The sequence below is a fragment of the Haloarcula salina genome (assembly GCF_010119195.1).
GTDB classification, from domain to species: Archaea; Halobacteriota; Halobacteria; order Halobacteriales; family Haloarculaceae; genus Haloarcula; species Haloarcula salina.
In genome coordinates this window covers 346,400-402,122 of sequence record NZ_WRXL01000003.1, presented here as the reverse complement: position 1 = coordinate 402,122, position 55,723 = coordinate 346,400, and the positions used below count along the sequence as shown (strand labels likewise).

Annotated in this window: 56 protein-coding genes (2 of these 56 cut by a window edge); 29 read left to right on the top strand and 27 right to left on the bottom strand. The window is 69.3% G+C overall.

The annotated features are described in order from the left end of the window. Positions 1 to 107, bottom strand: the beginning of a protein-coding gene (locus GM656_RS10420; RefSeq protein ID WP_162413596.1) for an inorganic phosphate transporter. Its footprint begins 1,093 nt before the window's first position; 107 of the gene's 1,200 nt are visible here — the first part of the coding sequence; the start codon lies at positions 105 to 107; its stop codon lies off the left edge, out of view. Between the two features lie 96 nt (positions 108 to 203). Here GM656_RS10420 and GM656_RS10415 point away from each other — a divergent pair, with 96 nt between their 5' ends. After that, the gene (locus GM656_RS10415) at positions 204 to 413 is read left to right on the top strand and encodes a hypothetical protein (RefSeq protein WP_162413595.1); all 210 of its coding nucleotides are present in this window, start codon (positions 204 to 206) and stop codon (positions 411 to 413) included. 27 nt (positions 414 to 440) lie between these two features. On the opposite strand, the gene GM656_RS10410 is transcribed toward GM656_RS10415, so the two are convergent. After that, positions 441 to 1,829 (bottom strand): hemolysin family protein, encoded by a 1,389-nt coding sequence (locus GM656_RS10410; RefSeq protein ID WP_162413594.1) that lies wholly within the window; start codon positions 1,827 to 1,829, stop codon positions 441 to 443. A 94-nt stretch (positions 1,830 to 1,923) separates the two neighbouring features. On the opposite strand from GM656_RS10410, the gene GM656_RS10405 reads away from it, so the two are divergent. From GM656_RS10405 to GM656_RS10395, 3 genes are read left to right on the top strand one after another with little or no spacing between them, the layout of a single operon-like run. Next, positions 1,924 to 2,193 (top strand): glutaredoxin family protein, encoded by a 270-nt coding sequence (locus tag GM656_RS10405; RefSeq protein WP_162413593.1) that lies wholly within the window; start codon positions 1,924 to 1,926, stop codon positions 2,191 to 2,193. Beyond that, a complete protein-coding gene (locus GM656_RS10400; RefSeq protein ID WP_162413592.1) occupies positions 2,193 to 2,702 on the top strand; it encodes a redoxin domain-containing protein in 510 nt (169 codons plus the stop codon). The genes GM656_RS10405 and GM656_RS10400 overlap by 1 nt, the downstream gene beginning before the upstream one ends. A gap of 2 nt (positions 2,703 to 2,704) precedes the next feature. Next, the gene (locus tag GM656_RS10395; RefSeq protein ID WP_162413591.1) at positions 2,705 to 3,286 is read left to right on the top strand and encodes an L-threonylcarbamoyladenylate synthase; all 582 of its coding nucleotides are present in this window, start codon (positions 2,705 to 2,707) and stop codon (positions 3,284 to 3,286) included. Positions 3,287 to 3,302: 16 nt separating this feature from the next. On the opposite strand, the gene GM656_RS10390 is transcribed toward GM656_RS10395, so the two are convergent. Further along, the gene (locus GM656_RS10390) at positions 3,303 to 3,965 is read right to left on the bottom strand and encodes a CRISPR-associated protein Cas4 (RefSeq protein WP_162413590.1); all 663 of its coding nucleotides are present in this window, start codon (positions 3,963 to 3,965) and stop codon (positions 3,303 to 3,305) included. Positions 3,966 to 4,018: 53 nt separating this feature from the next. After that, positions 4,019 to 4,639: a conditioned medium-induced protein 4 gene (locus GM656_RS10385; RefSeq protein WP_162413589.1), complete on the bottom strand. Its 621-nt coding sequence runs from the start codon at positions 4,637 to 4,639 to the stop codon at positions 4,019 to 4,021. 144 nt (positions 4,640 to 4,783) lie between these two features. Between GM656_RS10385 and GM656_RS10380 the strand changes: the two genes are divergently transcribed. Then, complete coding sequence (locus tag GM656_RS10380; protein ID WP_162413588.1) at positions 4,784 to 6,868, top strand: (Fe-S)-binding protein; 2,085 nt, start codon at positions 4,784 to 4,786, stop codon at positions 6,866 to 6,868. A 38-nt stretch (positions 6,869 to 6,906) separates the two neighbouring features. Continuing rightward, a complete protein-coding gene (locus GM656_RS10375) occupies positions 6,907 to 7,644 on the top strand; it encodes a competence/damage-inducible protein A (protein ID WP_162413587.1) in 738 nt (245 codons plus the stop codon). Between the two features lie 6 nt (positions 7,645 to 7,650). Here the strand turns inward: GM656_RS10375 and GM656_RS10370 are convergent, their stop codons facing one another. Then, the gene (locus tag GM656_RS10370; RefSeq protein WP_162413586.1) at positions 7,651 to 8,352 is read right to left on the bottom strand and encodes a hypothetical protein; all 702 of its coding nucleotides are present in this window, start codon (positions 8,350 to 8,352) and stop codon (positions 7,651 to 7,653) included. A gap of 148 nt (positions 8,353 to 8,500) precedes the next feature. Between GM656_RS10370 and hemB the strand changes: the two genes are divergently transcribed. The 5 genes from hemB (at position 8,501) to GM656_RS10345 (ending at position 12,532) form a co-directional block, all read left to right on the top strand. Then, a complete protein-coding gene (hemB, locus tag GM656_RS10365; protein ID WP_162413585.1) occupies positions 8,501 to 9,481 on the top strand; it encodes a porphobilinogen synthase in 981 nt (326 codons plus the stop codon). Positions 9,482 to 9,553: 72 nt separating this feature from the next. Next, positions 9,554 to 10,276: a DUF4129 domain-containing protein gene (locus tag GM656_RS10360; RefSeq protein WP_162413584.1), complete on the top strand. Its 723-nt coding sequence runs from the start codon at positions 9,554 to 9,556 to the stop codon at positions 10,274 to 10,276. Further along, on the top strand, positions 10,273 to 10,797 hold the full coding sequence (locus tag GM656_RS10355; protein ID WP_162413583.1) for a DUF7269 family protein: 525 nt from the start codon (positions 10,273 to 10,275) through the stop codon (positions 10,795 to 10,797). The genes GM656_RS10360 and GM656_RS10355 overlap by 4 nt, the downstream gene beginning before the upstream one ends. Then, a complete protein-coding gene (locus GM656_RS10350; protein ID WP_162413582.1) occupies positions 10,794 to 12,053 on the top strand; it encodes a DUF58 domain-containing protein in 1,260 nt (419 codons plus the stop codon). Before GM656_RS10355 ends, GM656_RS10350 begins: the two co-directional genes overlap by 4 nt. Then, complete coding sequence (locus tag GM656_RS10345) at positions 12,050 to 12,532, top strand: DUF7519 family protein (protein WP_162413581.1); 483 nt, start codon at positions 12,050 to 12,052, stop codon at positions 12,530 to 12,532. Before GM656_RS10350 ends, GM656_RS10345 begins: the two co-directional genes overlap by 4 nt. 3 nt (positions 12,533 to 12,535) lie before the next feature. Here GM656_RS10345 and GM656_RS10340 read toward each other — a convergent pair whose 3' ends face one another. Then, on the bottom strand, positions 12,536 to 13,876 hold the full coding sequence (locus GM656_RS10340) for a PAS domain-containing sensor histidine kinase (protein WP_162413580.1): 1,341 nt from the start codon (positions 13,874 to 13,876) through the stop codon (positions 12,536 to 12,538). Then, positions 13,876 to 15,477 carry a methyl-accepting chemotaxis protein gene (locus tag GM656_RS10335; RefSeq protein WP_162413579.1) on the bottom strand — a complete coding sequence of 534 codons (1,602 nt, stop codon included), beginning with the start codon at positions 15,475 to 15,477 and terminating at the stop codon, positions 13,876 to 13,878. The genes GM656_RS10340 and GM656_RS10335 overlap by 1 nt, the downstream gene beginning before the upstream one ends. A 461-nt stretch (positions 15,478 to 15,938) precedes the next feature. On the opposite strand from GM656_RS10335, the gene GM656_RS10330 reads away from it, so the two are divergent. From GM656_RS10330 to GM656_RS10305, 6 genes are all read left to right on the top strand, one after another. After that, the gene (locus GM656_RS10330) at positions 15,939 to 17,267 is read left to right on the top strand and encodes an ammonium transporter (RefSeq protein WP_162413578.1); all 1,329 of its coding nucleotides are present in this window, start codon (positions 15,939 to 15,941) and stop codon (positions 17,265 to 17,267) included. Continuing rightward, positions 17,264 to 17,620 (top strand): P-II family nitrogen regulator, encoded by a 357-nt coding sequence (locus GM656_RS10325; RefSeq protein ID WP_162413577.1) that lies wholly within the window; start codon positions 17,264 to 17,266, stop codon positions 17,618 to 17,620. The genes GM656_RS10330 and GM656_RS10325 overlap by 4 nt, the downstream gene beginning before the upstream one ends. A 9-nt stretch (positions 17,621 to 17,629) precedes the next feature. After that, positions 17,630 to 18,088 (top strand): HTH-type transcriptional regulator Lrp, encoded by a 459-nt coding sequence (gene lrp / locus GM656_RS10320; RefSeq protein WP_162413576.1) that lies wholly within the window; start codon positions 17,630 to 17,632, stop codon positions 18,086 to 18,088. A gap of 195 nt (positions 18,089 to 18,283) precedes the next feature. Beyond that, positions 18,284 to 18,928, top strand: a complete 645-nt coding sequence (locus tag GM656_RS10315; protein WP_162413575.1) for a chemotaxis protein CheC — start codon at positions 18,284 to 18,286, stop codon at positions 18,926 to 18,928. 137 nt (positions 18,929 to 19,065) lie between these two features. Then, a complete protein-coding gene (locus GM656_RS10310; protein WP_162413574.1) occupies positions 19,066 to 20,424 on the top strand; it encodes a substrate-binding protein in 1,359 nt (452 codons plus the stop codon). 69 nt (positions 20,425 to 20,493) lie between these two features. After that, a complete protein-coding gene (locus GM656_RS10305; RefSeq protein ID WP_174242969.1) occupies positions 20,494 to 21,384 on the top strand; it encodes a bile acid:sodium symporter family protein in 891 nt (296 codons plus the stop codon). A 254-nt stretch (positions 21,385 to 21,638) separates the two neighbouring features. On the opposite strand, the gene GM656_RS10300 is transcribed toward GM656_RS10305, so the two are convergent. The 3 genes from GM656_RS10300 to GM656_RS10290 form a co-directional block, all read right to left on the bottom strand. Beyond that, on the bottom strand, positions 21,639 to 23,405 hold the full coding sequence (locus GM656_RS10300) for a nitrite/sulfite reductase (RefSeq protein WP_162413573.1): 1,767 nt from the start codon (positions 23,403 to 23,405) through the stop codon (positions 21,639 to 21,641). Positions 23,406 to 23,734: 329 nt separating this feature from the next. Continuing rightward, positions 23,735 to 24,319 (bottom strand): molybdenum cofactor guanylyltransferase, encoded by a 585-nt coding sequence (locus GM656_RS10295; protein WP_162413572.1) that lies wholly within the window; start codon positions 24,317 to 24,319, stop codon positions 23,735 to 23,737. Then, positions 24,319 to 25,641, bottom strand: a complete 1,323-nt coding sequence (locus GM656_RS10290) for an MFS transporter (RefSeq protein WP_162413571.1) — start codon at positions 25,639 to 25,641, stop codon at positions 24,319 to 24,321. The genes GM656_RS10295 and GM656_RS10290 overlap by 1 nt, the downstream gene beginning before the upstream one ends. A 696-nt stretch (positions 25,642 to 26,337) precedes the next feature. Between GM656_RS10290 and nasA (GM656_RS10285) the strand changes: the two genes are divergently transcribed. Continuing rightward, the gene (nasA, locus tag GM656_RS10285) at positions 26,338 to 28,455 is read left to right on the top strand and encodes an assimilatory nitrate reductase NasA (protein ID WP_162413570.1); all 2,118 of its coding nucleotides are present in this window, start codon (positions 26,338 to 26,340) and stop codon (positions 28,453 to 28,455) included. 92 nt (positions 28,456 to 28,547) lie between these two features. Here nasA (GM656_RS10285) and nasA (GM656_RS10280) read toward each other — a convergent pair whose 3' ends face one another. Beyond that, a complete protein-coding gene (nasA, locus tag GM656_RS10280; protein WP_162413569.1) occupies positions 28,548 to 30,620 on the bottom strand; it encodes an assimilatory nitrate reductase NasA in 2,073 nt (690 codons plus the stop codon). A gap of 247 nt (positions 30,621 to 30,867) precedes the next feature. On the opposite strand from nasA (GM656_RS10280), the gene hemL reads away from it, so the two are divergent. The 3 genes from hemL to GM656_RS10265 all read left to right on the top strand — a co-directional run bounded on the left by hemL (position 30,868) and on the right by GM656_RS10265 (position 33,992). Beyond that, positions 30,868 to 32,205, top strand: a complete 1,338-nt coding sequence (hemL, locus tag GM656_RS10275; RefSeq protein WP_162413568.1) for a glutamate-1-semialdehyde 2,1-aminomutase — start codon at positions 30,868 to 30,870, stop codon at positions 32,203 to 32,205. Between the two features lies 1 nt (position 32,206). Beyond that, positions 32,207 to 33,007 (top strand): HVO_0234 family beta-propeller protein, encoded by an 801-nt coding sequence (locus GM656_RS10270; protein WP_162413567.1) that lies wholly within the window; start codon positions 32,207 to 32,209, stop codon positions 33,005 to 33,007. 130 nt (positions 33,008 to 33,137) lie between these two features. Next, positions 33,138 to 33,992, top strand: a complete 855-nt coding sequence (locus tag GM656_RS10265; RefSeq protein WP_162413566.1) for a ribose-phosphate diphosphokinase — start codon at positions 33,138 to 33,140, stop codon at positions 33,990 to 33,992. Here the strand turns inward: GM656_RS10265 and GM656_RS10260 are convergent, their stop codons facing one another. The 4 genes from GM656_RS10260 to GM656_RS10245 all read right to left on the bottom strand — a co-directional run bounded on the left by GM656_RS10260 (position 33,993) and on the right by GM656_RS10245 (position 39,544). Further along, complete coding sequence (locus GM656_RS10260) at positions 33,993 to 35,246, bottom strand: MFS transporter (protein WP_162413565.1); 1,254 nt, start codon at positions 35,244 to 35,246, stop codon at positions 33,993 to 33,995. Positions 35,247 to 35,354: 108 nt separating this feature from the next. After that, entirely contained in the window at positions 35,355 to 35,789 is a 435-nt protein-coding gene (locus GM656_RS10255; RefSeq protein ID WP_162413564.1) for an ester cyclase, read from the bottom strand. A gap of 251 nt (positions 35,790 to 36,040) precedes the next feature. Further along, entirely contained in the window at positions 36,041 to 39,283 is a 3,243-nt protein-coding gene (gene ileS / locus GM656_RS10250; RefSeq protein WP_162413563.1) for an isoleucine--tRNA ligase, read from the bottom strand. A 90-nt stretch (positions 39,284 to 39,373) separates the two neighbouring features. Further along, the gene (locus GM656_RS10245) at positions 39,374 to 39,544 is read right to left on the bottom strand and encodes a DUF4177 domain-containing protein (protein ID WP_162413562.1); all 171 of its coding nucleotides are present in this window, start codon (positions 39,542 to 39,544) and stop codon (positions 39,374 to 39,376) included. Between the two features lie 102 nt (positions 39,545 to 39,646). On the opposite strand from GM656_RS10245, the gene GM656_RS10240 reads away from it, so the two are divergent. The 3 genes from GM656_RS10240 to GM656_RS10230 are packed head-to-tail and all read left to right on the top strand — an operon-like array spanning position 39,647 to position 41,502. Next, on the top strand, positions 39,647 to 40,270 hold the full coding sequence (locus GM656_RS10240) for a uracil-DNA glycosylase (RefSeq protein WP_162413561.1): 624 nt from the start codon (positions 39,647 to 39,649) through the stop codon (positions 40,268 to 40,270). Positions 40,271 to 40,304: 34 nt separating this feature from the next. Continuing rightward, positions 40,305 to 40,733: an HIT family protein gene (locus tag GM656_RS10235; RefSeq protein ID WP_162413560.1), complete on the top strand. Its 429-nt coding sequence runs from the start codon at positions 40,305 to 40,307 to the stop codon at positions 40,731 to 40,733. Between the two features lie 43 nt (positions 40,734 to 40,776). Further along, on the top strand, positions 40,777 to 41,502 hold the full coding sequence (locus GM656_RS10230) for a ParA family protein (RefSeq protein ID WP_162413559.1): 726 nt from the start codon (positions 40,777 to 40,779) through the stop codon (positions 41,500 to 41,502). Here GM656_RS10230 and GM656_RS10225 read toward each other — a convergent pair. Continuing rightward, positions 41,499 to 41,858, bottom strand: coding sequence for a universal stress protein (locus GM656_RS10225; RefSeq protein ID WP_162413558.1), 360 nt, complete (start codon positions 41,856 to 41,858; stop codon positions 41,499 to 41,501). The genes GM656_RS10230 and GM656_RS10225 overlap by 4 nt on opposite strands. Positions 41,859 to 41,900: 42 nt before the next feature. Further along, positions 41,901 to 42,992 carry a hypothetical protein gene (locus tag GM656_RS10220; RefSeq protein WP_241692747.1) on the bottom strand — a complete coding sequence of 364 codons (1,092 nt, stop codon included), beginning with the start codon at positions 42,990 to 42,992 and terminating at the stop codon, positions 41,901 to 41,903. A 134-nt stretch (positions 42,993 to 43,126) separates the two neighbouring features. Between GM656_RS10220 and GM656_RS10215 the strand changes: the two genes are divergently transcribed. Together GM656_RS10215 and GM656_RS10210 are read left to right on the top strand one after the other, a co-directional pair. Next, positions 43,127 to 43,315, top strand: a complete 189-nt coding sequence (locus GM656_RS10215; RefSeq protein WP_162413557.1) for a hypothetical protein — start codon at positions 43,127 to 43,129, stop codon at positions 43,313 to 43,315. A 58-nt stretch (positions 43,316 to 43,373) separates the two neighbouring features. Continuing rightward, positions 43,374 to 44,117, top strand: coding sequence for a ribonuclease H-like domain-containing protein (locus tag GM656_RS10210; protein WP_162413556.1), 744 nt, complete (start codon positions 43,374 to 43,376; stop codon positions 44,115 to 44,117). Between the two features lie 112 nt (positions 44,118 to 44,229). Here the strand turns inward: GM656_RS10210 and GM656_RS10205 are convergent, their stop codons facing one another. The 3 genes from GM656_RS10205 to GM656_RS10200 all read right to left on the bottom strand — a co-directional run bounded on the left by GM656_RS10205 (position 44,230) and on the right by GM656_RS10200 (position 45,569). Continuing rightward, complete coding sequence (locus GM656_RS10205; RefSeq protein WP_162413555.1) at positions 44,230 to 44,469, bottom strand: hypothetical protein; 240 nt, start codon at positions 44,467 to 44,469, stop codon at positions 44,230 to 44,232. A 213-nt stretch (positions 44,470 to 44,682) separates the two neighbouring features. Then, entirely contained in the window at positions 44,683 to 44,850 is a 168-nt protein-coding gene (locus tag GM656_RS19110; protein ID WP_174242968.1) for a DUF7837 family putative zinc-binding protein, read from the bottom strand. Between the two features lie 119 nt (positions 44,851 to 44,969). Next, complete coding sequence (locus tag GM656_RS10200; protein WP_162413554.1) at positions 44,970 to 45,569, bottom strand: rhomboid family intramembrane serine protease; 600 nt, start codon at positions 45,567 to 45,569, stop codon at positions 44,970 to 44,972. A 123-nt stretch (positions 45,570 to 45,692) separates the two neighbouring features. On the opposite strand from GM656_RS10200, the gene GM656_RS10195 reads away from it, so the two are divergent. Continuing rightward, positions 45,693 to 45,983 (top strand): hypothetical protein, encoded by a 291-nt coding sequence (locus GM656_RS10195; protein ID WP_162413553.1) that lies wholly within the window; start codon positions 45,693 to 45,695, stop codon positions 45,981 to 45,983. A 6-nt stretch (positions 45,984 to 45,989) separates the two neighbouring features. Next, positions 45,990 to 46,439, top strand: a complete 450-nt coding sequence (locus GM656_RS10190; protein WP_162413552.1) for a GIY-YIG nuclease family protein — start codon at positions 45,990 to 45,992, stop codon at positions 46,437 to 46,439. Positions 46,440 to 46,485: 46 nt separating this feature from the next. Here GM656_RS10190 and leuS read toward each other — a convergent pair whose 3' ends face one another. The 7 genes from leuS to GM656_RS10160 all read right to left on the bottom strand — a co-directional run bounded on the left by leuS (position 46,486) and on the right by GM656_RS10160 (position 55,279). Next, positions 46,486 to 49,191 (bottom strand): leucine--tRNA ligase, encoded by a 2,706-nt coding sequence (gene leuS, locus GM656_RS10185; protein ID WP_162413551.1) that lies wholly within the window; start codon positions 49,189 to 49,191, stop codon positions 46,486 to 46,488. 139 nt (positions 49,192 to 49,330) lie between these two features. Next, the gene (locus GM656_RS19105) at positions 49,331 to 49,501 is read right to left on the bottom strand and encodes a hypothetical protein (RefSeq protein ID WP_174242967.1); all 171 of its coding nucleotides are present in this window, start codon (positions 49,499 to 49,501) and stop codon (positions 49,331 to 49,333) included. Between the two features lie 34 nt (positions 49,502 to 49,535). After that, a complete protein-coding gene (locus tag GM656_RS10180; protein WP_162413550.1) occupies positions 49,536 to 49,934 on the bottom strand; it encodes a type II toxin-antitoxin system death-on-curing family toxin in 399 nt (132 codons plus the stop codon). Between the two features lie 168 nt (positions 49,935 to 50,102). Continuing rightward, complete coding sequence (locus GM656_RS10175; protein ID WP_174242966.1) at positions 50,103 to 51,167, bottom strand: ABC transporter permease; 1,065 nt, start codon at positions 51,165 to 51,167, stop codon at positions 50,103 to 50,105. After that, complete coding sequence (locus GM656_RS10170; protein ID WP_162413549.1) at positions 51,160 to 52,482, bottom strand: ABC transporter permease; 1,323 nt, start codon at positions 52,480 to 52,482, stop codon at positions 51,160 to 51,162. The genes GM656_RS10175 and GM656_RS10170 overlap by 8 nt, the downstream gene beginning before the upstream one ends. Further along, positions 52,479 to 54,035: an ABC transporter ATP-binding protein gene (locus GM656_RS10165; RefSeq protein ID WP_162413548.1), complete on the bottom strand. Its 1,557-nt coding sequence runs from the start codon at positions 54,033 to 54,035 to the stop codon at positions 52,479 to 52,481. The genes GM656_RS10170 and GM656_RS10165 overlap by 4 nt, the downstream gene beginning before the upstream one ends. A gap of 122 nt (positions 54,036 to 54,157) precedes the next feature. Further along, a complete protein-coding gene (locus GM656_RS10160; RefSeq protein WP_162413547.1) occupies positions 54,158 to 55,279 on the bottom strand; it encodes a BMP family lipoprotein in 1,122 nt (373 codons plus the stop codon). A 216-nt stretch (positions 55,280 to 55,495) separates the two neighbouring features. Here GM656_RS10160 and GM656_RS10155 point away from each other — a divergent pair, with 216 nt between their 5' ends. Then, a protein-coding gene (locus GM656_RS10155) for an inorganic phosphate transporter (protein WP_162413546.1) crosses the window boundary here: on the top strand, positions 55,496 to 55,723 show its beginning. It continues 966 nt past the right edge of the window; 228 of the gene's 1,194 nt are visible here — the first part of the coding sequence; its start codon is at positions 55,496 to 55,498; the stop codon falls past the right edge of the window.

The following is a 55,723-nucleotide window of genomic DNA, read 5'->3' as shown; positions in this document are numbered from 1 at the left end:
GGCGCGAAGGGCGTCGACCCCGACGAACCCGCGCCGATGGCCCACGCCATGAACAGGCTCGCGAGCGAAGCGATAAGCAGCGTCACGAGGACACTCGTCGCGACCATCTACGCCCGGCTTGTCCCCTCCCCGCAATGAGCCTACCGTTCTGTCCGTCCGAGGCGACCGACACGTTTGTCAGGCTGGGCGTGGTACACCGTGGCATGAACGACGACGCCGAATCCTGCGGCCGCTGTAGCATGTCGACTGTCGTCGACGCGACGGCGGACGGCGACGAACGGGACGTCTTCGGCGAGGCCCGCATCGAAATCGACGAGGACGAGGCCCGCGCCGTCTCGCCGGCGGCGTGGCTCGGCGGGGTCAAGCGGCGACTCGACGACCTCGCGACGCGAGTGACGTACGGCCGAAAATAGCGAGCGTGACGGTCCGGACGCCCCGGCTCACTCCGTCGTGACCTCGGCGTCCTCGGGGTCCTCCGCGTCCCGGTCGAGGCGGACCACGCGCGCCTTCATGATGCGCGTGTTCTCGACCTGCTCGACGCGGATCTCGACGCCGTCGTAGGTGATGGTCTCGCCCTCCTCGACGAGGCGGCCGGCGCGGTTGAAGATGAAGCCGGCGATGGTCTCGAACTCCTCGCCCTCGGGGAGTTCGAGGTCCAGCGCCTCGTTGACCTCCTCGATGTTGACCTCGCCTTTGACCGTCACGGTGTCGTCGTCGACGTACTCGATGGGCTCTTCCTCCTCGCCTTCGAGGATCTCGCCGACGATCTCCTCGGTCAGGTCCTCCATCGTCACCAGCCCCTCGGTGGTCCCGAACTCGTCGATGACGATGACCATGTGCATGCGCTCTTTGCGCATCTCCGTCAGCAGGTCGTCGACGTTCTTGGACTCGGGGACGTGCAGCGTCGGTTCGATGAGGTCCTCCAAGTCCATGTCACGGGCCAGCGCCTCGCCGTAGTTGAGGTCGCGGACGAGGTCGCGGATGTGGATGACGCCGATGACGTTGTCCAGGCTCCCCTCGTAGACGGGGATGCGGGCGTGGCCGCTCTGGATACATGTCTCCAGGGCCTCCTCGATGGAGGATTCCTTCGCGACGGCGGTCATGTCGAGTCGCGGCGTCATCACCTCCTTGGCGATGGTGTCGTTGAACCGCAGGGTGCGCTGGAGCATCTCGCGCTCCTCCTCGTCCAGGACGCCCTCGCGCTCGCCCGTCTCGATGATGTCCTGAATCTCCTCGCGGGTGACGTAGGACGTCTCGATGGCCGACCGGCCGCCGGTGATCTTGTTGACGACCCGAGTGAGGTAGTCGAACAAGAGGATGAGCGGCAGCAGGACCCGCTCGGCGACGCGGAGCGGGCGCGCGATGGTGAGCGCCCAGGACTCGGTGTTCTCGACCGCGTAGCTCTTCGGGGCGCTCTCGCCGAACAGCAGGACGATGGCGGTGATTCCGAAGGTCGCGATGGCGACGGCGACGCCCTGGCTCTCGACGTACATCGCCAGCAGCCCCGTCGCGATGGAGGACATCGCGATGTTGACGAGGTTGTTCCCGACGAGGATGGTGACGAGCAGGCGGTGGGGGTCGCTCTTGAGGTCCTTGAGCGTCTTCGCGCCCTTGATTCCGTCTTCGACGAGCGCCTCGGTCCGGTGGGCGGGCAGCGAGAACATCGCGATTTCCGAGGACGAGAAGAACGCCGAGAGAACGATGAGGGCCACGATCGTGGCGATACCGCCGAAGAGGACCGCGCTTTGGGGAACTGGGACGCCGACGACGTCGATCGCTTGCAGCGTCGCTGGAGATAACTCGAACGGCACAGGTGGGTCCAGGGACATCAACGGTCGAAGTTGTGATGCACGGGGATTAAGACTTGTCATGGACCCACCGCCGCCGAAGGCCTTACACGGCGTTCGCGCGTACCACCGCCGTATGAGCGACCCCACACTCACGCTGTATCGGCTGCAGGCGTGTCCGTTCTGCGAGCGCGTCGTCCGGAAACTGGACGCTCTCGGGCTCGAATACCGCTCGCGGTTCGTCGAGCCGATGCACTCCGAGCGGGACGTGGTCAAGCGCCTCACGGGCAAGCGGACCGTCCCGGCCATCGTCGACGAGGACACCGGCGTGACGATGTCCGAGAGCGCCAACATCGTCGACTACCTCGACCGGACGTACGGCGGCGACACGGGGGGTGCGGCCTGATGGACCTCGACTTCGACGTGGTCGATCTGGACGAGATCGAGTACCCCGAGGAAGGCGAGACGGCCCCCGATTTCACCCGCCCGCTCGTGAACGACGAGTACTGGGAGGACGAGTCGCTGTCGTCGCTGTGTGCCGACAGCGACCGCGTGGTGCTCGTCTTCCACGCGATGGACGGGGCGTTCCCGGCCACGTACGTCTGGAACGAGATCCGCGACCGCGGGTGGCACGAGGACGCCACCGTCGTCGGCTGTTCCATCTCGACGCCGTACGCCCACAAGCGACTGCTCGACGAGCGCGACATCGCCGGCGACTACCGGCTGTTCTCGGACCCGGGCAACGGCGTCGCCCGCGAGTACGGCATCGACATGGACCTCGACGGGATGGCCGGCCTCGAAGAGCCGCGACCGGCGGTGTTCGTCCTCGACGGCGACCGGACCGTCGAGTACGCCTGGGTGGCCGCGGAGTGGCCCGACTTCCCCGACTACGACGCCGTCGAGGCCCAGCTCTGACCATGGCGACGATCGCAGACGCCGCGGCCGCCGTCCGCGGCGGCGGGCTCGTCGTCTACCCGACGGAGACGGTGTACGGCCTCGGGGCGGACGCACTGGACGCCCACGCCGTCGAGGGCGTCTTCGCCGCGAAGGGGCGCGACCGCGACGAGCCGATCTCGATGGCGGTCCCGGACGTCGAGACGGCGCGCGAGTACACGCGGCCGACCGAGCGCGAACTGGCGTTCATGCGCGCGTTCCTCCCCGGCCCCGTCACGGTCGTCGTCGAGCGCCGCGAGGCGGTCCCGGACGCGCTGGTCGCCGGCCGCGACCGCGTCGGCATCCGCGTCCCCGACCACCAGGTAGCGCTCGATCTGCTGGCCGAGAGCGGGCCGCTGACGGCGACCAGCGCCAACGTCTCCGGGAAGCCGAGCGCGCGGACCGTCGACGATCTCGACGCCATCGCCGAGCGCGCCGACGCGGTGCTGGACGGCGGCGAGACCGGTGGGACGAGTTCGACCGTCGTGGACGTGCGCGCGGGGACGATCCACCGCCGGGGCGCGATGGCCGACGAGATCGAGGCGTGGCTGGCCGACCGCGAGTGACGGCCGGTCGACGGACTTAGCGGAGCATAGACCGGAGCGACCGCGTCTTGACGCCGCAGTTCTCGCGGAACTCGCAGGGCGCGCACTTGGCGTCGTTGCGGACCCGACCCGGCGGGCCGTCGATGCTGTCGGCGGTCCGGACCGCCCGCCGGTAGACACCGGCGCGCCGCGCGTTCACGTCGATTCTGCGGACCACGCCGTAGGCCGGGTACTCGGCGTAGGCGTGTTCGACCGCCCGTTCGCGCTCCCAGGCCAGCGCCTTCGCGGCGGCGACGAGCCGGACGGTCTGTGGCTCCCAGACGCCGTTCTCGGGCGGCCGCCCGGCGAAGGAAAGCGCCGGGACGGTCCCGTCCGCGCCGGCGACGAGCTTGTGAGCGATGCCGCGGGCGTCCTTGCCCTCCAGATAGGCGTTCGTGTCGGCTGGCGCGACGAGCGCGTCCCAGTCGGCGAGTCGGTCCCGCAGGGACCGGAGCCGGTCGCGGTATTCCTCGGGACCGACCTCGACGGGCGCGGCGAGCAGGGCGGCGTCGTCGGTCAACAGGCGCTCGTACTCCAGCGAGAGCGACCGGATCTGTTCGATCTCGTCGGGGACCTCGCTCGCGCCGTCGCGCCGCCGATAGTAGAGCTTCCGCGGGCAGTAAGCGGCCGTTTCCAGGTCCCGGAACGTGTGGGTCGACATGGCCCTCGCTGGGCCCGTGTTCGGTCAAAAAGGTTCGTCCGGTCCGAGTTCGGTCACATCGACACGTCGGCGTCGGAGTCGAGCGAGTCGATGTCCTCCGTAGCCTCGTCGAGGCCGTCCTCGCGGACGGACGCGGCGTGCTGGGTGGACAGGCCGGCGTCGGTGAGCACGTCCTCGAACTCGCTCTGGAAGCGGTGGGACACCCGCCGGGCGGCGTCCTGCGCGCCGACGACGCGGCGGTAGTGGGCGGCCCAGGACTCGTCGATGTCGAACGTCTCGGCGAGTTCGGCGGTGGTCGGGTCCGCGTCGGCCACGCGGCGGCGGAACGCGGCCAGGTCGAACGGGGCCTCGGTGTCCGCCTCGCGGACGAGGTGCAGGTCGAGGCGCGCCTCGACGACGGCGGACTCGTCGACGCCGAGTTCGTCGGCGACGGCCGCGTCGTCGCTTCCATCGTAGAACCGGCGGACGACGGTGACCAGCGTCTCGTCGTCGAGCTCGGTCTCGAAGGCGTATCGCTCGCGCATCCGCGAGACGACCGCGCCGAGGCGCTCGGCGACGCTGGCCTCGTCGGTGTCGGTGAGAGACCCCCTCGACGCCTCCTGTGACTCCGTGACTGACCCCTCTTCGGCCACGTCCATGAAGATGTCACGGAGCTCTTCGGTCTTCTCGTCCATCGAACCACAACCTACGTCCCTGTGAACAAATATCTGTCGGACGGGCAACTGAAAGTCGGTGAAACTTTCAACGGCGTCTGAATTCCCGCAAGACGGGACAGGGGTGTGGCAACCTTTAAGCGCTCGCGAACCGCGTGTTACCGTATGTCAATGGCACTCCAGGCGACCACGCGGCCCACGTTCTGGCGCATCGGGTCCGTGGGGAAGGCCCTCTTCTACTACCTCGCGGCGCTCGCCCTTCTGGTCTTTTTCTACGGCGTGTACGCGCGGATCAGTCGCTACGCGCAGGGGAGCGACGACCCGGTCGAGCGCCTCGACGACCTGCCCGGCCGGACGCTCGCGGCGGCGCGACTCGCGCTCTCGAACCGCAAGCAACTGGACCGCGACGCCGTCGCCGGCGTGATGCACGCCTTCGTCGTCTGGGGCTTCCTGACGCTGCTCATCGGCACGACGATTCTCGGTATCGACATGGACCTCTACCGGCCGCTGACCGGCGAGTCCTTCTTCGTCGGGCGCTTTTACCTCTCCTATTCGTTCGTGATGGACGCGATGGGGCTGCTGTTCGTCGTCGGCGTCGGCGTGGCGCTGTGGCGGCGCTACGGCCGCCGGATGGAGCGCCTCCACGACCGGCACACCTCCCGCGAGGACGACCTCTTTCTCGGCGCGCTGTTCGTGCTGGGCGTCGGCGGTTACCTCACCGAGGGGGTCCGCATCCTCGGCACGTCAACGATCCGCGACGTGTCCTTCGAGACGGTGAGCTTCGTCGGCTGGTTCGTCAAAGACGTGCTGGTGCTGGCCGGCGTGACCGCCGAGCAGGCCGCCGCGGCCTACCCGTTCGTCTGGTGGAGCCACGCGCTCGTCGCGCTGTGGTTCGTCGCCTGGATCCCCTACGCCAAGCCGTTCCACATGCTCTCGTCGTTCGCCAATCTCGTCGCCCGCGACGAGAAGGCCGGCGTCCGACTGCCGGGCGTGCCGGGCGACGCCGCCCCGGAGGACATCGGGCCCAGCGACATCGACGACTTCTCCTGGAAGCAGTTGCTCGACCACGACGCCTGTACGAAGTGCGGCCGGTGTTCGTCGGTCTGCCCCGCGAAGGAGGCGGGCCGGCCGCTCGACCCGCGCAACGTCATCCTCGACCTGAAACGCTACCGCGAGGAGCGCGACGCCGGCGGCGAGGACGTGCCTATCGTCGCAGACGGGGGCAGTTCGGTCATCGACGCACACACCATGGAGTCCTGTATGTCCTGTATGGCCTGCATGGACGCCTGCCCGGTCGACATCGAGCACGTCACACAGTTCACGGAGATGAACCGCCGGCTCACGGAGGCCGGGGAGATGGACGAGCACGTCCAGGACGCCATGATGAACGTGTTCCAGCACGGCAACACCTTCGGCGACCCCGAGCGCAAGCGCCCCGACTGGACCGAGGACCTCGACTTCGAGGTCCCCGACGCCCGCGAGGAGTCCGTCGAGTACCTCTGGTACGTCGGCGACTACCCGAGCTACGACGAGCGAAACCGCAAGATCGCCCGCGCGCTCGCCACGGTGTTCGAGGCCGCCGGCGTCGACTACGGCATCCTCTACGAGGCCGAACAGACCGACGGCAACGACGTGCGCCGCGTCGGCGAGGAGGGCCTCTACGAGATGCTCGTCGAGGACAACGCGGCCGCCATCGCGGACTGCGAGTACGAGTCCATCGTGACGACGGACCCCCACGCCTACAACACGTTCGCCAACGAGTACCCCGAGTTCGAGGCCTGCGAGTGGGACGGCTCGGACGTGTTCCACTACACGCAGGTGGTCGCGGATCTCGCGGAGTCGGGCGCGCTCGGCCTCGCCGGGACCGAACTCGACTACACCGTCACCTACCACGACCCCTGTCACCTCGGGCGGTACAACGACGTGTTCGAGGCCCCGCGGGACCTCGTGCGGGCCACCGGCGCGGACCTCCACGAGATGCCGCGCAACCGCGACGACTCCTTCTGCTGTGGCGGCGGCGGCGGCGGCCTCTGGATGGACTTCGAGGAGGATACCAAGCCGAGCGAGGAGCGCCTGCGCGAGGCCCTGGAGGACACCGACGCCGGCGACGCCGTCGGGAAGTTCGTCGTCGCGTGCCCGATGTGCATGACGATGTACGAGGACGGACGGAAGACCGGTGGCTACGAGAACGACATCGAAATCGTCGGCGTGACCGAACTGCTGGCAGAAGCGGTCGACCGGGCGGGCTGAGCAAATCCTTACCCCGCTCGGGCGCGTCGGAGTTCGATATGCAGGTCGCACTGGTCACCGTCGGCGACGAACTGCTGGCCGGGGACACGGAGAACACGAACGCCTCGTGGCTCGGGCGACGGCTCACCGCGGCGGGCGCGACGGTCGCCCGCGTCCTGACCGTCCCGGACGACGAGGCGGTCATCGCCGACGCCGTGGCGCGGTACCGCGACGCCTTCGACGCGGTCGTCGTCACCGGCGGCATCGGCGGGACGCCCGACGACGTGACGAAGGCTGGCGTGGCGCGGGCGTTCGGCCGCGACCTCGTCGTGCCCGAGTCGGTGCGCGCCCACCTCGAAGCGAAGGCCGAGCGCTTCGCCGCGGACAACCCAGAGATGGTGGACCGCTACGACATGGACCTCGACCTCGACGCGTGGGCGGCGGTCCCCGAGGGCGGCCAGCCCCTGCTGACCGACGAGAGCTTCGCCGCCGGCTGCGTGGTCGACGGCGTCTATGTCATGCCGGGCATCCCCGAGGAACTGAAGGCGATGTACGAGACCGTCGCCGACGAGTTCGACGGCGACCGGACAACGGAGACGATGCACACGCCCGCACCCGAGGGCGCGCTGGTCGACCGCGTCACCGAGGCCCGCGAGCGGTTCGGCGTCGCCGTCGGAAGCTACCCCCGCAAGGACGACGCGCCGGGACGGGTGAAAGTCACGGGCGACGACCCGGCGGCCGTCGCCGACGCGGCGGCGTGGCTCCGCGAGCGAATCGAGACGGCCGACGGCGGGTGAGCGGGCCTACATCCCGCCGCCCGCACCGCCACAGCCTGCGGCCCCGCCGGCACCTGCAGCCCCGCCGGCCGCAGCGCCAGCGCACGCGGCAGCCGCGCCCGCGCTCGCCCCGGCACAGTGGGCCGCGATGGCCGCCTGCCCGCCGCTGTACGCGCCCGTCCCCATCGATTCGGCGTCGAAGGGCTTCCAGTCGACCGGCGGGATTTCGTCGTCGCCGTTATCCGCCTCGGTGACGGCCGCTCGGAGGGCATCGAGGTCGAATCCGGGGTCGGTCAGGTATCGCTCGACGAGCGGGGGGTGGACCGCGATGCGGCAGTAGACGACCGCGTCCTCGTCTTCGTGGGCGTAGGCGAACTGGAGGTCGTAGTGACGGACGTGGAGGTCGGCGAACGGCTCGTGGACCGCCTCCAGCGCGTGCCCGACGAACGACCAGACGGCGTCGCGGTCCGGTTCGCCGGCGTCCTCGAAGAGGAAGGTAACAACGGGGACGAGGATGTCGTCGCCGTCGTCGTGGACGTTGACCTTGTCGACCTCGGCGAGGTCCGGGTCCTCGGCGAGTTCCTCGGGCAGCGGGTCGAAGGCCGCGTCGATGGCGTCGTTGGCGGCGTCGCGCTCGTCGCGGTAGTCCGGCGTCAGGTCCGCGAAGCCGAGGCCGTCGAGGAAGTCGTGCATCTGCTCGGTCAGCGAGTCGGTGTCGTCGGAGGGCATCGGCCGAGTGTGGCGGCGGCGACGGCATAAATCTCGTGCTCGTGTGCGATTTGGTGTCACAGCGTGGCGGCCGGCGCGTTCCGCCGCCGACCGGGCGGTCGCCGCCGCAAGCGGTGGGTTCATGCCGCGGACGGCCGGAGAGCCCGGTATGAACCTGACACAGCGCCCGCGCCGCCTGCGGACCGACGGCGTGCGCCCGCTGGTGCGCGAGACGGACCTCTCGGCGTCGGACCTCATCGCCCCGGTGTTCGTCGACGCGACGACCGACGAGCGCGTCCCCATCGAGACGATGCCGGGCCACGAGCGCGTCCCCGTCGACCAGGCGGTCGAGCGCGTCGAGGAGGTCCGCGAGACCGGCGTCGAGGCCGTGATGCTGTTCGGCGTCCCCGAGTCGAAGGACCCGAAGGGCACCCGCGCCTGGGCCGAAGACGGCGTCGTGCAGACGGCCGCCCGCCGCATCGCGAGCGAGACGGACGCCTACGTCATCACGGACGTGTGCCTCTGTGAGTACACCGACCACGGCCACTGCGGCGTCCTCGAAGCCGACGCCGAGGACGACCCGCGGCTGACGGTGCGCAACGACGAGACGCTCGGCCTGCTGAAGCGCATCGCGACGAGCCACGCCGCTGCCGGGGCCGACATGGTCGCGCCCTCGGGCATGATCGACGGGATGGTCGGAGCGATCCGCGAGGGGCTCGACGCCGACGGCTTCGACGACGTGCCGATCATGAGCTACGCCGCCAAGTACGAATCGGCGTTCTACGGGCCCTTCCGCGACGCCGCCGACGGCGCGCCGGCCTTCGGCGATCGCCGCCACTACCAGATGGACCCCGCGAACGCACGCGAGGCGCGCCGCGAGGTCGCCCTCGACGTTGAGCAGGGCGCGGACGTGCTGATGGTCAAGCCCGCCCTGCCGTATCTCGACGTGGTCAGGGACATCCGCGAGTCGTACGACCACCCCGTCGCCGCCTACAACGTCTCCGGCGAGTACGCGATGTTGCACGCGGCCGCCGAGAAGGGGTGGCTCGACCTCGAGTCGGTCGCCTACGAGTCGCTGCTGTCAATCAAGCGCGCCGGCGCGGACCTGATTCTGACGTACTTCGCCGAGGACCTGGCCGACCGCCTCTGAGGCGGACCGCCGTCGGTCGCTCGAACGCGACAGCGCCCCAACCTATTCATGCGCCACGGGCGGACTGCCGGTATGCAGCGACAGTCCCTCCTCGTGGCGGTCGTCGCCGCGGTCGCCCTGCTGTCGTTCAGCGTCGGCGCGGCGAGCATCGACGCGGCTACCGGCCGCGACGACGCCGAGCTGTCACCGGACGACGGCGAGATCGAGAACACCGGCGAGCGGCGCCTCGAAGATCCGCCCGGCGGCATCGACCCGCCGTCCGCCGAGGGCGGCGCTCGCGCGCTGCTCCCGAGCGTCCCCGCACCCGCGATCGGCGGCGTCCTCGCCGTGGTCGCCGCCGCCGTGGTCGCCCTGTGGCGGTTCGCCGGCGGCGGGCAGACGGTCGACGAGACGAGCGGCGAGACGCCCAGCGTCGCCGCCTCGAACCCCGAGTCGACGGTGGCGTCACGGACCGCGCGGGACGTCGACGTGCCGCTGACCAACGACGTGTACCGGGCCTGGGCGTCCCTCGAAGAACGGGTCACGCCCGACGGCGCGTCGACACCGCGGGACGTGGCCGCGGACGCGGCGACGGCCGGCGCGGACCCCGACGCCGTGGGCGCGCTCAGGGACCTGTTCGAGCGGGTCCGCTACGGGGCAGCGACGCCGGACGCCGAGATGGAGGGGCGCGCCCGCGAGGCCCTGGAACGGGCGACCGAGGGCGCGGACGACCGGTCGGCCGCGGTCGGGGACGAGCGCGGGGCCGCGAACGGTGACGCCGACTCGCCTGCCCGCGACCCGGAGGCCGAGCCGTGACGGTGCGAACCGTTCCGCTGGCGGTCGGCCTCGGCGCGACGGCGCTGGGACTCGGACTCGCCGCCGTCGGCGCGCCGCTGTTGCCCGCGGGAGCGGTCTCGACGCTCCCGCTGCTCGCGGTGGCCGTCTTCGCCGTGGCCGTCGCCGTCCTCGCGCTCTTGGTGCGCTCGCTCGACGGCGAGCGCGGCCCGCGCCTCCCGGACACCGACAGCCAGTTCGTCTCGGTCCCGGGCGACGCGGTCGACGACGCGCTGGCCGCCGGCGAGGGCCGGGAGGCGATCCGGCGGCGGACCGAGGCCGTCGCCGTCCTCGCGCTCGAACGGGAGGGGCTGTCGCCGGCGGCGGCCCGCGACGCGCTCGGGGACGGGACGTGGACGGACACGGCCGGCGCGCGAGAACTGTTCGACGGTACACCGATCTCGCTCGTCGACCGGCTGTCCGGGTGGCTCTCCGGCACGCGACCGTTCCGTCGGCGGGTCGCGCTGGCCACCGCCGAACTCCTCCGGCGGACCGAGCGATGAGCGAGGGGGTCCAGCGAACCGGGCGGTGGTTCGGGCTGGGCGGGGCCGCGCTGGTGGCCGTCGGCGTCGGCCTCCTGGCGCGGGTCCCCGCGCTCGTCCTGCTCGGCGGCCTCGGCGTCACGCTCGGCGCGTACGATCGGCTGGCCGTCGCGCCGGCGGCCGACGTGACGGTCCGGCGGTCGATCACGCCGCCAGAGCCGTCGCTGGGCGAGCGAGTCACCGTCGCGCTCACCGTCCGCAACGACGGCGACCGAACGATTCCCGACCTGCGGGTCGCCGACGGCGTCCCGGACACCGTCCGCGTCGTCGAGGGGTCGGCCTCGCTGGGGACGGCGCTGCGGCCGGGGGCCGAGGCGACGGTGACCTACGAGATCGCCGGCGGCACCGACCGCTGCGTGTTCGAGCCGGCGACCGTCGTCGTCAGGGACGTGGTCGGCGTGGTCGCGCGTCGGACGCGCGTCGCGGTCGAACCGGACGCCGTCACCTGGGAGCGCCCGGCCGGGTCGGCGCTGCTGCCGCTCGTGCCGGCGGTGGCGCGTCGACCCGGCGCGGTTCCGGTCGACGAGGGCGGCGAGGGCGTCTCCTTCTACGCCGTCCGGGAACACCGCTCGAACGACCCCCTCTCGCGCGTCGACTGGAACCGTTACGCCCGGACCGGCGACCTGTCGACCGTCGAGTTCCGCCGCGAGCAGTCCGCGACGGTCGTGGTCGTGGTCGACGCCCGCGCGGCGGCCGCCGTCGCCCCGCGTCCGGACGCCGAAACGGCCGTCGAGCGGTCGACCGCGGCCGCCGTTGCGCTCGTCGAGGGACTCCCGGAGGACGGCCACGCCGTCGGTATCGCCGCTTACTCGCCACAGCGGGCGTGGCTCGACCCCGGGACCACCGAGGTGCACCGCCGACGGGCCCGCGAGCTGCTGCGAACCGACCGCGCGTTCACTGCCACGCCGGACGGCCGCGAGCCGGACGTCCGCAGGCTGCTCGCGCGGCTCCCGACGGCGGCGAACGTCGTGTTCCTGAGCCCGCTGTGCGACGACGACGCGGCGGCGTTCGCCCGGCGGCTGGCCGCAAACGGTCACCCCGTGACGGTCGTCAGCCCGGACCCGACGGCCGCGGACACGGCGGGCCACCGACTCGCCCGACTCGAACGCGCCGAGCGACTGCGCCTGCTCCGCGCCGCCGGACTCGCCGTCCACGACTGGGGGCCGAACGAGGCGCTCCGGCGCGTCACCGAGCGGGCCTGGAGGGACGGCCGGTGACGGCGCGAACCGGACTCGTCTGCGGCGGCGCGGCGGGGCTGGCGGGGGTCGCGACGCTGTTCGTCGCCGGCGTCGGCACCGCCGCGACCGCCGCGGGCGTCGCCGCCGTCGTCGTGCTCGGCGGCGGCGTCCTGGTCCGTTCCGGCCGACTGGTCGACCTCGCCGGCGCGGCGCTGTTCCTCGAAGTGCTCGTCGCCGCGCTGCAGGGCGCGTCGGCGACGACGGTGCTGGCCGGCGGCGGCGGGACGGTCCTGGCCTGGACCTTCGGGCACGCGGCGGTCGACCTCCGCGACGACCTCGGGACCGGGCCGAGCGTCACCGTCGAGTCCGCGCACGTCGCCGGAACGACGGCGCTGGTCGGCGTGGCCGTCGCGGTGACGACGCTCCTCTTTGGCGTGGACGTGCCCCGGTTACCGCCGCTGGCCCTGGCGAGCGTCGTGCTCGGTGCGATCGCGCTGACGGCGGCGCTCAGGCGGTGAGATTCATTCCTCGGTCGACTCCGCCGCCGCGCCCGACGGCTCGGTCGGGACGAGCACGTCATCGTCGTCGGACAGCAGCAGGCGGAGCGTGACGGTCGTCCACCCGTCGGCTCGGTCGTACGCGATGTCGCCGCCGGCCGCCTCGGCGACCCAGCGGGCGAGCCAGATTCCGAGCCCGCTCCCGTGCTGGAGGTTCGTGATGTTCTCGTCCTCGAAGACGACGGCTCGCTCGACGGCGGGGATGCCCGGCCCGCGGTCCGCGACGCGGAGATAAGCGTCTCCGTCCGCCCGGTCGGCGGTGACGCGGACCGGAGTTCCCGTCGGCGTGTGCTCGACGGCGTTCTCCACGAGGTTGTCGAGCGCGTCGTAGACCGCCGTGCCGCCGGCGACCGGCAGGGTCTCCGGGAGGTCAGTCTCTACGGCCGCGTCCGCGCCGTACCCGTCCGCAATCGACCGAGCCAGCGCCGCGGCGTCGACCGATCGCTCCGGCGAACCGTCGAGGGCGTTCTCCACGTTCCGGGACTTCTCGCTGACGGCGGCGAGTCGCTCCGCCGCGTCGAGCGCTCGCGAGGCCGCGTCCGAGACCGGTTCCGACAGCGCGTTCGAGCGGACGTACTCGCCCATGCCGAACACGACCGAGAGGTCGTTACGGAGGTTGTGGCGCAACACGCGGTGGAGGACGCGGAGCCGGCGCTGCTGTCGCCTGCTGTCGGTGACGTCCGTGTAGATGGCGAACCCGTACCGGCGGCCGTCGGCCGAGTCGTACGGGATGCCCCGGTAGATGAACTCGCGTCGTCCGTCGACGGTCTCGCGGGTGACGATGGCGTAGTTGATCTCCCCGGCGGCGGTACGCTGGTCGTAGTCGACGGCCTCCTCGACGCGCCCGTCCGGGACGATGTAGTCGTTGAGCGGTTCGCCGACGATGGCGGCGCGGTCGTAGCCGAAAGTGTCGACGAAGGCGGGGTTGACCGCCCGGACGACCGGGACGCCGTCGACCATCTCGAAGGCGACGACCGCGTCCTGTATCAGTTCGAAGAGGTGCTCGAAGCGGTCGCCCGGTTCGACCGTCCGGCAGACCGAGCCGACGACGGTGCCACCGACGGCGGCGAACTCGACCGTCGCCGGAACGGGCGCGTCGCCGCCGGTGAACGTGAGCGAGCAGCGACGCGTCACCCGCTCGCCGTCCCTGACAGCCGCGATGGCTTCGTGGAGGGGCTCGCGGTCCGTCTCGGAGACGAGCGACTCGACCGGCCTCCCCGCGAGGGCCTCGGGCGTCGTCCCCAGCAGCGTCGTGAACTCCGCTGTCGCGAGGGCCAGTCGGTCTTCGTCGTCGAGATGGAACATCAGTCGCGCCTGACGCGGAGGAACGGCGGGGACGACAGCCTCGAGACGGGCCGTCGGACGCCGACCTCGCCGCGCGGCGCGGTCGTGAGTTCGATGGACTGTGCGCCGTCTTCCGCCGACAGCGTGAGGGCCTGATCGGCCGCGCCGGCGTAGAACGCCGACAGCGTGGCCGGGACCGCGTCGCCGACGACGTTCAAAACGGTGTCGGTGGCGTCGAAGAGGCCGTCGTCGTTCTCGTATCTGGCCTCCCTGGCCGCCTGCTCGCCCATCGTCTCGATCTCGCCCAGGACGTTGCCGACGACGAGCAGCGGGGCGTCGCGCCGGGAAACGGTCCGCTCGTTGGCCGCTGCGAGCGTCGTGCGGTCGAGGTCGAAGACGTTGCGGCCGCCGTCCCAGGTCCCGAACATGTCGAGGACGAACATATCGTCGCCCGCGAGCGCGTCGTCGAGCGAGCGGTCGGTCGCGGCGAACGCGGCCGCGAGCGTCGAGCGGTCGAGCGTCGGCGTGGGCGTCAGCGACACCGCCCGGCCCGACGCGACCGCTGTGGCACACAGTTGCGCGAGGAGTCCGTCGACCGCGGCCTCCTCGCCGGAGCGGAGCACGCACTGGCCGCCCTCGACGAGCCCGCCGCCACAGAGGTCGTCGAGGCCGTCGACGCCGGTCGAGAGGGTCGGCGCGTCAGCCAGGCGCGCCAGTCGGTCGGCGTCGGCCGCTGCGAGCACGTCGTCGATCTCGCCGAGCATCTCCGTCTGTTCGGACCGGGCCTCGCGGATCGCGTCGAGGTCGTCGTCGATAGCGGTGGCCCGGTCGGCGACCGTCTCGCATCGCTCGGCGACCGCCTCGCTGGTGGCGGCCTGCTCGTCAGTCGCGTCAGAGACCGAGGCGATGCCGTCGGCCGTCTCGGTGACGGTGTCGGCCACGTCGTCGAGTCGGGACATCGCCGTGGAGACCTGCTCGGCCCCGGTGTCGATGCCGTCGACGGCCGCCTCCAGTTGCTCGACGGTGTCGTCGGTGGCGCTCCGGACCGCCGACAGCGTCGCGTCGATCTCGTCGGCCTGCCGCTGGGACTCCTCGGCGAGCGCCTTGATCTCGTCGGCGACGACGGCGAACCCGTCCGTGTCCTCGCCCGCGCGGGCCGCCTCGATGGAGGCGTTGAGCGCCAGCATGTTCGTCTGGTCGGCGATGCGGTCGATTCCGGCCAGCGCGTCCGCGATTCGGTCGACGCGTTCGCGGAGTTCGGCGACCTCGTCGCCGACCGCCTCGCCGATCTCGCGGACGGACTCCATCGTCTCGATGGCGTCTGCGGCGGCCGCTTGCCCCTCCGAGGCCGCCCGCGTCGCCCGCTGGCTCTGCTCGCTGACCTCGGTCGCGGTCGCCGCGATCTCCTCGATCGTGGCCGAGAGCGACGCCATCTCGTCGGCGATCCAGTCGGCGTCGGTCGCCTGTTCGGTCGCGCGGTCGTCGATCCGCGCGAGCTGGTCGTCGACGGTCGTCGAGGCCGCGAGGACGACGTCCAGCGCGCCCTGGGCGTTCGCGACGGCCCGTTCCTCGGTGACGGCCGACGACTGTTCGGGGACCGACGGCTCGTGTTCGGTTACCATAGTCAGTAAGAGAGTTCGCCTATTCCCACTCGTTCGTCAAGTGATATCGGTCGTTTTGCTGTACGTATCCACTTTCCTTCGTACATTCTTTCGGGTCGAGTTCTCGCACCTGTCGACATAATCCTGACGCCGCTGGCAACACCCGCCAGCGGAGCGCGCGCAAGCGAAATCGGCCCATTTGGCCGCTTCGGGCCGGAACCGCGGTCGACATTCGTCCAAAATACGAGTTGTCAGGTGCGCAGTTTCTTGACGGAGAACAACCTTATATCCATAATATCATACCATAATTTGGACGGTCGTCTACCGAACCCCCTCTAATATCCGGGTCTATAAAGGCAAACCTTATGTAGTGGTGTTACCAGACCATCTCCCGTGAAAGAGTTGAAGAAGTCGAGCAAAAGTGGGGAAAAGTTGGACGTGCAAAACCGATTCAGCAAGAAAACGAAACAGGTGAACTAGAAATGAGCTACGCAGCACTACAAGTCGATCCGACGGTACTCGCAGAGGGGGTCAACCTGCTGTGGGTCCTGGTGGTAACGTTCCTGATCTTCTTCATGCACGCGGGCTTCGCCATGCTCGAAGCGGGGCAGGTACGCTCGAAGAACGTCGCGAACCAGCTGACGAAGAACCTCCTGACCTGGTCGGTCGGGGTGACGCTGTTCTTCCTCATCGGATCGGGCATCTCGTCGCTGGTGGGCGGGAGCGGGTTCGCGCCCGCCTTCGGCGCGTCGGCGGCCAACGACTACGTCGGCTGGCTGTTCGGCGCCGTCTTCGCGATGACGGCGGCGACGATCGTCTCCGGGGCGGTGGCCGGTCGCGCGAAGCTCCGCGCCTACATCACGTACACGATCCTGCTGGCCGCGGTCATCTACCCCGTCGTCACCGGGATCACGTGGGCCGGCGCGTACATCAGCTTCGGCGGCGAGTCGTTCCACGACTTCGCGGGCGGCATGATCGTCCACGGCATGGGCGGCATCGCCGGGCTGACTGCGGCGTACGTCCTCGGCCCGCGCATGGGTCGGTACAACGAGGACGGCAGCGTCAACGTCATCCCCGGTCACTCGCTGACTTTCGCCGTGCTCGGGACGCTCGTCCTCGCGTTCGGCTGGTACGGCTTCAACGTCGGTACCGCGGCGACCGTCTTCACGGTCACCGAGGAGGGCACGCTCGCGCTCGGTGCCTTTAGCACCGTGGGCCGCGTGGCGATGACTACCACGATCGCGATGGCCTGCGGTGCGATCGGTGCCGGACTCGCCGCGTGGGCGAAGACCGGCAAGGTCGACACGCTGTACGTCGCGAACGGCCTGCTGGCCGGCCTGGTCGGCATCACGGCCATCCCGGACACCACCACGTGGTGGGGCGCGTTCGTGGTCGGCGGCCTCGCCGGCGCGCAGCTCCCCGTCGTCTTCGGCTTCGTCGAGAAGCGCCTGAAGATCGACGACGTCTGCGCCGTCTTCCCGGTCCACGGGAGCGCCGGCGTGCTCGGGACGCTGCTGTTCCCGTTCGTCGCCACGTCGAGCTCGGTCGGCTCGGTCGTGAACGCGTTCATCGCGCAGCTGATCGGCGTCGTCGCCATCGGAGCGTGGACGGTCGTCGCGACGGCCGCGGTCTGGTTCGTCCTCAAGGCAGTCGGACAGGCTCGGGTCACCCCCGAACACGAACAGGAAGGGCTGGACGTCAGCGAACACGGCGTCGAGACCTACCCCGAATTCGGCGGCGGCGACAGCGTCGTGGCCGACGGCGGCAGCGTGAGCGAATCGATCCGCACTGACGGAGGTTCCAACGAATGACTGACGACACCGAAATCAAGATGGTAGTGGCAATGGTTCGACCAGACAAACTCGGCGACGTGAAGAAGGCGCTGGCGGAGATCGGCGCGCCGTCGCTGACAGTGACGAACGTCTCCGGCCGCGGTTCCCAGCCCGCGAAGAAGGGGCAGTGGCGCGGCGAGGAGTACGTCGTCGACCTCCACCAGAAGGTCAAAATCGAGACAGTCGTCGCGGACATCCCCGCCGAGGACGTCGTCGACGCGATCGCAGACGGGGCACACACCGGCGAGAAAGGCGACGGGAAGATCTTCGTGCTCCCCGTCGACGACGCCTACCAGGTCCGTACCGGAAAACAGGGCCCCGAGGCAGTCTGAGACGACCTGATGGTCGACGACACCGACAGACAGGTCGTGAATGCGCTGCTCCAGGACGGGCGGGCGAGCGCTCGTGACGTCGCTGCCGAGACCGGCATCGCGGCGACGACCGTCTCGCGGCGGATGGACGACCTGGAGTCGAACGGGGTCATCGACGAGTACACCGTCGACGTCGATTACGGCGCGCTCGGTTACGACGTGACCGCCGTGTTCCAGCTGTCCATCGAGGGCGACGGACTCGCGCGGATAGTCGACCAGTTGCGGTCGAGAGACGAGATGATCGCCGTCTACGAGGTGACCGGGAGCCACGACATCGTCGCGGTCGGGAAGTTCACCGACACGGAGGCGATGAACGCGCGTATCAAGTCGCTGCTGACGGATTCGGACGTGCGCGCGGCGTCCACGTCGGTCGTGCTGAACACGGTCTGTGAGAACGAGCAGTTCCCGATCGACCCGAGCGACGCGTAAGCGGTCGGTCGGGCTCTTTTCACCGCGGTCGAATCGCCCCGAGCCGACGGCTCGGGACGCGTGGAGCGAACCGGTCACGCGGCCGTCGGCTCGGGACCGCTGTACGGGCGGGCGAACGCCGAATGCGCACCCGACGGCGGCCACGCGCCGCGACGCTGGCGGTGGGGTTAAGCCCCTCGCCACGTTGTGACAGATATGGGCCTGAAAGTGGACGTGCGGAAGCTGGACCTTTTCAATCAGATGGCGAAGGAGGGGTCGAGCACGGTCGCGGAGAACCTCGGGCAACTGACCGGACTCGACGCGTCGGTGCGGACCTCACAGATCAACTTTCTCGACATGGAGGACGTCAAGACCCACATCGGCGAGGAGAAGGGCGTGGGCATCTACGTCGAGCTGAACGAACCGCCGTACGGCTACGTGCTGTTTCTGCTCGATCCCGAGGACAGCAAGACGATGGCCAGCGCGATGATGGGCGGGATGGGCGAGCCGAGCGAGGGCGAGGGGTTCTCCGACATGGAGCGCTCGGCGATGCAAGAGATCGGGAACATCATGACTTCGGCGTTCATCGACGGGTGGGCGAACGTCCTCCAGACCACCATCGACATGGGGACGCCGAACTTCATCTACGGCCCGGCCGACGGCATCGTCGACGAGATGGGCGGCTGGCCGGACTCGGATCTGGTGTTCGTCGTCGACTCGCACATCACGGTCGACGACGGCGACCTCGGGATGACGGTGTACACCTTCCCCGAACTGGAAGACCTCGTGGCGCTCATCCAGGACATCGACCTCGACACCGACGTGGCGACCGACACCGAAGCCGGCGACATTCTCAAGTAACTGCGGCGCCACCGACTGCCGACCGCTCGCACAGCGGTGCCACCGAGCGGAAATCTTAAATCAACTACATGTATATTTAAAATAAGTGTCTAATACCAAATAAAGTGTTATATATTCGTATCAATAAATAGTCTCCTATGCGATCAAACGAAGGGCTGGGAGGGGTAGATCGGCGATCCCTGCTTCGAGCCGCTGGCGGGGCGGGAACGGTAGGGCTCGCTGGCCTGACCGGCTGTCAGGGTGGCGGCGCATCGGGTGGGACGCCGACGTCGACGAAACCGAAGTTGGGGAACGCCCCGGTCACCGGAGACACCGTCACGTTCGGATTCAACGTCCCGCAGTCTGGAGCCTACTCCTCGGAGGGCAAAGACGAACTCCGCGGGTACGAACTCGCGGTCAAACACCTCAACGACGGCGGCGGCTGGGTGGGGGCCGACGCGTTCGAGTCGCTGACCGGCGACGGCATCCTCGGGAAGGAAGTCGAGTACGTCACGGCCGACACGGAGACGAATCCGAAGGTGGCGACGACGAACGCCGAGGAGATGATCGGTCAGGACGGGGTCGTGATGCTCTCGGGCGGGTCGTCGAGTTCGGTGGCCATCGCCCAGCAGGAAGTCGCCCAGGAGCGGAAGGTCCCGTACATGTGCTGTCTGACTCACTCGAACGACACGACCGGGGCCGACTGTACGAGGTACGGCTTCCGGGAGATGTTCAACGCCTACATGTCCGCACAGGCGCTGCTGCCCGTGCTCAAAGAGAAGTACGGGACGGACGTGGAGTACGCCCAGATCTACGCGAACTACACGTGGGGGCAGTCGGTCGAATCCTCGGTTCGGGACTTCTTCACCAACAGCGGGTGGATCGAACTCACGAGCATCGCGACCCGCCTGGGAACGACGAACTACGAGCAGCCGCTCAAGGAGGCCCGGGACTCGGGCGCGGAGGTCGTCTTCCTCGATCACTACGGGCTGGACGCGGCGAACTCGCTGACGACGGCCCAGAAGATACTCCCTGACGACGTCGGCGTCGTCGTCCCGCTGTACAACCGCATCGTGGCGCGCAACGCCGGGAGCGCCATCGAGGGCGTCGTAGGCACCATCGCCTGGGACATCAGTATCGCCTCGGACCTGTCGAACGCGTTCAAGAACGCCTTCACCTCGGAGTACGGGACCGGACAGTTCCCCTCTGGGGTCGCACACCTCGCGTACGCCCAGACGCTCCAGTACGCGGCCGCCGTCGAGCGCGCCGGGACGTTCTACCCGCCGGACGTCATCCGCGAACTGGAGGACCACACGTACTCGGTCGGGATGGGCGAACAGACGATGCGGGCCTGCGACCACCAGGCCCAGCGCGGCGTCCCGGTCGTCGAGGGACTCGCCGAATCCGAGCAGTCGAAGGGGCGGTACTACAAGCTCCTGCGGACGACGAAGGCCGTCGGCTACGAGTGTGACAGCGGCCCGGCCGCGGAGTGCGACCTCGGCGGCTACGGAGAGTGAGAGCCGCTGACAGCGGCTTCGGTCGAGGCGAGTGACAAGGCCCAACTCCGCGGCGGGCCAAGACCGGGCGTGACCCTGACCGAGCTCGTCGAGGACTATCTGCTGGCCTGGGTGCTGCTCGCCGTCGTCGTCGGCGTGCTCGTTCCGGCCGTCGCCGTCGTCACCCGCGCGGCGACGCCGATCCTCGCGGTGATGGTCGGCAGCGTGTCGCTGACGCTCTCACGCTCGCGGTTTCGCGAGATCGAAGTGCGGGCGCTCGTCGTGACGCTGTGTGGCCACCTGGCGATGCCGCTCGTGGCGTACGCCATCGCCCGCGTGGCGGGCCTCTCTCCGGCGTTGACCGTCGGTTTCGTCCTGCTCGGCGCGGTGACGCCGGAGCTCGTCACGCCCACGATGACCGAACTCGCCGGCGGAGACACCGCGCTCTCGTCGGTCGTGCTGGTCGCCGCCGGCCTCGGCAGCACGGTGGTGGTCCCGGGCGCGACCGCCCTCGTCGACGGTGCGGCGTCGGTCGCGACCTGGCCGATCGTCGAGCAGTTGCTGCTCGCCGTCGTCGCGCCGATGGCCCTCGCCATCGCCGTTCGCGCGCTGTTTCCGGCCCGCGTCGCGCGCCACGACGAGACCTACCCGGCCGTCTCGGCCGTGATGGTCGTGCTCGTCATCGGCGGCGTCACCGGGGCGAACGCCGGCCTGCTCCGCGGGGACCCCGCGACCCTCGCCTTCGTCGGGGCGACGGCGCTGGCGCTGAACGTGACCGGGTACGCGCTCGGGTGGCTCGTCACCGCAGGGACCGCGCGGGCGGCCCGGATCGCCGGGTCGCTCTCGGTCGGGATGCGCGATTTCGCCGTCGCCGCGGCGCTCGTCGTGACCGCGGGCTTCCCGCCGGAGGCCGCGCTCCCGGCCGTCGCCTTCGGCGTCATCGAGATGGCGACGAGCGCAGCGATCGCTCAGCGGGTTTGAGGGGCGTCAAAACGGTGGAGCGGAGTGGACACGAGCGGTGCCCCACCCTGTCAGAGGCGGCGTCCGGGCGCACACGCCATCGGCGGCGCGAGCGGCCCGACGCCAGTGGCCGGCGGTTCGGCGCCGGCGGCCGCGTCACTCGATCAGTTCCGGCGCGGCGTCGTAGGCCACCTCCTGGACCGCCGATTCTTGCGGAGTCGGTACGTCGGCCGCGTCTCCATCGCATCCATCGCGAGCGTCACGGTCCGACATGATCAGTCGTCCGCCGAGATGGGCTGGCCCTCGGCGTCGGTCGGGGCCGGACTGTCACCGTCGTCGAAGGGGTACCACGACTGCTTGCCGTCGGCCAGGCAGGGGTCCTCGTACCCCTCGACTTCGTGGGGTTCGGCCAGTTCCACGATGGTCTCGTGGCCGGTGGCGTCGACCCACTCCCGGAAGGTCTGGCCCTCCGAGCGCAGCGCCGCGTAGGCCTCGACGATGTTCTTGATCATGCCGGGCGCTTCGTCGGCGGGCACGCGCTGGCGGACCCATTCGATGAACGACGGGTTCTCGCCGATGCCGCCGCCGACGCCCACGTCGACGGCCTCGACCATCTGGCCGTCCTTGCGGGCGCGCATCCCCTGGAGGCCGATGTCCGCGGTCATCGCCTGCCCGCAGTCGGCCGTACAGCCCGAGAAGTGCATCTTGATGCGGTCCACGTCGTCGGGCACGTCGACGTTGTCGCCCAGCCAGCGGAGCAGGCGCGCCATCCGCGCCTTCGTCTCGGTGAGCGCCAGCGAGCAGAACTCCGTGCCGGTGCAGGCCATCGCGCCCTGGACGAACGGGTTGGGCTCGGGCGAGTGTTTTTCCAGCAGGGACTCGCCGAGCAGGGCGTCGAGCTGGGCGTCGGGCACGTCCATGACGACCGGGTTCTGCCGGCGGGTCAGGCGCACCTCGCCGGAGCCGTACCTGTCGGCCAGGTCCGCGAGTTCGATGGCGTCTTCAGCGGACAGTCGACCGACGGGGACCGAGAGGCCGACGTAGTTCTTGCCGTCGGTCTGGTCGTAGACGCCGACGTGGTCGTGTGCGCCGTGGCCGGAGCGCTTGCCGGCGTTGTACGTGTACTCGCCGCGGAAGTCGGTCCCGGCGGACTCGAGTTCGAAGTCGAGGCGCTCGTCGAGTTCCGCGCGGATCTCGTCGGTCCCGTGCTCGTCGACGAAGAAGCGCGCGCGGTTCTTCGAGCGGTTCTGGCGGTTGCCGTCCTCGTGGTAGTACTCGACGAACGCGCGCACGGTCTCGACGGCGTGTTCCGGGCGGACGAACAGGTCGAGCGGCCGGGCCTCGCGGGGTTCGCGCCCGCCGAGACCGCCGCCGACGCGGACGTTGAAGCCCTCGACTTCCGCCCCGTCGATGAATTTGTGGGCCGGTTCGAGGCCGATGTCGTTGATGCTGTCCTGGGCGCAGCCCTGTCGACACCCCGTCACCGAGATGTTGAACTTCCGGGGCATGTTACTGAGGTCGTCGTCCTCCCGGATGGTCTCCTGAATCTCGTCTAAGATGGGACGGGACTCGACGTACTCCTCGGCCTTGCCGGCGACCGGGCAGCCGGAGATGTTACGCATCGTGTCCCCGCCCGCGGAGCGCGAGGAGACGCCGACCGCCTCGAGCTTCTCCCAGATCGCCGGGATGTCCTCGAGCTTGAGCCAGTGGAGCTGGATGGACTGGCGCGTCGTGAGGTCGATCCAGCCGTTGCCGAACTCGGGGTTCTCGGCCGGTCCCTTGGCGTAGTCGCGAGCGACTTCGCCGATAGCCCGGAGCTGGTCTGGTTCGAGGATGCCGCCGCAGTTCGTCAGCCGCATCATGAAGTACGACTCCTGACCGCCGCGGTGGTGGAACACGCCCCAGAACTTGAAGCGCGAGAACCACTCCTCGCGCTCGTCCTCGGGGATGGACTCCCAGCCATCCTCGGCGAACTCCTCTAGCTTCTCTCGGACCGCGTCGCCGTACAGCGCTCCCTTGATCTCCTCTTTCTTGTGTGGCATCGCTATCGCCCTCCCGTTTCGAAAGTACGTACTATTTTATCACACATATATGTTCGAATGTCCGCTAATTTACGTCCTATCGTTTTATTCGGAGTGTTAAAACCCTATTCGTTGACAAAGTCGAGATAGAGAGAGCGTTAGCACACGACCGTCAAGAACCGATCCGAGACGGCGGTGATAAGCCGGCCCGTTTGACGAACGGGCGATCAGACCCGCTCGGGCGGACGAGTGTCCAGAAGTGTTCGGCAGCGAGAGCGGCGTCGCTTCAGGGGACTGAAACAGCGAGGGAACCGACGGACAGCGAAGTGACTCAGCGACCGTATCGGCGGTTACGCGGAGCGGTCGCGTGGCGCACAGAGTGTGGCGGGTGTGCCGACCTCGTCGAACGCGTGTTCGGAAACTGGCTCCGCAACGGTGACGGGCGAGAGCCGCGCGACGAAGTCGGAGACGGCCGGCGAGCCGAGTCCGATCGTCGTCTCGCACGCCTCGATTGCCGCCCGCGTGTCGTAGACCGCCGAGAGCGGGCGCGGTCTGCCGCCGACGAGGGGAACCGCACCGTCGTCGTCTGCGGCCTCGAACAACTGCTGGGGAAGCGCGGCGGGGACGAACGGTCGATCACAGGGCGTGACGAACGTCCACTCGCCGCGCGCGACCCGACAGCCGGTTCGGATCCCCGCGACCGGCCCCCCGTCGGGGACGGGGTCGAACGCGAAGCGCGTGTCCAACCCCGAAAGCGCCGCCTCGATGGCCGCTCGCTGGTCGTCGCGGCAGTTGACGACAACCTCGTCCACGGCGTCGCTGACCCCGGCGACGACGTGACGGATCATCGGCTCGCCGTCGAGGTCGGCTGTCGCCTCGTCCGCGTCGCCGAACCGGGCGCCGTGCCCGCCGGCGAGGACCACGGCCGAGCGCATCAGTCGTCCCCGGACGGAACCGTCTCCGTGCTGCTCGACCCGCCGACGAAGCCGGCGGTGTTGGCGACGCGCGCGATCTCCGGCCGGAACACCCATGCCGAGAGCAACACGATGGGGATCATCGAGGCCGCGACGATGGAGTACCCGAGGTGGAGGTTCGCCAGCCACGGGGCGGAGTAGATCAGCGGGTAGATGATCCCGCCGACGGTGCCGACGCCGCCGACGACGCCCGCGACCGCGCCGGAGCTGTTGGGGAACATCGAGGGGACCATCGCGAAGATGGAGCCCTCGGCGAAGGCACAGGCCGTGCCGACGAGGAAGCCGATGACGACGGCGTTCATCAGCACGCCCGAGAGCCCCGCGAGCGTCATCGCGAACATCGTCACGACGATGAAACACAGCGTGACGAACGTCCACTGCTCGCGGTAGTGGCCTTTGAAGAACGGCAGGATGTCCGTCTCCTTGCGGGCGAGCACGTCGCTGACGTAGCCGCCGATGGGACGCAGGAGGCCGGCGGCGACGGAGAACGTCGCGGCGAACGTGCTCGCGACGACGAGGTTGTCCTGGTTGAACGCCTCGCGGTAGTAGGTCGCGAGCCAGCCGTTCATCGAGAGTTCGAGGCCGAAGGACATCACGTACGCCAGCGCGAGGACGACGGTCCCGTAGCGGGTCGCCGTGTGGATCCAGTCCTTGAAGCTCGCGTTGTCCTTGGTCGCCTGGCGCTTCTCCTCGCTCTTTGCGGCCTCGCCGAGCGTGTAGTACGCGACGGCGAGGACGATGGAGACGATGCCGGTGTAGAAGAAGGCGGCCCGCCAGCTCGTGGCGAACAGCGGCCCGCTCCAGCCCGTGCCGAAGACGCGCGGGAGGACGAGCGCACCGCCCGCCGCGCCGGCGTTCCCGACGCCGGCGTAGATGCCCTCGGCCAGTCCGAGGTTCTCCTCTTCGAACCACTCGGCGACGTGCTGGATGCCGATGACGAACGTGATGCCAGCCGTCGCGACGATGAGCCGGGTCACGAAGAACAGGGAGTAGTCCTGTGCGAACGCGCTCGCCATCGAGAACACGCCGACGTACGCCAGCACGATGGCGAAGATGGCCGGCGCGCCGAACTTATCGGAGAGCCAGCCGGTCAGCATCCGGCCGAACGGGGCCATCCAGATGGCCGAGCTGGCGAGGATGCCGATTTCGGCCGTCGTCAGCCCGAACTCGTCGGCGATCGGTCCCGTGAACGGCGCGAACGAGAACCAGATGAGAAACGAGAAGTTGAAGCCGATGGTCGCGAGCACCAGCGTCCGGTACTTCGTCATCTTGATCAGTCCCATCGCGACACCCCCGCGACCGTCGCCGAACGTCCACTGCGACCGAACTGTTGTTGTAATTTGTTATCTTTACGCCGAAATTCCACCACGTTCGAGCACATTGATTCAGTATATGCTATCGAACAGAGGATTATAACGGTGTTCGTTTACAAAATCGGAATATTTTGGCTCGATTCAGACATCCAGACAATCCGATCGTTTCTGTCCGGGCCTGGAAGGCGATTCTTACGAACGTCAACGAAGTCGCCGAATTGAGTGTGTTATCGTCAAGCCAGTATTCGCGAGCGTGGCTGGATGGTCGGCAGTTTCGGTGAGACGGTGAATTTTTGACCTCTGATGGACCGAAACGCCGCCGGCACCGATTCCCGGCGGCGCTCGGCTGCGGCCAGACCACCTCGGCGGGGTCCGATCGGGAGAGCCACCGGTACGAGGGGCGAACGTGTGTGAACATTCGTCGTGATTTCTCTCAAATTTTCTTTCAGCGAAAGTGTTATTCGGCTGGTCGCATGAATATCCTCAATATACAGGGCAATATCGTGTACGAACACGAGATGCTCAGCCGTATACCACTACAATGAGAGACGAACGACGGACCGACGCGCGTCCGCGCTGCCTCGTCCGGTGCCCGCCGGCCGGCGGCCGGACGCGCTCCGTTACCCGAAGCCAGCGCGACGAACCGACTGCGAACGGTCCCAACAGATGAGCTACTGGAAGCCAACCACCTGTATGCGGTGTGCCGTGGGCTGTGGACAGCAACAGCGCGGCGTCGACGAGGGGTACGGCATCGACACGGTTCGCGGGAACCGGAACCACCCGGTCTCGAACGGACTCGCCTGCGAGCGCGGCATCAGAGAGACCGAGAACCCGAGCGGGGAGTGGCTCACGGAGCCGCTGGTCCGACGCGGCGACACGCTCAAGCCGACGTCCTGGGCGACGGCGCTCGGCATCGTCGCCTCGGAGTTCATCCAGACGATCGCGGAGGACCCGAACAGAATCGCCGTCCTCGGGAGCGGCCAGCAGACCAACGAGGCGGCCTACGCGCTCGGGAAGGTGGCCCGCGCCGGCATCGGCACCGAGCACTTCGACGCCAACACGACGCTGTGTATGTCCTCGGCCGTCACGGCGTACTACGACGCCTTCGGCAGCGACGCGCCGCCGTGCACCTACGACGACATCCCGAAGGCGGAGACCCACGTCGTCTGGGGCGCGAACCCGGCCGCGGCACATCCCGTCCTCTATCGCTGGATACTCGACAGCGCGAGCGAGCCGGACAGCCGCCTCGTCGTCGTCGACCCCGTCCGAAGCGAGACCGCCGCCGACGCCGACCGGTGCGTCCAGCTCGAAGCCGGGACGGACGTGGAACTGGCGCGCGCGATCCTCGCGCGGCTGGTCGAGACCGACCGAGTCGACCGCGCGTTCGTCGACGAGGCGACCGACGGCTACGACGAACTCGTCGAGTCGCTCCCGGCGGTCGAGTGCGCCGCGGCCACCGCCGGCGTCTCCGTCGAGGCCGTCGACGCGCTGGCCGACGCCTTCGAGGACCGGACGCTCGTCTACTGGGGGATGGGCGTCAACCAGAGCACGAACGGCACCGACGCCGCGCGGTCGCTCATCAATCTGTGCCTGGCTACGGGGAACATGGGGCCCGGCAGCGGCCCGTTCTCGCTGACCGGCCAGGCCAACTCCATGGGCGCTCGCGTCGTCTCCTCGAAGGAGGCGTGGCCCGGGCACCGGCCGTTCACCGACGACGATCACCGGGCGGCGGTCGCCGACCACTGGGACGTGCCGCTGAGTCGGCTGCCCGAGTCGCCCGGACCGGGGCCGGTCGGCATCGTGGACGAGATCAACCGCGGCCACATCGACGCCTGCTGGACGGTCGCGACGAACCCCGTCGTCGGGATGCCCGACGCCACGAACGTCAGGCGGTCGCTCGACGACATCTTCCTCGTCGTGCAGGACGCGTTCCGCTCGGAGACCGTCGAGTACGCCGACGTGGTCCTGCCCGCGGCGACGTGGGGCGAGAGCGAGGGCACGACGATGAACATGGAGCGGCGCGTCTCGAAGGTCACCGCGGTGAGCGACACGATCGACACCGTCCGACGGGACCTCGACATCATCGCCGCCATCGGGAACCGTATCGACGAGACGCTGTTCGACGGCCCGCCGGTCGACCCGGAGTCCGTCTTCGACGAGTTCGCCGCGCTGACCGAGGGGACCCCCGCCGACTGCTCGGGCATCACCTACGACCGCCTCGATGCGGAACTGGCCGTCAGGTGGCCCGCGCCGGACGAGTCCACCGAAGGCGGGTATCGGTACCACGACCCCGACGCTGACGACGGCGAGACCTGGTCGTTCCCGACGGACACCGGGCGGGCGCAGTTCACGGAGCCGACGTACAAGGGACTCCCCGAACCGACTGACGCGACCTATCCGCTGACGCTGACCACCGGGCGGCGCGCCGAGGCGTACAACACCGACGTCAGGGCGGACGGGCAGACCGGCGACGTCCCGACGGCGCGCATCCACCCCGAGACGGCCGGCCAGTACGTCCAGCTGTTCGACCGCGGTCGGACCGTCGTCGAGTCGCGGCGCGGGAGCGTGACCGTCGACCTCGCGCCGGACGACGCCGTTCCCCCCGAAACCATCTGGATGGACATCCACAACACGGCCGTCAACGAACTGACGCTGCCGGCGGTCGATCCCGAGTCCAACGAGCCGAACTACAAGCAGTGCGCCGTCCGGCTGGCGACGCCAGACACCTCGTCGACGGTGACCCGCAACGGGCTCCCGCGAACCGGCACGCTGGGGAGCGACTGAGGCACGATACCGACGTTTCTGCGAGATGCATCGAGACGGCGAGCGGTGCGAACGGACGACCGGCAGGAGCGGCGAACAGTGAAACCGAGCGGTCAGTCGGCCGCTGCCGGCGGCAGTTCGGCCTCGGGGGCGACGAGGCGAGCGGCGCACTGCTTGAAGTGCGGTTCGTTCGACTGCGGGTCCCGCTCGGAGAGGGTCAGGCGGTTCGTCGCCGGGTGATGGATCGGCAGCCAGACCATGCCGCGCGGGACGCCCTCGTCGCGGTCGATCTCGACGGTCGCGGAGCCCCGTCTGGTCGCGACGGCGAGCCGGTCGTCGGCGACGATCCCGCTGTGTTCGTCGACCGTCTCGGGATGGATGCGGGCCACGAGCGGCCCGGCTTCGCCGCCGCGCGAGCGGACGCCGGTGTTGTAGCCGTCGGCCTCGCGGGCGGTGGTGAGGGTGAGCGGGTACTCGTCGTCGGCCGGTTCGGGGAGCGCCCGCTGGCGGCCGGTCGAGAACTGCGCGCGGCCGGTGCCGGTCGGGAACGACCACGACTCCTCGTCTCCGCCCTCGTAGTAGCGGTAGCCGCCGGCGCTGTCCTCGTCGGGCGCGGGCCACCTGACCGCGTGTACGTCGTCGAGGCGGTCGTAGGTGATGCCCGAGCAGTCGGCGACCGTGCCTTCGGTCAGCGCGGTGAACTCCTCGAAGATGGCTTCCGGGTCCGGAGACGTGTCGTCGTGGAACAGGCCGGGGAACAGCCGCGAGCCGATGGTGGCGATGATGTCGATGTCCTGCTTGACGCCGCTTGGCACGTCGGTCGCCGCCCGCACCCGGGAGATGGTCCGCTCCATGTTCGTCGTCGTGCCCTCGCTCTCGCCCCACGTCGCCGCGGGCAACACCACGTCGGCGACCTCGGTCGTCTCGGTGTGGAAGGCGTCCTGGGCGACGACGAAGGCGTCGTCGAGCGTCTCGCGGACGCGCTCGGCCTCGGGCATCCCGGCGACGGGGTTCGTCGCGACCGTCCAGACGGCCTCGGGACCGTCTTCGAGCATCCCGACCGGGCCGGGTCCGGGGTCGTCCGGCAGGCGGCCGACCGGCACGTCCCAGTGGTCGGCGACGACGCGGCGGTGATCGGGGTCCTCGAAGGCGCGCTGGCCGGGCCAGGAGCCCTTCGAGGAGCAGATGCGCGTCCCCATGGAGTTGGCCTGGCCGGTCAGCGAGAACGGGCCGCCCCCGGGCCGGAGGTTCCCCGTGGCGAGCGTCAGGTCGACGAGCGAGCGCGCGATCTCGGTGCCCTGGACGTGCTGATTGACGCCCATGCCCCAGTAGACGAGCGCCCGCTGGTCGAGCGCGTCGGCAAGCAGGTCCACGTCCGCCGGGTCGACGCCGGCGTCGGCGGCCGCCGCCTCGGCGTCCGGCAGCGAGGCGAGGAGGTCCTCGAAGCCCTCCGTCGCCTCGGCGACGAACGCCCGGTCGATCCGCCCGGTCTCGACCAGCCGCGCGAGGACGGCCCGGGCGAGCGCGAGGTCCGTGCCCGGGTCCGGCGCGACGTGGTGCTCGGAGTTCTCGGCCGTCTCGGAACGAACGGGATCGACGACGACGATTTCCACGTCGTCCTCGTCGGCGGCCTGCCGGATCCAGCGGAACATCACGGGGTGGGCGACCGCGGGGTTCGCGCCCCAGACGACGTGGGTCTCCGTCTTCGGGATGTCGGCGTAGGTACACGGCGGCGCGTCGCTGCCGAACGCCTGGTAGTAGGCGGTGACGGCGCTGGCCATGCACAGCGTCGTGTTGGCGTCGTAGTTGCGCGTGCCGAAGCCGCCCCGGGCGAGTTTCCCGAGCGCGTAGGCCGCCTCGTTGGTCTGCTGGCCGCTCCCGAGGATCGCCACGGCGTCCGGGTCGCGAGCGTGAACCGCCTGGAGGCCCTCGACGGCGCGGGCCAGCGCCACGTCCCATGTCGTCTGGCGGAGTTCGCCGTCACTGCGGACCATCGGCCGCGAGAGCCATTCCCCGTCGGGGTCCTGGCTCTCGCTGATGCCGCGCGAACACGCCAGCCCCTGACTGACCGGATGGGCCGCGTCGCCCCGGGCCGTGTCGATGCCGTACCCCACGTCGGCCGCCCGATGCATGTGCCCGCAGCCGACGGCACAGCGCATGCAGGTGGTCGGGACCCAGTCGCTCACAGCGAATCACGCGCCCCAAAGACGCCCGTCCGTCCACTCATAAACGATATTCCAGCACATTCGGCTAGCATTCTGTCGTCTATGTAGATGAACACGCACTGTAAAACAGTAACTCTTTACGAACCCCTGCCATTCCGAGATAATTCGGACATCCGTTCATCCCGCCTCGCTGGCACCGGGTCCGCTCGGCGGAATCGCACAGACGGCTAACAACAGTTTCTTTCTGACAGCAGTCGAACGCCCGCGTATGAACCACGAGCAGTCGCGAGCGCTGTACGACCGCGCCCTGTCAGTGCTGCCGGGCGGCGTCAACTCCTCGGTCCGTGCGGTCCGGCCGTACCCGTTCTTCGTCGAGAAGGGCGACGGGGGCCACGTCGTCGACGCCGACGGCAACCGCTACATCGACTTCGTGATGGGCTACGGGCCGCTCCTGCTCGGCCACGACATGCCCGAGTCGGTGCAGGCGGCGGTCCAGCAGCGCGCCGCCGAGGGACCGATGTACGGCGCGCCAACGGAGGTCGAGGTCGAACTGGCGGAGTTCGTCACCCGGCACGTCCCGAGCGTCGAGATGATCCGGTTCGTCAACAGCGGGACCGAGGCGACGGTCTCGGCGGTCCGACTGGCGCGGGGCTACACCGGCCGCGACAAGATCGTGGTGATGCAGAGCGGCTACCACGGCGCACAGGAGTCGACGCTGGTCGAGGGCGAAGGCGACCACACCGCACCCTCCAGCCCCGGCATCCCGCAGAGCTTCGCCGAACACACGCTGACGGTCCCGTTCAACGACGAGGCGGCCGCCCGCGAGGTGTTCGAGGAGCACGGCGACGACATCGCCGCGGTCCTCACCGAACCCATCCTCGGGAACTACGGCATCGTCCATCCGGTCGAGGGCTACCACGAGACGCTCCGCGAACTGTGTGACGACCACGGCTCGCTGCTGATCTTCGACGAGGTCATCACCGGCTTCCGCGTCGGCGGCCTCCAGTGCGCCCAGGGCGCGTTCGACATCGACCCCGACATCACCACGTTCGGGAAGATCGTCGGCGGCGGCTTCCCGGTGGGAGCCATCGGCGGCAAGAGCGAGATAATCGAGCAGTTCACGCCGGCCGGCGACGTGTTCCAGTCTGGCACGTTCTCCGGCCACCCCGTCACGATGGCGGCCGGACTGGAGACGCTTCGGTATGCGGCTGAACACGACGTATACGACCACGTCAATTCGCTCGGCGACCGACTCCGCTCGGGCCTGCAGGACATCCTCGAAGACCAGGCCCCAGAGTACACCGTCGTCGGACGCGATTCGATGTTCAAGGTCGTCTTCACCCGGAACGCGCCCGATACCTTCGAGGGTCACTGCGAGGCGGGCTGTCGTCAGCGGGAGTCCTGTCCCCGCTTCGAGCACTGCCCGAAGAACGGCGGCGACGTGAAGCGCGCGGAGACCGAGCGCTGGGAGCGGCTGTTCTGGCCCGCGATGAAAGACCGGGGCGTGTTCCTCACGGCGAACCAGTTCGAGTCACAGTTCATCTGTGATGCCCACACAGGTGAAGACGTAGAGAATGCGCTCGAAGCGTACAAAGAGGCGATATGAAGTGAGCGACGACGACATCGCGCTCTCGGAGAAGCGGATGTACGGCGCGAAGCGCCCGGAGACCCACGCGTACGTCGCGTCGGGGCTGGGCGTCACGCGGGTCGAGACCGCCGGCGGCCAGATCGGCCGGTTCAGCCTGAGCGAGCGCTGTACCGCCCGCGACGTGGCCGGCGCGGCCGGCGAGATCGCCGTCGCCACCGACGAGTCGGTGCTGGTACTGACGGACGACGGGTTCGCGCCGACGGGGTTCGGCCCGGCGACCGCGGTCGGCTACGACGAGGCCGGCCTGCTCGCGGCCGGCGGCGGGCGCGTCGCCCGCTACGCCGACGGGGCGTGGACCGACCTCGGACGCGTCGAGGACGTGCGCGCCATCGGCGGCGGTCTGCTCGCCGCGGCCGACGGCGTGTACGGCCTCCCCTCGCTCGACCGACTGGGGCTGGCCGACGCGACCGACGTGGCCGCCGGCTACGCCGCGACCGAGAGCGGCCTCTTTCGCCGGGGGGACGAGGACTGGACCGAGGTCCGCTCGGGGAGTCACCGCGCCGTCGCCGCCGACGGCGAGCGCGTCCACGCCGCCGCGGCGGACGGACTGTACGAACTGACCGACGGGTCGTGGGAGCCGTGTGCCATCCCCGTGGACGAGCGCGTGGTCGACGTGACCCACGGCGACGACGTGTACGCCGTCACCGAGGCCGGGACCTTCCTGGTCGCCACCGCGGCCGAGGCGACCGCCGACGGCCAGGGCGGGTGGCGACAGCGGTCGCTCGGCGTCCCCGAGGTCGCCGGCGTCGCCGTCGCCTAATTACCCACGTAGGTTTCATTTTCGGAAGACGACCGAGCAGCGACGGCGTCCCGAAACGGCCGTGGGGAGCGGCGAGCGGCACTGTTGCGGAATCGAAACAGGGTTTAGCCCGGACGGCGACCCACCCGATATGATTATCCCCGGGGCTGACACGCAGGCGTTCGCGGCGGCCCTCGCCGAGGCGACCGGCGAGCGGCTGGGACGGGTCGAGTACGAGCGGTTCCCCGACGGCGAGCACGTCGTCCGCGTCCCCGAAGCGGTCTCGGGCGAGCGGGCGGTCGTCGTCGCCTCGACCGTCGACAGCGACGCGCACGTGCAGGTGCTCCAGTTGCAGGACGCGGTCCGCGAGAGCGGGGCCAGCGAGGTCGTCACCGTCCTGCCGTACATGGGCTACGCCCGCCAGGACGAGGCGTTCAAACCAGGCGAACCGATCTCCTCGCGAGCGATGGCCCGCGCCATCTCGACCGGGACCGACCGCGTGGTGACGGTGAATCCCCACGAACCGGCCGTCTGTGACTTCTTCGACGTGCCGGCCGCCCACGTCGACGCCGCGAGCGTCCTCGCCGACCCCCTTCCGGACACCCTCGAAGACCCGCTCTTCCTCTCGCCCGACGAGGGCGCGATCGGCCTCGCCGAGACGGTCCGGAACGCCGCCGGCGAGGGCGAGACGGACTTCTTCGAGAAGGAGCGCGACTACGACACCGGCGACATCGAGATCCGCCCGAGCGACGCGCCGGTGGAAGGCCGCGACGTGGTGCTGGTCGACGACATCATCGCGACGGGGTCGACGATGAGCGAGTCCGTCGGCGTCCTCGACGACCGGAACGCCCAGCGAGTCTTCGTCACCTGCGTCCACCCGATGCTGGCGAGCAACGCGCTGACGAAGCTCAACGGCGCCGGCGTCGAGGCCGTCTACGGGACGGACACGCTCGAACGCGCCGTCAGCGAGGTCAGCGCCGCGCCGGTCGTCGCCGAGGAGCTGTAGTCACCACTCGGCCAGCCCGCCCCACCCGTGGCGGTAGGTGAGGATGCCGAAGAACGCGGCGACGCCGGTGAAGGCCGACGCCGCGCCGAGGTAGAACACCCACTCCATCCCGGCGTTCGTCGTCAGCCAGCCGCCCGCCAGCGGCGCGAGCACCGAGCCGGGCCGCCACACCAGCGAGCGGACGCCGAAGCTCGACGCGACGCCGCTGCCGGACCCCTCGTCGGCGAACAGCGCCATGCTCGCCGGCTCGCGGATGGAGTCGGCGACGCCGAGGAGCGCGTTCAGGGCGACCAGCGGGAGGAAGGCCGCCGAGAGCGATCCGAAGAAGGGGTAGCTCTCGGGCAGGCCGAGCGCCGCGCCGACGGCCGGGGTGAACGGGACGGCCAGCGCGACCGCGCCGTAGCACAGGCCGCCGACGAAGACGAACCGCGCGCGGCCAAAGCGGTCCGACAGCGACCCGGTGTAGGGCTGGGCGAGCATGTTCGTGAACTTCTCGGCGGCCAGCACCACCGCCACCGCCGTCGCGCCGTTGATCGCCGCGTTGTAGCCGAGGCCGCCCTTCGCCGCGGCGACGCCGGCGAAGATGGGAACCCACGTCCGCACCAGCGTCACCGCGACGGCGTACTGCGCGCGGAAGCTCGTGATGGTGAGGATGCGGCGGTTCATCGCGAGGTCTGCGAAAGCGAAGCCGTCCGTGCTCGTCTCGTCCGGGTCGACCCACAGCCAGACCGCGAGCGCGGCGGCGCTACAGACGACCAGCAACAGCCCGAACACGGCGTCGAACCCGAACCGGTCGTACAGCGCGCCGGCCGACAGCGACCCGCCGATGGCCGCGGCGAACCGCCAGGCGTTCGAGGTACCGATGGTGGTGCCCCGCTCGCTGTCGCGGGCGAGCTGGCCCACGAGCGCGAGGCCGAGGAGGCCCGCGACGGTGGCCGCCACGCCCTGGAGGCCGCGGACGAACACGAACTCCCAGCTCGTGGCGACCAGCGGGAACAGGCCGTACACCAGCGCGGCCAGGGCGAGCCCGCCGACGAGGATGGAGCGCTTGTCGAAGCGGTCGCCGAGGTACGACACCGGGATCACGGTCCCGGCCTGGGCCAGCGTCAGTCCCGTCGCGAACATCCCGAGGACGAACCCCTGCGGGTCCAGCAGGTCGATGTAGGTCGGCAGCAGCGTCAGCAGCGTCACGATACCGAAGGAGTTCGCGAAGCGGGTGAAATACAGCGCGTAGAGTTCGCGTGACTCGGTCACTGTCTCCTCGCAGGCGAGACGGGGGCTAACCGCTTACGGTATCGGGCGTAAACCGCGGATAGCGTCGTCGTTGACGCCAAACGGTGTCAAAAAATGCCGCGCGCGAACTTACGCCACGGGCGGGTCGACCGCACCGACCTGTACCATGAGGCCGAGCGTGTCCGGCTGGACCCAGCGCTCCGCGATCAGGCCGTCCTCGATGCGAGTGAACACCATGTTCTGCACTTCGACGGCCTTCCCGGTCGCCTCGGCGCCCATGAACTCGCCCCGGTGTGTCCCCCGCAACGTCACGCGCATGGCGACGGTGTCGCCCTCCGCGACGATGTCCTCGACCGTCGCCGAGAACTCCCCGAACGCGACGCGGACGCCGGCGAGCTGTTCTTTCAGTGCCGCGGGACCCTCCACGACGCCCAACGGACTCCGGTCGACGACGTCGTCCGCGCAAATGTCGTCGAGGCGGTCGAGGTCGCCCTCGGTCGCGACCGCCTCGGGAATCTGTCGTGCGAGCCGCTTGTTGTCCTCCAGTGTCGATGTCGCTGCCATTGGCTCCTCCAGTCAGCGCGCCCGATTCGACGCGTCCCTCGCCCCGGCGTGTCGTCGGTACCGAGCGCTATAGTAACAATTGAAACAGTTTACACACTGATCGACTGCAATCGTGCGATCAGGTGTGCACTGACTTTCAATGGCTACTATAGATCCAGCTACGACGCCGTCCATGTTAATTGTTACCAATAATTAAATTCCCCCAACCATACACGTTTGCGGCGAGAGGCCCGTGCACCGGGACGGCCGGCTCAGTCCGACGCTTCCGCAGCGGCCACGGGCGTGATCGCGATCTCCATCTCCGTACCCTCCACGTCCCACGTCTTGCGGTGGCCGTCCTCGACCGCGCCGAGTTCGTCGGCGCGGACCTCTTCCCTGATGAGGGCCTCGTGCTCGGCGACGAGATCGGCGACTCGGTCGTCGTCGATGTCGAGGTCGACGCGGATGCGCTCCTCGATGTCGAGTTCGAGGTCCTTTCGCATCTCCTGGACCCGGCGGATGACCTCGCGGGCGTAGCCCTCGCTCTCGATGTCCTCGGTGAGCGCGGTGTCGACGTAGACCACGCCGCCGCCGTCGAGCGCGGCGAACTCGGTACCGGTGACGCCGTCGGGCGTCTCGCGGCGGAAGGTGACCATCTCGCCGGTGAGGTCGACGGACTCGCCGAGCGTCTCGGAGACGGCGGCTTCGAGGTCCGCCAGCGACGCCTCGGCGATGCGGGCCTCGTTGAGCGCGTTCATGACGCGGCCGGCGTCGTCGCCGAAGGCCGGGCCGAGTTCGCTCATGTCGGCCTCGGCGGAGTAGGCGAGTTCGCCCCACTCGGCGTCGGCCCCGACGACCTCGACCGCGCGGGCGTTCAGGCGGTCGGCGATGATCGCCTCCTGGGCGCGAACGGCGTCGGCCACGTCGTCGCTGTCGACGTCGACGACGACGCGGGTGACGGGCCAGCGGAGTTTGCGCTCGGCCTGCTGGCGGGCGTTGGACCCCGCCTCCTCGACCTCGCGGACGACCTCGATCTCGCGTTCGAGGGCGGGATCGCGCAGGTCGTCGTCGGCCTCGGGCCAGTCGCACATGTGGACCGTCGGGTGGCCCGACTCCCCGGTGAGCGCCTCGTAGATCTCCTCGGCGACGAACGGCGTGAACGGCGCGAACAGGGCCGCGACCTCCTCCAGCACGCGGTACAGCGTGGCGTAGGCGGCCAGCTTCGAGGCGCTGTCTTCCTCCTCCCACATCCGCTCGCGGACGACCTGGATGTAGAACCGCGAGACGTCCTCGACGACGAAGTCGAGCAGTTCGCCGACGGCCTTGTCGTTCTCGAAGTCGTCCATCGACTCGGTCATCGCCGCCTCGACGCTCTGGAGGCGCGAGAGGACCCACTCGTCGGCGAGTTCGAGGTCATCTCGGACGGCCTCGACGGTGGTCGCTTCGGCGGCTTCGCCTCGATCCGACTGCGTCGGATCGCCGGGCTCGAAGTCGTCGGCGCGCATGTACGGCAGCGGGAAGCGCGCGACGTTCCAGAGGATGTTGAGCCGCCGCTGCATCTCCTGGGTCTCGTCCCACGAGAAGTTCATGTCGACGCCCTGTGCGGTCTGGGAGAGGAGGAACAGCCGCATCGGGTCGCGGCCGTGCTCGTCGATGACCTCGTGTGGGTCGACGAGGATGCCCTTGGACTTGGACATCCCGCGGCCGTCGGGCATGTTGGCGTAGCCGTGCATCAGCACCTGCTTGTACGGACTCTCGCCCGTCGCGGCGGTGCTCATGCCCAGTTGCGACCAGAACCACCCGCGGGTCTGGTCGTGGGCCTCCATGATGAGGTCGGCGGGCCAGAGTTCCTCGAAGTCCTCGGTCTGCTCGGGATAGTCGACGGTCCCCCACGTCGCGACGGAGGAGTCGAGCCACACGTCGAAGACGTCGCCGACGCGGGTGTAGGTCGTGCCGTCCTCGGTGATGGTGAGGTCGTCGACCGTGCCCTTGTGGAGGTCGACAGTCTCGGGGTCGATCTCCTGGTCGACGCGCTTGGCCAGTTCCTCGCGGTCGCCGACGACGATAGCGTCGTCCATGTCGCCCGACCAGTCGTCGGGAAGCCAGATCGGGATCGGAATGCCCCAGTAGCGCTGTCGCGAGACGTTCCAGTCCGGCGCGTCCTCGACGAAGTCGCGGAAGCGGTTGTCGCGGGCCCACTGGGGGTACCACTCGCTGTCCTCGATGTTTTCGAGCAGTTCGTCCTTGATGTCGGTGACCGTGATGAACCACTGGTCGGTGACGATGCGGACGATCCCGGTGTCACAGCGCCAGCAGTGGCCCTCGTTGACGGTGTAGCCCGACTCGCTGGCCAAGAGCGCGCCCTTCGCCTCTAAGTCGGCGATTACGTCGTCGTTCGCGTCGCGGACGAACGTGCCGGCGTAGTCGCCGCCCTGTTCGGTGTAGACGCCGTCGCCGCCGACCGGACAGAAGATTTCGAGCCCGAGTTCGCGGCCGCGCTCGAAGTCCTCTTCACCGTGGCCGGGCGCGGAGTGGACGAGACCGGTCTGGTCCTCGGCGTCGACGTACTCGGCGGTGTAGACCTGCAGGGACCCCTCGCCGCCCGCGTGGTCCGGCACTTCCTCGGCCAGCGGGTGGTCGTACGCCCAGCCGACCATCTCCTCGCCGGTGACCTCCTCGAGTATCTCGAAGTCGTCGTAGCGCCCCTTCGAGAGGACGTCCTCGACGCGCGGTTCGGCGATGTAGAGGACCTCCTCCTCGCCGTCCTTCGTCGCGCGCACGCCCTGATAGGTCACGTCGCCGTCGACGGCGACGAAGGTGTTGGCGGGGATGGTCCACGGCGTCGTCGTCCAGATGACCAGACTGCCCTCGCGGTCCGCGAGCTGGAATTTGACGTAGATAGACGGTTTCCCGACCTCCTCGCGTTCGACCTCGTTGTTGGCGATAGCGGTCTCACACCGGGGGCACTGATTGATGGAGCGCTGGCCCTGCTCGACGAGGCCGCGCTCGTGGGCGCGCCGGAAGCCCCACCACGCGGCCTCCATGTACTCGGGGTTCACCGTCTTGTAGGGGTCGTCCCAGTCCATCCAGACGCCGAAGTCCTGGAAGTCAGACTGGAGGCCCTCCAGTTGCTCCTCGGCGAAGTCCTTGCACTCCTCGATGAAGTTCTCCTCGCCGAAGCGCTCGATGTCCTTCTTGTTCTCGAAGTCCAGTCGCTCCTCGACCTTCGTCTCGATCGGGAGGCCGTGCATGTCGTAGCCCGGCCGGTCGGTCACGTCGTAGCCCTGCATCCGCAGGTAGCGGATGTAGCAGTCCTTCAGGGTCTTGTTCCACGTCGTCCCCATGTGGGCCGCGCCGGAGGTGTACGGCGGCCCGTCGACGAAGAAGTAGTCCTCGCCGTCGGCGCGGTGGGCCTTCGTCTGCTCGTAGGCGTCGACGTCGTCCCAGTAGGAAAAGACCCCCTCCTCCACGTCCTCGGGGTCGTACTGGTCGTCGACAGCGGCGAAACGTTCCATACCCGTCCCATCCGCCGCCGGCAATAAAGGACAATCGATTGTGCGCCTGAGCGGCCGGCGAGCGCACGGCGAGGGCGGCCGCGCCGAGAGTCAGCCCTCGCGCTGGAGGATGAGCCCGGCGGTCTGCCCGCTGTTTTCGGTTATCGGTGCGACGACTTCCCACCCGTCGGCACCGAGGTCGTTCAGTTCGTCGATGGGCACGCTGCTGCCACCGAACATGCCGGTGTCGACATCGAGCGTCTTGTATTCGTAGGAGGGCATACACGCGCAGTGGCGGTGACCAGCGGCAAACGTCTTGTGGTGAACGGACCGGGCGAGCCCGCGACCGCCACCGCTTTGCCGCCGACGGCCGTGCCCTCGCGTGTGCCCGAGTTCCCCGACGACGAGTCCAGGAACGCCCTCGCGGACGAGTGCCGGCGCTGCCCGGACCTCGCCGAGAGCCGGACCTGCATCTCGTGGGGCAACGGCCCGCTGGACGCCGACCTCGTGGTCGTCGGCGAGGCCCCGGCCGAGGGCGACCCGGACGCAGAGCGCTGGCGCGGCGGCAATCTGACCGGCATGGCCTACACGTCCCGGCGCTCCGGCCGGAAGGTCCGCGACCTGCTCGCCGATGCCGGCTACGGCCACGACGCCTGTTACGTCACGAACGCGGTGAAGTGCCACCCGCCGGGGAACCGCGACCCCACCGACGCGGAACTGGCGAACTGCCGGCCGTACCTCGTCGGGGAGATCGAGGCGGTCGACCCGGATGTCGTCGTGGCGACCGGGAAACACGCCACGGAGACGGTGCTCGCGCTCGATGAAACGACGCTCGACGGATTCCTCGACAGCGTGCTCGACCCCCGCCGGAGCGAGGCGCTTGACGTGCCCGTCGTCCCGCTGCTTCATCCCTCCTATCAGGAGGTGTGGCTCTCGCGGCTGGGCTACGACCGCGAGGGGTACGTCGCCGCCATCGCCGAGGCGGTCGGGCGCGCCGCCGGGACCTAGAACATTCATGTGACCGCCGGCCCCACTGCCGCCCATGCCCGAGGACTGCATCTTCTGTCAGATCGTCGCCGGCGACATCCCCAGCCGCACCGTCTACGAGGACGACAGCGTCCTGGCGTTCCTCGACGCGAACCCGCTCGCGCCGGGCCACACGCTCGTCATCCCGAAGGCCCACCACGAGCGCCTGAACGACACGCCCGCCGACGTGGCCGGCGAGGTCCTGTCGACCGTTCACGAACTCGTCCCGGCCGTCGAGGGAGCCGTCGACGCCCCGGCCAGCACCGTCGCGTTCAACAACGGCGAGGAGGCGGGCCAGGAGGTCCCGCACGTCCACGCGCACATCGTCCCGCGCTTCGCCGAGGACGGCGGCCGCCCAATCCACGCGCTGGTCACCGACCGCCCGGACCTCTCCGACGACGAACTCGACGCAATCGAGGGCGACATCGCCGCCGGCCTCGAATAACTTTCCGTATCTTTTTATCGAAAGATAGCCCACGAGAAACGGTATGGGGGTTTCGACGCTCGCGTTCGCGGGGTGTACCGGAGGGGCGGGAACGACCAGGCTGGCAGTGGAGACGGCGGCGACGCTGGCCCGCGGCGGCCGGTCGGTCGCGGTCGTCGACGCGGCCTTCGCCACGCAGGGGCTGGCGAGGTACGTCGAGGGTCGCATCGACGCCGACGCGACCGCGGTGGCGCTCGGCGACGCGCCCGTCGACGAGGCGCTGTACGAGATGGACCTCGACGCCGGCGGCCGGGTCGCGCTGTGTCCGGCCCACGCGCCGTTCGAGCGCCTCGCCCGCGCGAAGTCGCCCGAGAGCGCCCAGACGCTGGAGCGCGCGGTCGACGAACTGGCCGGCCGGTTCGACCGCGTCCTGCTCGACGTGCCGCCGGTCGCGTCGAACCAGGCCGTCGCGGCCGTCACGACAGCCGAAACGCGTGCGCTGGTCGCTCCGGAGAGCGAGCGGGGGCGCGACGCGCTCCCGCGACACCAGGGGCGACTGCGAGACATCGGTGCGCCGGCCGACGCCGTCGTCGCGACGGGGGTCGACGGTGACGGCCCGACGCCCTCGGACGCCGACCACGCGATTCCGCGCATCGGCTCGGACGCGCCGACGCCGCTCGCCACCGACCCCGACACGGAGGTCGCGCCGGCCCTCGCCGCGATGACCGAGGCCCTGCTCGGCGTCGACCTGGGGCTGACCTTCGAGGAGTCGGGGCTGTTCTCGCGCTAGGCGAGCGGGACGACCACGACCGGCCTGTCGGTCCGCGCGAGGAGCGCGCTGGCCGTCTCCCCGACCTCGTCGCCGCTCGCGCCGAGGAGTACTTCGTCGGGGTCGTGCTCGTCGACGGCCGCGAGGAGTTCCTCGACCGGATCGCCCTCTCTCGTTTCCGTCGTGGGCACGAACTCCGCGAGCCGCGAGCGCGCCACGTTGACGGCGTCGCCCGCGTCTCGGTCGGGGGCTTCGGGCTCGCTGACCGCGACCACGACGACGCGGTCGTCGCCGCCCGGGTCGAGCCGGCTCTGAAGGTAGTCGGCGGCGGCCGCGGTGACGTGGACGGAGGTCGTCGCGAGAAGGAACGTCGTCATACCCGGCACTGCGGCCGCCGACCGCTTCGTGTTTTCGCTCGCTCAGGCCGCGGCCAGGACGAGCTGGAGCGCCTTCGGGAGCATGACGCCGACGACCAGCTGGGACCACATCGTGAACGTCGCCGGGTACTCCTTCGTCGCGGTGACGAGTTCGACCCGCTTGCGGTAGCGCTGGTACTCGGGCGGCGGGTCGAGCGCGTCGAACGACCGGATGTCCCAGGGGTCGTCGACGTGGGCTCTGGCTCGCCGGTCGAGTTCGTAGAGACGCTCGCGCTTCTGGCGCGCCATGTGCTGGTGGAGGACGTAGATGCCATAGGCCATGACGCCGACGGCGAGGAGCCAGACGGCCGTGAAGACGGCGTTGACCGCCAGCCCCGGCGCGTCGAGCGCGCGGTAGGCGAACGCGCCGCCGAGGACGTACGGACCGTACGTCGCCACGGCGTAGGCGACGAGGCCGACCATGAGGTAGTAATAGGCCAGCTTGACCAGTTCGCCGACGGGGCGCATCCCGCCGAGTCGCTCCGGGTCGAGGTAGTCGAGCGCCACGTCTGCGGCCGCGATACGGCGGGGCAGCACTACCTCGACGGCGACGTAGGTCGCGAGAAAGGTCGCCAGCACGGGCACGTAGCCGAAGGGCGTCACGACGAGAAAGCGGACCACGCGCGTCCCGCCGCCGGCGGCGTAGAGCTGTTGGATCGTGAGGATACCGACGGCGTTGACGAGCGTGAATCCCACGCCGAGCGCGACGAGGAGCGCGGTGAGTCGGTCCGGGACGAGGCCGTCGAAGCGGTCGGGGTCCGCCACGCGCTCGGCGATGTTGCTCCGTTCGAGCGCCCGGTCGTAGCGACGGTAGAGGTTCTCGGTCGCCAGTGCCGCGCCGAGCAACACGAGCGGCCTGAGCAGCCAGAGCGGGTTCTGGACGAACGTCAGCACCTGCCCCGTCGCCAGTCGGTAGCCCTGGAGGCCCATCAGTTCGACCGCGACGACGGCGAGCGCATACCACGTGAGCGGTCCGATATCGACCGGGAGCCGACTCGTCGGGGCGAGACGGGTGATGCCGGTTCGGTCGAGAAAGCGAGCGACTAGCGGCTCCCCGGCACTGATCTCGCCGTCCGAGGCCGTCCCACCGCCCATACCCTGATATTCAAACCGTCCCGATATTCAAGCTATGGAAAACGGTAGCACGAGACAGTAGTGGCGACCGCCCGAACGCCAGCCAACTATATCAATAGCGTCGCGGTAGTGCGCGCGAAATACACATAGCGACTGTGAGTTTCTGCGTCGCGGCCGTCCCTTCGCTCGTGTCCGAAACCAGCCCCTCGCGGTTCGTCTGTCCCCTCTGTGAGCGAACGTTCGACCGTCCACGGTCCGCCTGCACCCACTGCGGAAGCACGGTCGTCGTCCCGCTGGACGACGGGACCGTCTACGACAGCGTGCTCTCGATGTGCGGCCGGTAGCGACGGACGAGGCCGCGCACCGACGGGCTTACATACGGCCTGGCCTGTACCCGAGAGCGTGCGCGTCGAGAACAGTTTCATCGGCACCGACGGCGTCGGCGAGAAGACCGAGCAGTCCATCTGGGAGGCGGGCGTCACCCACTGGGACGAGTTCGAGCCGTCCGTCGTCGGCGGACAGCGCGGCGAGCGCATCCAGCAGTTCATCGACGAGGGGCGGGACCGCATCGCGGCGACGGACGTGCCCTACTTCGACCGAGCGTTCCCGAGCGGAGAGCGCTGGCGGCTGTACGAGACGTTCAGCGACCGGGCCTGCTTCTTCGACATCGAGACGACGGGCCTCGATCAGGACCGGAATCAGGTGACGACCGTGAGCTTCTACCAGGACGGCGACACGGAGACCCTGGTGGCCGGCGACGACCTGACGAGCGAGACCCTCCGGGCGGCATTCGACGGGGCGGACCTCCTGGTGACGTTCAACGGCAAACGCTTCGACGTGCCCTTCCTCGAAGCGAACTTCGACGTCGACCTCGACCGCCCCCACCTGGACCTGATGTACACCTGCAAGAAGATCGGCCTCTCCGGCGGACTCAAGCAGGTCGAGCGAGACATCGGCATCGAGCGCGACCGGCCCGACATCTCCGGTCGGGACGCGGTGCGGCTCTGGCGAGAGCACGAACAGGGCCGAGACGGTGCACTCGAAACGCTGGTGTCGTACAACCGTGAGGACACTGTGAATCTCGAAACGCTCGCCGAAACGGTGACTGGTCGGCTCGACGAGCAGTTATTCGGTGACTACTACTGACGTGGGACGGTAAAACACACCCCCATCGTTTCGACTGGAGAGTGGCGACGACTCCGAGCGCAGACGCGAGCGCGGCGACCGGTCGGCGAACGGGAACAGTCTGCGTCGGCGGTCACGAGCGGGTCCAGAACGGCGAGTGGCCGTGGCCGAGGAGGATGCTGGCGACGTGGAGCGCGAGGAGTTCGAGCAACAGCGGCCGGTATCCGACCGCACCGACCCCGTAGAGCGCTGGGAGATACACCAGCGGGAGGACGACGGCCCCCCAGAAGGCGACGGGGCGCACGGCGAGGAGGGCGAGTCCCCATCCCAGGCGCGCCGCGGCGACGACGGCCCGGACGGCGACTGCACTCACGGAGCGCTCCGGCCGTCCCGTTCCCCCTGGGGCGTGGAGCGAACGGCCGTCGCTACTCGACTGGTCCACCGTCGGTCACCTGCGTTGGCGTCGGTTGCATTGATTCGGTACTCGAGGGTCGGCGGCTAATCGGTGGTTACTACACCTATACCCCGCCGGCGTCGGCGTGGCTATACACATTCACGCGCCGGGCGTCGGTCGGTTCCGGTCGGCTCACACCGGCGTCACCGGTTCGTCACACGTCGGACACTCGGCGAGCATCCGGGGCCAGTCGCCCGCGGCCTCGTAGGCGACGACGAGGTTCGCCGCCGGGATGGTCGCGTCACAGGCCGGGCACTTCCCGAGCGGTGGGTCGACCGTTTTCGTGTTACGCTCCCGCATACCTCGGTGTTCGTTCTCTGTGCATATTGTTATCAGGCGTCTACCAGGTGCGGGAATCGCCGCCCCGACCCCGACGGCGGGCGGCGTCACGTGTTCGCGCTCGGCGTCGGTTCGCGGGACTAGGCCGGGCGAAGCAGGTGGACGCGACCGGCGAGAGCGCCGAGCAAGAGGCCGGTGAAGTGCGCGACCAGCGCGACGCCGGGGTTCGCCGTCGCGAGCGTGATCGTGGCGGCGACGAGGGCGGCGAGGCCGAGCTGGACCCGCGCCGGCAGTTCGAACCCGCCGACGAGGGTGTCGGTCAGCCGATTGGCCGCGAGCAGGTAGCCGAAGAGCGCGAAGACCGCGCCGCTGGCCCCCAGGACCGAGACGTGACTGACCATCCCGGGGACGAACGGCCCGATCAGCCCTGCAACGGAGACCTGCGAGACACCGGCCAACCCACCGGTCGAGACGAAGAACGCGTGAAAACGGGCCCGCGACGCCCGGCGCTCGACGATGGCCCCGGCCAGGGCGAGGCCGACGGCGTTGGCGAGCAGGTGCGGGAGGCTGGCGTGGGCGTACACGCTGGTCACGAGCGTCCACGGGCGACTGAACAGCGGCGGCGAGAGGGCGAACAGGCCCCTCGCGGGGCCGACGAGCCCGACGACCTGCTGGACGGCGAAGACGCCGGCGAGGAGCGCCAGCGTGACCGCGGTCGGACTGTCGCGGAGGGATGGCATCGGCCCGTTATTGCCGCCGCGCGCACAAGAAACGCCCGGGCGTCGGGTCGACAGTTGGGGGGCACATCACACCCGTCAGGTCGTTCCAGAACGCATACGTGGACCCGACGCGTTGCTCCGCGCATGTCAGACCTGCGCGAGACGCTCGCCTCGGCCTTCGCCGAGGAGACCGACGACGAGACCGCACAGACCGCCGCCGAGAACGCCGCCGCCTTCGCCGAGGAGTACGACGAGGACCTGACCGCGGAGCGCGTCACCGACCTGCTCGACGACGCGCCCTACGAGGCGTTCGCCCACCGCTTCGACTGGGTCGTCGGCGAACTCGCCGCCGAGAACGAGGACTGCACCGACTCCCGAGAGTTCCGCCTCGACGGGTTCGACGCCCTCGCCGCCGACGCCGACATCGGGGCCTGAGCGGGGATGTCCGGGGGGACGTACACGCTCGTGCTCGAACGACGCGGCGACGACGCCATCGAAGTCGGCGCGCTTGGCGAGCGACCGTTTCCGGCGGGGTGGTACGCCTACACCGGGAGCGCGCTGGGGAGCGGCGGGTTCGGTCGCGTCGACAGACACCGCGCCATCGCGGCCGGCGAGAACGACACCCGACACTGGCACGTCGACTACCTGCTCGGCGACCCGGCCACCGCCATCGACCGCGTCGTGACGACCGCGGCCGACGCGGAGTGCGCCGTCGCGTCGGCGGTCGACGGCCCGGCGGCCGAGGGGTTCGGCCGCGTCGACGGCTTCGGCTGTTCGGACTGCGACTGCCGCTCGCACCTGGCGTACCACGAGCGCCGCGACCGCCTGCTCCACGCCGTTTCGGCGGCCCACGACGCCGTTCGGGACGACGCGAGCGCCGCGAGCGAGTAGGCGCTAGCCGGTCGCCGTGGCGGCGAGCACGCGCCCGGCGCGCCGCTCAGGAGATGTGGATGGCGGGCTTGTTCGGCCGGGCCTTCGCCGCGAGGTCGTCGCCCTCGGTCGCCCGCCGGACGGTCACCTCGCTGCCGAACTCGTCTTCGAACAGCCACGCGGCCTGCCGGAGCACGTCGAGTTCGCGCTCGCCGTCGACGATCGGTTCCAGGCCGGCCCCGCGGTCGGCCAGGTCTCCGGCGTAGTCGGCGGCCGCGTCGCCGTGGCGTTTGATCGCCTCGTCGGCCATGATCGCGCCGACGATGGCGTCGTCCGGGTCGGCCGCGCGGGCGATCTCGTAGGCCCGGTACTTCCAGTCGGCGGCGACGACGAGTTCGATTTCGTCCGGTTCCTCGATGTCGACCACCTCGGTGATGTCGCGCACGTCGTCGAGCGTGCGCCGGACGACCTCGCGTTCGATTCGGTAGTCGTCCACGTCGCGAAGCGGTTCGGGCCAGCGGTGCTCGGCGACAAGGCCGTCCTCGTCGAGCAGGTGCCACATCTCCTCGGCGAGGAACGGCGCGATAGGGGCGACCAGCGCGGTCAGCACCCGCAGCCCGCGGCCGTAGGCGAACCGGTAGGGGCGGTCGTGGCTCGCGTACCGGCCGAGCAGGCGGGCGAAGCGCTGGAGTTCGCCGACGACGCGGTGAAAGCGAAAGCGCTCGTACTCCTCGGTGACGGCCGCGATGGTCCGGTCGATCTCGCGTTCGAGGTAGGCGTCGTGGTCGGCGCTCTCGGTTCGCGCGTCCATCCCGTCGGCGTACTCCGCGACGAGTCGGTACAGCGTCTGCTGGAAGTCGTAGGCCGTCGAGACGTCCTTGACCGTCCACTCGAAGTCCTGGGAGGGGTGGGCCGCCGAGAGGACGAACAGCCGCGTCGTCTCGGCCCCGTACTCGTGGGGCGCGATGTCGTTGCCCTTCGACTTGGACATCTTCTCGCCGCCGTGGAGCACCGTCCCCTGATTGATGAGTCGCTCGACGGGTTCGTCGCAATCCAGCAGGCCGATGTCGGAGAGCGCCCGGGCGAAGAAGCGAATGTACAGGAGGTGCAACACGGCGTGTTCCTCGCCGCCGACGTACACGTCGACCGGGAGCCACTCGTCGGCGGTCGCCTGGTCGAACGGCGCGTCGTCGAAGTGGCTCGCGGGTTCACCGCTCGCCTGTTCCGAGCCGCGTTGCGCCTCGCCGTGCGGCGACAGGTACCGCAGGAAGTACCACGAGGAGTCGACGAACGTGTCCATCGTGTCCGTCTCGCGGACGGCGTCGGCCCCGCAGTCGGGACAGGTCGTCCGCTTCCACTCCTCGGCCGCGTCGAGCGGGTTCCCGGTCGTCTGGACGTACTCCGGCAGTTCGACGGGGAGGTCTTCCTCGGGGACGGGGACGTGGCCGCAGTCGTCGCAGTGGACGACGGGGATCGGCGTCCCCCAGTAGCGCTGGCGGGAGATGAGCCAGTCGCGGAGGCGGTAGGTCACGGCTTCCTCGGCGGCGTCGTGGTCCAGCAGGCGCTCGCGGGCGGCCGAACTGGCGAGGCCGTCGTAGTCGTCGCTCCCGGTCAGCATCCCGTCGTCGGTGTAGGGGGCGTGCGGGAGGTCCGTCCCGCTGCCGTCGACCGGTTCGACGACCTGCTCGACGGGCAGACCCTGTTCGCTGGCGAAGGCGTGGTCGCGCTCGTTGTGCGCGGGCACGCCCATGACCGCGCCCGTCCCCACGTCGTCGAGGACGTACGCCGCGACGTAGACGGGAATCTCCGCGCCGGTGTAGGGGTGAGTCGCCGTCAGGTCAGTCTCGACGCCGCTCATGCCGGCGTCGTCGGTGGCGGCGACCGACTCTACGTAGTCGGCGACGGTCTCGTCGTCTTCGGCGAGCGCGCGAGCGAGGTCGTGACCGGGCGAGAGCGCCAGGTACGTCGCGCCGTAGGCGGTGTCGAGGCGGGTGGTGAAGGCGTCGACCGCGGGGTGGTCGTCGTGGCCGACGGCGAAGGTGACGCGCGCGCCCTCCTGGCGGCCGATCCAGTTGCGCTGGCTGTCGCGGACGCCCTCGGGCCAGCCGTCCAGGTCGTCCAGGCCGTCGTACAGCTCCTCGGCGTAGTCGGTGATGGAGAGGAACCACTGGTCGAGGTCGCGCTGTTCGACGGCCGTGCCGCAGCGCCAGCAGACGCCCTGGCCGTGGGCGTGGCTGTGGCCGATCGCGTCGTCGGGCGTCTCGACCTGCGCGTCGGCCAGCACCGTCTCGCAGTCAGGACACCAGTTCACCGTCGCCGCGTCGTACTCGACCAGCCCCTCGTCGTAGAAGCGCGTGAACAGCCACTGGTTCCAGCGGTAGTACTCCGGGTCGCAGGTCGTGATCTCCCGGGACCAGTCGTAGCCAAAGCCCATCTCCCGGAGGTCGTCTTTCATCTGGTCGATGCAGGTCCGCGTCCAGGACTCGGGGTCGGTGTCGCGCTCGTAGGCCGCGTTCTCCGCCGGCAGGCCGAAGGCGTCCCACCCCATCGGGTGGAGCACGTCGTCGCCGGCCATCCGCCGATACCTGGCGTACGCGTCGGTGATGGCGTAGTTCCGGATATGTCCCATGTGCAGCGATCCGGAGGTGTAGGGGAACATCCCCAGCACGTAGGTCGGGTCGTCGGCGTCGGCCGGACACTCGAAGACGCCCTCTCGCTCCCAGACCCGCTGCCAGTACTCCTGGACCCGCGCGTGGTCGTATCGGCGCGACATTTGCTAGTTCGTGGTGTGCCGCCCGCGCACATCAGTGTTCGGCTAGCCGGCGTCGCTCGTGTCACGAAGAGCGTGCGGGGACCTGTCGGGATAGAAATATGGACTGTGGACGGTCGTCACGGAAACAGACACACCCGTCTCACTCGTTCTCGAGTGCTGCATAGATTTCCGCGTGGCGGCGCCCATCGAGCTTCCCCATCTCGAGGGCGATCTCCCGGCGTTCGGCGTCGCTTTCGGCCGCTTGATACCGTTCGTACAGCTCGCGGACCTCGTCGTCAGTCGCTGTCGAGGAGTCGGTGCTAGACGCCATTTCTCCGTCGGAGACTACCCAGTGTGTCCATTTATCAGTTGCGGCGAGCACACGCCCGGAAGTAGATGACCGCAGTCCCTGTATCGACCGCGGCTTCGTCAGTTGCGAAACGGTGCAAGAGGGCCCGAATTTCATCGCCGTATTCGAACGCGTATCCGTTCATCATATAGAAGACGACGACTGTTCGGAGTGCTGTTCGCTTGTTCCCGTCAACGAACGGATGGTCCGCAACGAGTAACCGCATCAGGTGGACCGCCTTCTCGTGGATCGTCTCGGGAACCGCCCCGAAGAATCCCTCAGAGATGTACTGCAGCGCGGATGTGATCGCGTCCTCCGACCGAATCCCCGATTCCGTGGTGGCGCCTTCTTCCACGATCTGCTCGTGGAGATCGAGGATAAGTTCGACGCAGGGATACGCGAGATCGTCAGTCACACGCTCGACTTTTTCACGCTCCTCGTTAACTATTTCTCAGCCGTCGAGATCCGGTCCTACCGTCGATAGCACGTGTACACATACAGAGTACTGTGCGTCATTTTTGTATCCGCAGTCCCCGTCAAGCGGTCGTTGCGGTAGGTAAGACACCGAATCGACGACCGACGACTACTCCTCGCCGGACTCGTAGTGATCGCCGGCGGCCTCGGGCAGGCGAGTGCGGCCCACCAAGGCGAGCACGAGGATGACGGCGACGAAGGGGATGGTCTGGACCAGCGAGTCGGGGACGGCGATCACGTCGGCCGTCTGGAGGCGCAGTTGCGTGGCGTCGAGGCCGGCGAACAGCGCCGTCGAGAGGAGCGCGCCGACGGGGTTGTAGTTGCCAAAGAGGTAGGCGACGATGGCGATGAACCCCTTGCCGTTGACCATCGTCGGGCCGTTGCCGGTGAACTGGCCGATGTTGAACGCCAGCGCGGCCCCGCCCATGCCCGAGAGGACGCCGGACAGCAGGACGGCGGCGTAGCGGACGCGGGACACGTCGACGCCGGCGGTGTCGAGGGCCTTCGGGTTCTCGCCGGCGGCGCGAACCCAGCGGCCGAAGGTGGTGCGGTTCAGGACGTACCACGAGACCAGGACCGCGATCAGCATCAGGTGGACGGCGGGCGAGGCGTCGAAGAACGCGCCGAAGAACGGGATGCTCGCCAGTCCCTCGATGGTGATGGTGTCGAGCGTCCCGACGTTGGTCGTGTTGGGGCCGCCGTAGAACACCGACGAGGCGAAGGGCGCGAGGCCGAGCGCGATGAGCCAGACGGCCAGCCCGGCGATGATCTGGTCGGCGCGGAACTCGATGCAGACGACGGCGAACAGCGCCGCCAGCAGGGTCGACGACAGGATGCCGACGAAGAAGCCGGCCCACAGCGACCCGGTCACGTCCGCGCCGTAGATGGCGCTGAACGCGGAGATGATGAGCAGGCCCTCCAGCCCGATGTTGATGACGCCGCTCTTCTCGGCGAAGATGCCGCCGAGCGCGGCGAAGACGATGGGGACCGAGAGCCGCAGCGTCGCCGCCAGCGTCGACTTCGAGGCGAGGACGAAGAACAGCCGACCGGCCGTCGAGTCCGGCGCGACGAGTCCCGCGACGCCGAGCACCAGCAGCGCGAGAACCGCGACGCCGGCGATGAGCAGCCGCCCCGACGCGGAGCGGAGGCTGTCCACGAGACCGTCGTCAGTCATCGGCCCCACCTCCCGCGGTGACGGCCGTTCCGGACTCCGGGTCGCCGGCGGCGAGCCGACGGCCGATGAGCCGGAAGAACTCCGGCATCGCGACGAACAGGATGATGAGCCCGCGGAGGACGCCCACCAGTTGCGGCGGGACGTTGGTCGCAAAGGACACCACGTTCGACCCGGACTTGAGGACGCCGAAGAGGAACGCGGCGAAGACGGCCCCGATGGGGTTGTTGCCGGCGAGGATCGAGACGGTGATGCCGTCGAAGCCGTAGCTCGGGATGCCCGTCTGGAACTTCCCGAGGGTCATCATCACGAACAGCGCGCCCCCGACGCCGGCCAGCGCGCCCGACAGCGTGAGCGACGAGAGGACGGTCCGCGGGGCGTTGACGCCGCCGTACTCCGCGGCCGCGGGCTGGATGCCGGCGGTCCGCAGGTCGTAGCCGAACGACGTGTGTTCGAGCAGGTAGTAGACGCCGCCGACGAACGCGAGCGCCAGCAATAGCGCCAGTATCGAGAAGTCCGTCCGCGGGTCGAACAGGATCGCGGGGAACTGCCCAGCGTCGGGCAGCGTCCGGGTCTGGGTCGCCTGGCTCGTCGGGTCCGCGAAGTGGTTCCTGACCAGGTAGCGCGTGACCAGCGTGGCGACGAAGTTGAGCATGATCGTCGTGATGACCTCGTTCGCGTCGGCGTAGGCCTTCAGCGCGCCCGGGATCGCGCCGTAGAAGCCGCCGCCCAGCGCGCCGGCGAGCAGGCCGACGGGGATGAGCGTGACGAGCGCGAGCGTCCCCGAGACCAGCGAGGCGGTCCACAGCACGGCCAGCGCGGAGGCCAGCGCGCCGACGACGAGCTGGCCCTGCGTCCCGATGTTGAAGATGCCCGCGCGGAACGCGAGCGCCACCGAGAGCCCGGTGAACACCAGGATGGTCGTCTCGCGCAATGTCGCCGCGAACTGGTTGTTCAGCGGCGACCAGCCGCCGGCGAAGGGGTCGCCGAGCGCCCCGAGGAACAGCCGGTCGAAGACGAAGAACGGGTCGTAACACAGCGTCGATCCGCCGATCGTGAGCGCCGGGTCCCGGCAGGTCGCCAGGACGCCGGCGACGAGGACGATGACGGTCCCGACGGCCATCGAGAGCACCAGCGCCGAGAGCGCGATGAGGACCCGCTCGCCGACGGAGGTCTGTCCCAGCCTGACGAGCCGTCGACGGGCCGCGTCCCATCGACTGTCCGAGGCGGAGGCGTCGCCATCGGACTCCGTGGCCCGCTCGCCATCGCCGGGGTCTGGCGGGCTGTCGCCGTCCGTCGAGGGGTCGTCTCCGCTCATGGTCCCACCTCTCCCGCGGCGGCGATAGACGGGACCTCGTCGGGTTCCTGGCCGGCCATCAGCAGGCCCAGTTGCTCCTCGGTCACCGCGTCGGGGTCGACGATGTCGACGAACTCGCCCTCGTAGATGACCGCGAGGCGGTCCGAAAGCGACTGCACCTCGTCGAGGTTCGAGGAGACGAGCAACACGGCCCGGCCGTCCTCGCGGAGGCCGTTGAGGCGGTCGTGAATGAACTCCATCGACCCCACGTCGACGCCGCGGGTCGGGTGGGAGGCGACGACGAGTCGGGGGTCGCGGGCGAACTCCCGTCCGACGACGAACTTCTGCTGGTTACCGCCAGAGAGGGACTCGGCCTCCGCGTCGGCGTCCGGCGGACGGACGTCGTACTCCTCGATTATCTCTTCCGCGTGCCCGCGCGTCCGCTCCCAGTCGATGCGCCCGTTCGAGGCGTACTCCTCGGCGTGCTGGCTCCCGAGCAGGCCGTTCTCGACGAGATCGTACTCCATCACCAGCCCGCGCTCCTGGCGGTCCTCTGGGACGTAGGCCATCCCGGCTTCGATGCGGCTGCGGCGGCTGTCGGTCGTCCGGTCCACGTCGTCGACCTCGATCCGTCCCTCGTCGGGGGTTCGCAGGCCCGTGATCGCCTCGATCAGTTCCGACTGGCCGTTGCCGTCGACGCCGGCGATGCCGAGGACCTCTCCCTGCCGGACGTCCAGTGAGAGCCCGTCGACAGCGCGGACGCCGCGGTCGTCTTCGACGACCAGGTCCTCGACGTCGAGGACGGTGCGGCCCGGCTCGGTCGGGGAGCGGTCCACGTCGAGCAGGACCTCCCGACCGACCATCATCTCCGCCAGCTCCTCGCGGGTGATGTCGTCGGCGGGGACCGTCCCGACGTTCTTGCCCTCGCGGAGGACGGTGATCTCGTCGGCGGCCGTCATCGCCTCGCCGAGCTTGTGCGTGATGAAGATGATCGTCTTGCCCTGCTCGGTCAGCTCTTCGAGGACGCGAAAGAGGTCCTCGACCTCCTGTGGGGTCAGGACCGCGGTCGGCTCGTCGAGGATCAGCACGTCCGCCCCGCGGTACAGCGCCTTGAGGATCTCGACGCGCTGCTGGACGCCGACGCCCACGTCCTCGATGCGGGCGTCGGGGTCGATGTCGAAGCCGTAGCGCTCGGCGAGTTCGACCACCTGCTGGCGGGCCGTCGTCCGATCGACGGTGAGCCCGAGCCACTTGCGGGGCTCGTTCCCGAGCGTGATGTTCTCGGCGACCGTCATCGGGTCGACGAGCATGAAGTGCTGGTGGATCATCCCCACGCCCTCGTCGATGGCGTCCCGGGGGGAGTCGAAGTGCCGTTCCTCGCCGTGGACGACGACGCGCCCCTCCGTCGGTCGATAGAGGCCGTAGAGGACGTTCATCAGGGTCGTCTTGCCCGCGCCGTTCTCGCCGAGCAGCGCGTGGACCGTCCCCTTCTCGACCGCGAGGTCTACGTCGTCGTTGGCGACGACGCCCGGGAACCGTTTCGTGATACCGTCGAGGTGGACGGCCTGTTCCATACCCTGTGGGGTTGACTGCCTGTGGTTTCAACTTCACGGTCACACACGTTCGCACACGCCGCCACGGGACGGCGTGCCGCCGCGTAGCGAGAGGAGAAGCCGGGTTCGTCGCGGGCCCGCGCTCAGGCGTTACTCGGGTCGGTCGGGACGCTGATGTCGCCGTCGATGATGCTCTGACGGGCCTCCGAGACCTCGTCTTTGATTCCCTGCGGGATCTCGGAGCCGAGCTGCTGGCCGTACACCGCCTCCACGCCGTTCTCCTGGAGGCCGAGCGTGTTCACCGAGCCGCCCTGGAACTCGTCGTTGACGACGGACTCGACGGAGGAGTAGACGGCGTTGTCGACGCGCTTGACCATGCTCGCGAGAATGACGTTGCTGAAGGACTCCTTCGTGATGGACTGGTCGCGGTCGACGCCGATGGCGAAGCGTTCGGCCTCCTGGGCCGCGCGGAACACGCCGGTCCCGGTGTTGCCGGCCGCGTGGTAGACGATGTCGGCCCCGGAGTTGTACATCGACAGCGCGGCCTCCTGGCCGCCGGAGGGGTCGGTGAAGCCACCGACGTAGGCCGTCTGGACGGTTGCGTCCTCGTTGGCGTACTTCACGCCGGCGGTGTAGCCGGCCTCGAACTTCTTGATGAGGTCGCTCTCGACGCCGCCGACGAAGCCGACGTTCGTCGAGTCGCTCGCGGTCGAGCCGGCTCCGGCGGAGAACGATTGGCTCGTCAGGCGACCGGCCATGAGGCCGACGAGGAACGAGCCCTCGTGCTCGGCGAAGACGTAGGAGCCGACGTTATCGGCGTCGACCGTGGAGTCGACGATCATGAAGTTCTGATCCGGGTAGTCTTCCGCGTTCTGCGTGAGCGCGTCGGCCTGCAGGAAGCCGATACAGCAGACCAGGTCGTAGTTCGGGTTCGTCGCCTGCGCGTACTGGGCCTGGAGGTTCGAGAAGTCCTGAACCGCTTCCGGCTGGGACTCGGCGTAGGCGATGCCCAGTTCCTCCTCGGCGCGGATGATGCCGGTCTGGGCCTGGTCGTTGAACGAGCCGTCGCCGAGGCCGCCGGTCGCGTACACCATGCCGACCCGCGCGGCCGGGCCGCTCTCGGTGCTGCCCCCGTCGCCTGACGCGGTCCCGTCGCCGCCGTCGCCCCCGGTGCTGCCGCCGTCACCGCCACCGCTACAGCCGGCCAGACCGATTGCCGTCGCCGTGCCGATGCTACTGAGGAACGTACGTCTCCGTTGTGACATGTGCCACCTGCAGAGTGGACGACCGTTAAAGACTTCGGTGCCACACACCGGCCACACGGGAGACAAATCATGCCACAGCGGCCCGGTGACCGCCGCGGACCGACCGCGCGAGCGATTTAACTGTTCCGGGCGTGAACTCGGGGCAATGGCCACGTCGAACTCCTGTCAGACCGCCGGTCGCGACCGAACCCGGAGCCAACCGGCACCGGACGAGCGGTGGTAGCAGTCGTCTTCTGGGCGCTCGTCGCCCTCGCGACGGTCACCGGACTCGTGACGGCCTGGACGCTCGGGGCCAACAGCAACTCGCCGCCGTTCGCCCCCGCTATCGGCGCGAACGCCATCTCCACGATGCGCGCCGCGTTCCTCATCGGCATCCTCGCCGCGCTCGGCGCGCTCACGCAGGGCGGGAGCATCTCCGAGACGGTCGGCGCGGGCCTCATCGAC

Bases quoted from the DNA above. Each gene is read 5' to 3' on its own strand.
- GM656_RS10415 (WP_162413595.1), top strand. From the start codon at position 204: ATGAACGACGACGCCGAATCCTGCGGCCGCTGTAGCATGTCGACTGTC.
- GM656_RS10410 (WP_162413594.1), bottom strand. From the start codon at position 1,829: ATGTCCCTGGACCCACCTGTGCCGTTCGAGTTATCTCCAGCGACGCTG.
- GM656_RS10405 (WP_162413593.1), top strand. From the start codon at position 1,924: ATGAGCGACCCCACACTCACGCTGTATCGGCTGCAGGCGTGTCCGTTC.
- GM656_RS10400 (WP_162413592.1), top strand. From the start codon at position 2,193: ATGGACCTCGACTTCGACGTGGTCGATCTGGACGAGATCGAGTACCCC.
- GM656_RS10395 (WP_162413591.1), top strand. From the start codon at position 2,705: ATGGCGACGATCGCAGACGCCGCGGCCGCCGTCCGCGGCGGCGGGCTC.
- GM656_RS10390 (WP_162413590.1), bottom strand. From the start codon at position 3,965: ATGTCGACCCACACGTTCCGGGACCTGGAAACGGCCGCTTACTGCCCG.
- GM656_RS10385 (WP_162413589.1), bottom strand. From the start codon at position 4,639: ATGGACGAGAAGACCGAAGAGCTCCGTGACATCTTCATGGACGTGGCC.
- GM656_RS10380 (WP_162413588.1), top strand. From the start codon at position 4,784: ATGTCAATGGCACTCCAGGCGACCACGCGGCCCACGTTCTGGCGCATC.
- GM656_RS10375 (WP_162413587.1), top strand. From the start codon at position 6,907: ATGCAGGTCGCACTGGTCACCGTCGGCGACGAACTGCTGGCCGGGGAC.
- GM656_RS10370 (WP_162413586.1), bottom strand. From the start codon at position 8,352: ATGCCCTCCGACGACACCGACTCGCTGACCGAGCAGATGCACGACTTC.
- hemB (WP_162413585.1), top strand. From the start codon at position 8,501: ATGAACCTGACACAGCGCCCGCGCCGCCTGCGGACCGACGGCGTGCGC.
- GM656_RS10360 (WP_162413584.1), top strand. From the start codon at position 9,554: ATGCAGCGACAGTCCCTCCTCGTGGCGGTCGTCGCCGCGGTCGCCCTG.
- GM656_RS10350 (WP_162413582.1), top strand. From the start codon at position 10,794: ATGAGCGAGGGGGTCCAGCGAACCGGGCGGTGGTTCGGGCTGGGCGGG.
- GM656_RS10340 (WP_162413580.1), bottom strand. From the start codon at position 13,876: ATGTTCCATCTCGACGACGAAGACCGACTGGCCCTCGCGACAGCGGAG.
- GM656_RS10335 (WP_162413579.1), bottom strand. From the start codon at position 15,477: ATGGTAACCGAACACGAGCCGTCGGTCCCCGAACAGTCGTCGGCCGTC.
- GM656_RS10330 (WP_162413578.1), top strand. From the start codon at position 15,939: ATGAGCTACGCAGCACTACAAGTCGATCCGACGGTACTCGCAGAGGGG.
- GM656_RS10325 (WP_162413577.1), top strand. From the start codon at position 17,264: ATGACTGACGACACCGAAATCAAGATGGTAGTGGCAATGGTTCGACCA.
- lrp (WP_162413576.1), top strand. From the start codon at position 17,630: ATGGTCGACGACACCGACAGACAGGTCGTGAATGCGCTGCTCCAGGAC.
- GM656_RS10315 (WP_162413575.1), top strand. From the start codon at position 18,284: ATGGGCCTGAAAGTGGACGTGCGGAAGCTGGACCTTTTCAATCAGATG.
- GM656_RS10310 (WP_162413574.1), top strand. From the start codon at position 19,066: ATGCGATCAAACGAAGGGCTGGGAGGGGTAGATCGGCGATCCCTGCTT.
- GM656_RS10300 (WP_162413573.1), bottom strand. From the start codon at position 23,405: ATGCCACACAAGAAAGAGGAGATCAAGGGAGCGCTGTACGGCGACGCG.
- GM656_RS10295 (WP_162413572.1), bottom strand. From the start codon at position 24,319: ATGCGCTCGGCCGTGGTCCTCGCCGGCGGGCACGGCGCCCGGTTCGGC.
- GM656_RS10290 (WP_162413571.1), bottom strand. From the start codon at position 25,641: ATGGGACTGATCAAGATGACGAAGTACCGGACGCTGGTGCTCGCGACC.
- nasA (WP_162413570.1), top strand. From the start codon at position 26,338: ATGAGCTACTGGAAGCCAACCACCTGTATGCGGTGTGCCGTGGGCTGT.
- hemL (WP_162413568.1), top strand. From the start codon at position 30,868: ATGAACCACGAGCAGTCGCGAGCGCTGTACGACCGCGCCCTGTCAGTG.
- GM656_RS10265 (WP_162413566.1), top strand. From the start codon at position 33,138: ATGATTATCCCCGGGGCTGACACGCAGGCGTTCGCGGCGGCCCTCGCC.
- GM656_RS10255 (WP_162413564.1), bottom strand. From the start codon at position 35,789: ATGGCAGCGACATCGACACTGGAGGACAACAAGCGGCTCGCACGACAG.
- ileS (WP_162413563.1), bottom strand. From the start codon at position 39,283: ATGGAACGTTTCGCCGCTGTCGACGACCAGTACGACCCCGAGGACGTG.
- GM656_RS10245 (WP_162413562.1), bottom strand. From the start codon at position 39,544: ATGCCCTCCTACGAATACAAGACGCTCGATGTCGACACCGGCATGTTC.
- GM656_RS10235 (WP_162413560.1), top strand. From the start codon at position 40,305: ATGCCCGAGGACTGCATCTTCTGTCAGATCGTCGCCGGCGACATCCCC.
- GM656_RS10230 (WP_162413559.1), top strand. From the start codon at position 40,777: ATGGGGGTTTCGACGCTCGCGTTCGCGGGGTGTACCGGAGGGGCGGGA.
- GM656_RS10225 (WP_162413558.1), bottom strand. From the start codon at position 41,858: ATGACGACGTTCCTTCTCGCGACGACCTCCGTCCACGTCACCGCGGCC.
- GM656_RS10220 (WP_241692747.1), bottom strand. From the start codon at position 42,992: ATGGGCGGTGGGACGGCCTCGGACGGCGAGATCAGTGCCGGGGAGCCG.
- GM656_RS19110 (WP_174242968.1), bottom strand. From the start codon at position 44,850: ATGCGGGAGCGTAACACGAAAACGGTCGACCCACCGCTCGGGAAGTGC.
- GM656_RS10200 (WP_162413554.1), bottom strand. From the start codon at position 45,569: ATGCCATCCCTCCGCGACAGTCCGACCGCGGTCACGCTGGCGCTCCTC.
- GM656_RS10195 (WP_162413553.1), top strand. From the start codon at position 45,693: ATGTCAGACCTGCGCGAGACGCTCGCCTCGGCCTTCGCCGAGGAGACC.
- GM656_RS10190 (WP_162413552.1), top strand. From the start codon at position 45,990: ATGTCCGGGGGGACGTACACGCTCGTGCTCGAACGACGCGGCGACGAC.
- leuS (WP_162413551.1), bottom strand. From the start codon at position 49,191: ATGTCGCGCCGATACGACCACGCGCGGGTCCAGGAGTACTGGCAGCGG.
- GM656_RS19105 (WP_174242967.1), bottom strand. From the start codon at position 49,501: ATGGCGTCTAGCACCGACTCCTCGACAGCGACTGACGACGAGGTCCGC.
- GM656_RS10175 (WP_174242966.1), bottom strand. From the start codon at position 51,167: ATGACTGACGACGGTCTCGTGGACAGCCTCCGCTCCGCGTCGGGGCGG.
- GM656_RS10170 (WP_162413549.1), bottom strand. From the start codon at position 52,482: ATGAGCGGAGACGACCCCTCGACGGACGGCGACAGCCCGCCAGACCCC.
- GM656_RS10165 (WP_162413548.1), bottom strand. From the start codon at position 54,035: ATGGAACAGGCCGTCCACCTCGACGGTATCACGAAACGGTTCCCGGGC.
- GM656_RS10160 (WP_162413547.1), bottom strand. From the start codon at position 55,279: ATGTCACAACGGAGACGTACGTTCCTCAGTAGCATCGGCACGGCGACG.